Origin of the sequence: Zoogloea sp. (assembly GCF_041908905.1) — a bacterium.
GTDB lineage: Bacteria > Pseudomonadota > Gammaproteobacteria > Burkholderiales > Rhodocyclaceae > Zoogloea.
This window is the reverse complement of the sequence record NZ_JAYREK010000012.1, coordinates 1-56530: the sequence shown is the minus strand read 5'-3', so window position 1 is coordinate 56530 and position 56530 is coordinate 1. Positions and strand designations below refer to the sequence as shown.

48 protein-coding genes and 1 pseudogene (1 of these 49 cut by a window edge) are annotated in these 56530 nt (G+C 70.4%); 27 read left to right on the top strand and 22 right to left on the bottom strand.

Annotated elements, in window-relative coordinates; genetic code table 11:
* The 3 genes from ACE3OU_RS09045 to ACE3OU_RS09035 all read right to left on the bottom strand — a co-directional run.
* Positions 1–1267, bottom strand: the 5' portion of a protein-coding gene (locus ACE3OU_RS09045; RefSeq protein WP_374241222.1) for an FAD-binding oxidoreductase. Its footprint begins 125 nt before the window's first position; only the first 1267 of its 1392 coding nucleotides appear in the window; the start codon lies at positions 1265–1267; its stop codon lies off the left edge, out of view.
* 136 nt (positions 1268–1403) lie between these two features.
* Positions 1404–2474 carry a YhcG family protein gene (locus ACE3OU_RS09040; RefSeq protein ID WP_374241221.1) on the bottom strand — a complete coding sequence of 357 codons (1071 nt, stop codon included), beginning with the start codon at positions 2472–2474 and terminating at the stop codon, positions 1404–1406.
* A 384-nt stretch (positions 2475–2858) separates the two neighbouring features.
* Complete coding sequence (locus tag ACE3OU_RS09035) at positions 2859–3323, bottom strand: hypothetical protein (RefSeq protein ID WP_374241220.1); 465 nt, start codon at positions 3321–3323, stop codon at positions 2859–2861.
* 284 nt (positions 3324–3607) lie between these two features.
* Between ACE3OU_RS09035 and ACE3OU_RS09030 the strand changes: the two genes are divergently transcribed.
* Positions 3608–3988 (top strand): RidA family protein, encoded by a 381-nt coding sequence (locus ACE3OU_RS09030; protein ID WP_141351943.1) that lies wholly within the window; start codon positions 3608–3610, stop codon positions 3986–3988.
* Positions 3989–4081: 93 nt separating this feature from the next.
* Positions 4082–6100 (top strand): ATP-dependent DNA helicase RecG, encoded by a 2019-nt coding sequence (gene recG, locus ACE3OU_RS09025; protein WP_374241255.1) that lies wholly within the window; start codon positions 4082–4084, stop codon positions 6098–6100.
* 70 nt (positions 6101–6170) lie between these two features.
* On the opposite strand, the gene ACE3OU_RS09020 is transcribed toward recG, so the two are convergent.
* The gene (locus tag ACE3OU_RS09020; RefSeq protein ID WP_374241219.1) at positions 6171–8330 is read right to left on the bottom strand and encodes an SDR family NAD(P)-dependent oxidoreductase; all 2160 of its coding nucleotides are present in this window, start codon (positions 8328–8330) and stop codon (positions 6171–6173) included.
* Between the two features lie 311 nt (positions 8331–8641).
* Here ACE3OU_RS09020 and ACE3OU_RS09015 point away from each other — a divergent pair, with 311 nt between their 5' ends.
* The gene (locus tag ACE3OU_RS09015; RefSeq protein WP_374241218.1) at positions 8642–9196 is read left to right on the top strand and encodes a chorismate lyase; all 555 of its coding nucleotides are present in this window, start codon (positions 8642–8644) and stop codon (positions 9194–9196) included.
* A 5-nt stretch (positions 9197–9201) separates the two neighbouring features.
* Complete coding sequence (gene ubiA, locus ACE3OU_RS09010) at positions 9202–10074, top strand: 4-hydroxybenzoate octaprenyltransferase (protein ID WP_374241217.1); 873 nt, start codon at positions 9202–9204, stop codon at positions 10072–10074.
* Positions 10075–10086: 12 nt separating this feature from the next.
* Here the strand turns inward: ubiA and waaA are convergent, their stop codons facing one another.
* On the bottom strand, positions 10087–11382 hold the full coding sequence (gene waaA, locus ACE3OU_RS09005) for a lipid IV(A) 3-deoxy-D-manno-octulosonic acid transferase (RefSeq protein ID WP_374241254.1): 1296 nt from the start codon (positions 11380–11382) through the stop codon (positions 10087–10089).
* Between the two features lie 189 nt (positions 11383–11571).
* Between waaA and ACE3OU_RS09000 the strand changes: the two genes are divergently transcribed.
* Genes ACE3OU_RS09000 through ACE3OU_RS08970 form a run of 7 tightly spaced genes read left to right on the top strand, consistent with a single transcriptional unit; the run spans position 11572 to position 18964 of the window.
* The gene (locus tag ACE3OU_RS09000) at positions 11572–12579 is read left to right on the top strand and encodes an NAD-dependent epimerase (RefSeq protein ID WP_374241216.1); all 1008 of its coding nucleotides are present in this window, start codon (positions 11572–11574) and stop codon (positions 12577–12579) included.
* A gap of 54 nt (positions 12580–12633) precedes the next feature.
* Positions 12634–13422 (top strand): glycosyltransferase family 2 protein, encoded by a 789-nt coding sequence (locus ACE3OU_RS08995; protein ID WP_374241215.1) that lies wholly within the window; start codon positions 12634–12636, stop codon positions 13420–13422.
* A 2-nt stretch (positions 13423–13424) separates the two neighbouring features.
* A complete protein-coding gene (locus tag ACE3OU_RS08990) occupies positions 13425–14294 on the top strand; it encodes a DNA ligase (RefSeq protein ID WP_374241214.1) in 870 nt (289 codons plus the stop codon).
* Positions 14291–15256 carry an NAD-dependent epimerase/dehydratase family protein gene (locus ACE3OU_RS08985; protein WP_374241213.1) on the top strand — a complete coding sequence of 322 codons (966 nt, stop codon included), beginning with the start codon at positions 14291–14293 and terminating at the stop codon, positions 15254–15256. Before ACE3OU_RS08990 ends, ACE3OU_RS08985 begins: the two co-directional genes overlap by 4 nt.
* Positions 15246–16259, top strand: a complete 1014-nt coding sequence (locus tag ACE3OU_RS08980) for a glycosyltransferase family 4 protein (protein ID WP_374241212.1) — start codon at positions 15246–15248, stop codon at positions 16257–16259. The genes ACE3OU_RS08985 and ACE3OU_RS08980 overlap by 11 nt, the downstream gene beginning before the upstream one ends.
* Positions 16256–18127 carry a polysaccharide biosynthesis protein gene (locus ACE3OU_RS08975; protein ID WP_374241211.1) on the top strand — a complete coding sequence of 624 codons (1872 nt, stop codon included), beginning with the start codon at positions 16256–16258 and terminating at the stop codon, positions 18125–18127. The genes ACE3OU_RS08980 and ACE3OU_RS08975 overlap by 4 nt, the downstream gene beginning before the upstream one ends.
* 3 nt (positions 18128–18130) lie before the next feature.
* Positions 18131–18964 carry a symmetrical bis(5'-nucleosyl)-tetraphosphatase gene (locus ACE3OU_RS08970; protein ID WP_374241210.1) on the top strand — a complete coding sequence of 278 codons (834 nt, stop codon included), beginning with the start codon at positions 18131–18133 and terminating at the stop codon, positions 18962–18964.
* Between the two features lie 19 nt (positions 18965–18983).
* Here ACE3OU_RS08970 and ACE3OU_RS08965 read toward each other — a convergent pair whose 3' ends face one another.
* The 11 genes from ACE3OU_RS08965 to ACE3OU_RS08915 form a co-directional block, all read right to left on the bottom strand.
* Positions 18984–19523 (bottom strand): lysophospholipid acyltransferase family protein, encoded by a 540-nt coding sequence (locus tag ACE3OU_RS08965; protein WP_374241253.1) that lies wholly within the window; start codon positions 19521–19523, stop codon positions 18984–18986.
* A 212-nt stretch (positions 19524–19735) separates the two neighbouring features.
* Entirely contained in the window at positions 19736–20494 is a 759-nt protein-coding gene (locus ACE3OU_RS08960; RefSeq protein WP_374241209.1) for a GNAT family N-acetyltransferase, read from the bottom strand.
* Positions 20495–20629: 135 nt separating this feature from the next.
* Positions 20630–21085: a glycine zipper 2TM domain-containing protein gene (locus ACE3OU_RS08955; RefSeq protein WP_374241208.1), complete on the bottom strand. Its 456-nt coding sequence runs from the start codon at positions 21083–21085 to the stop codon at positions 20630–20632.
* Positions 21086–21096: 11 nt separating this feature from the next.
* Entirely contained in the window at positions 21097–22032 is a 936-nt protein-coding gene (locus ACE3OU_RS08950; protein WP_374241207.1) for a carbohydrate kinase family protein, read from the bottom strand.
* An 18-nt stretch (positions 22033–22050) separates the two neighbouring features.
* Positions 22051–23529 carry a DUF3426 domain-containing protein gene (locus ACE3OU_RS08945; protein WP_374241206.1) on the bottom strand — a complete coding sequence of 493 codons (1479 nt, stop codon included), beginning with the start codon at positions 23527–23529 and terminating at the stop codon, positions 22051–22053.
* Positions 23526–24428, bottom strand: coding sequence for a 50S ribosomal protein L11 methyltransferase (prmA, locus tag ACE3OU_RS08940; protein ID WP_374241205.1), 903 nt, complete (start codon positions 24426–24428; stop codon positions 23526–23528). Before prmA ends, ACE3OU_RS08945 begins: the two co-directional genes overlap by 4 nt.
* Complete coding sequence (gene accC / locus ACE3OU_RS08935; protein ID WP_374241252.1) at positions 24428–25789, bottom strand: acetyl-CoA carboxylase biotin carboxylase subunit; 1362 nt, start codon at positions 25787–25789, stop codon at positions 24428–24430. Before accC ends, prmA begins: the two co-directional genes overlap by 1 nt.
* Before the next feature lie 9 nt (positions 25790–25798).
* Positions 25799–26248 (bottom strand): acetyl-CoA carboxylase biotin carboxyl carrier protein, encoded by a 450-nt coding sequence (gene accB / locus ACE3OU_RS08930; RefSeq protein WP_374241204.1) that lies wholly within the window; start codon positions 26246–26248, stop codon positions 25799–25801.
* A 59-nt stretch (positions 26249–26307) separates the two neighbouring features.
* The gene (aroQ, locus tag ACE3OU_RS08925; protein WP_374241203.1) at positions 26308–26805 is read right to left on the bottom strand and encodes a type II 3-dehydroquinate dehydratase; all 498 of its coding nucleotides are present in this window, start codon (positions 26803–26805) and stop codon (positions 26308–26310) included.
* 60 nt (positions 26806–26865) lie between these two features.
* Complete coding sequence (locus ACE3OU_RS08920) at positions 26866–27420, bottom strand: TlpA family protein disulfide reductase (protein ID WP_374241202.1); 555 nt, start codon at positions 27418–27420, stop codon at positions 26866–26868.
* A complete protein-coding gene (locus ACE3OU_RS08915; protein WP_374241251.1) occupies positions 27417–27980 on the bottom strand; it encodes a hypothetical protein in 564 nt (187 codons plus the stop codon). The genes ACE3OU_RS08920 and ACE3OU_RS08915 overlap by 4 nt, the downstream gene beginning before the upstream one ends.
* 156 nt (positions 27981–28136) lie before the next feature.
* On the opposite strand from ACE3OU_RS08915, the gene mpl reads away from it, so the two are divergent.
* The 3 genes from mpl (at position 28137) to ACE3OU_RS08900 (ending at position 30831) form a co-directional block, all read left to right on the top strand.
* Positions 28137–29483, top strand: a complete 1347-nt coding sequence (gene mpl, locus ACE3OU_RS08910) for a UDP-N-acetylmuramate:L-alanyl-gamma-D-glutamyl-meso-diaminopimelate ligase (protein ID WP_374241201.1) — start codon at positions 28137–28139, stop codon at positions 29481–29483.
* Between the two features lie 7 nt (positions 29484–29490).
* Positions 29491–30018: a GNAT family N-acetyltransferase gene (locus ACE3OU_RS08905; protein ID WP_374241200.1), complete on the top strand. Its 528-nt coding sequence runs from the start codon at positions 29491–29493 to the stop codon at positions 30016–30018.
* Positions 30019–30270: 252 nt separating this feature from the next.
* Positions 30271–30831 carry an SCO family protein gene (locus tag ACE3OU_RS08900; protein WP_374241199.1) on the top strand — a complete coding sequence of 187 codons (561 nt, stop codon included), beginning with the start codon at positions 30271–30273 and terminating at the stop codon, positions 30829–30831.
* A gap of 60 nt (positions 30832–30891) precedes the next feature.
* On the opposite strand, the gene rpoH is transcribed toward ACE3OU_RS08900, so the two are convergent.
* The gene (rpoH, locus tag ACE3OU_RS08895; RefSeq protein ID WP_374241198.1) at positions 30892–31746 is read right to left on the bottom strand and encodes an RNA polymerase sigma factor RpoH; all 855 of its coding nucleotides are present in this window, start codon (positions 31744–31746) and stop codon (positions 30892–30894) included.
* Positions 31747–32065: 319 nt separating this feature from the next.
* Here rpoH and ACE3OU_RS08890 point away from each other — a divergent pair, with 319 nt between their 5' ends.
* Positions 32066–33256: a two-component system response regulator gene (locus ACE3OU_RS08890; protein WP_374241197.1), complete on the top strand. Its 1191-nt coding sequence runs from the start codon at positions 32066–32068 to the stop codon at positions 33254–33256.
* Between the two features lie 53 nt (positions 33257–33309).
* On the opposite strand, the gene ACE3OU_RS08885 is transcribed toward ACE3OU_RS08890, so the two are convergent.
* Positions 33310–36783, bottom strand: a complete 3474-nt coding sequence (locus ACE3OU_RS08885) for an ATP-binding protein (protein WP_374241196.1) — start codon at positions 36781–36783, stop codon at positions 33310–33312.
* A 359-nt stretch (positions 36784–37142) separates the two neighbouring features.
* Between ACE3OU_RS08885 and ACE3OU_RS08880 the strand changes: the two genes are divergently transcribed.
* The gene (locus tag ACE3OU_RS08880; protein ID WP_374241195.1) at positions 37143–38222 is read left to right on the top strand and encodes an ABC transporter substrate-binding protein; all 1080 of its coding nucleotides are present in this window, start codon (positions 37143–37145) and stop codon (positions 38220–38222) included.
* Positions 38223–38297: 75 nt separating this feature from the next.
* On the top strand, positions 38298–40103 hold the full coding sequence (locus ACE3OU_RS08875) for a bacteriohemerythrin (RefSeq protein WP_374241194.1): 1806 nt from the start codon (positions 38298–38300) through the stop codon (positions 40101–40103).
* 15 nt (positions 40104–40118) lie between these two features.
* Here the strand turns inward: ACE3OU_RS08875 and ACE3OU_RS08870 are convergent, their stop codons facing one another.
* On the bottom strand, positions 40119–40655 hold the full coding sequence (locus ACE3OU_RS08870) for an HD domain-containing protein (protein WP_374241193.1): 537 nt from the start codon (positions 40653–40655) through the stop codon (positions 40119–40121).
* Positions 40656–40675: 20 nt separating this feature from the next.
* Complete coding sequence (locus ACE3OU_RS08865) at positions 40676–41119, bottom strand: hemerythrin domain-containing protein (RefSeq protein WP_374241192.1); 444 nt, start codon at positions 41117–41119, stop codon at positions 40676–40678.
* Between the two features lie 132 nt (positions 41120–41251).
* On the opposite strand from ACE3OU_RS08865, the gene ACE3OU_RS08860 reads away from it, so the two are divergent.
* The 10 genes from ACE3OU_RS08860 to ACE3OU_RS08815 all read left to right on the top strand — a co-directional run bounded on the left by ACE3OU_RS08860 (position 41252) and on the right by ACE3OU_RS08815 (position 55097).
* Positions 41252–42448, top strand: a complete 1197-nt coding sequence (locus ACE3OU_RS08860) for an MFS transporter (RefSeq protein WP_374241191.1) — start codon at positions 41252–41254, stop codon at positions 42446–42448.
* Positions 42445–43053 (top strand): ACP phosphodiesterase, encoded by a 609-nt coding sequence (locus ACE3OU_RS08855; RefSeq protein WP_374241190.1) that lies wholly within the window; start codon positions 42445–42447, stop codon positions 43051–43053. Before ACE3OU_RS08860 ends, ACE3OU_RS08855 begins: the two co-directional genes overlap by 4 nt.
* A 172-nt stretch (positions 43054–43225) precedes the next feature.
* Positions 43226–43984: an SDR family oxidoreductase gene (locus tag ACE3OU_RS08850; RefSeq protein WP_374241189.1), complete on the top strand. Its 759-nt coding sequence runs from the start codon at positions 43226–43228 to the stop codon at positions 43982–43984.
* Positions 43985–44045: 61 nt separating this feature from the next.
* Positions 44046–44879, top strand: a complete 834-nt coding sequence (gene thiM / locus ACE3OU_RS08845; RefSeq protein WP_374241188.1) for a hydroxyethylthiazole kinase — start codon at positions 44046–44048, stop codon at positions 44877–44879.
* Positions 44872–45501, top strand: coding sequence for a thiamine phosphate synthase (gene thiE / locus ACE3OU_RS08840; RefSeq protein WP_374241187.1), 630 nt, complete (start codon positions 44872–44874; stop codon positions 45499–45501). The genes thiM and thiE overlap by 8 nt, the downstream gene beginning before the upstream one ends.
* A 101-nt stretch (positions 45502–45602) precedes the next feature.
* Positions 45603–47171, top strand: a complete 1569-nt coding sequence (locus ACE3OU_RS08835; RefSeq protein ID WP_374241186.1) for an ATP-binding protein — start codon at positions 45603–45605, stop codon at positions 47169–47171.
* A 149-nt stretch (positions 47172–47320) separates the two neighbouring features.
* A complete protein-coding gene (locus ACE3OU_RS08830) occupies positions 47321–50674 on the top strand; it encodes a CHASE domain-containing protein (protein WP_374241185.1) in 3354 nt (1117 codons plus the stop codon).
* 52 nt (positions 50675–50726) lie between these two features.
* Positions 50727–52004: an ATP-binding protein gene (locus ACE3OU_RS08825; RefSeq protein ID WP_374241184.1), complete on the top strand. Its 1278-nt coding sequence runs from the start codon at positions 50727–50729 to the stop codon at positions 52002–52004.
* Positions 52005–52165: 161 nt separating this feature from the next.
* Positions 52166–53038, top strand: a complete 873-nt coding sequence (locus ACE3OU_RS08820; RefSeq protein WP_374241183.1) for a DUF3365 domain-containing protein — start codon at positions 52166–52168, stop codon at positions 53036–53038.
* 13 nt (positions 53039–53051) lie between these two features.
* Positions 53052–55097, top strand: coding sequence for a protein kinase (locus ACE3OU_RS08815; protein ID WP_374241182.1), 2046 nt, complete (start codon positions 53052–53054; stop codon positions 55095–55097).
* 107 nt (positions 55098–55204) lie between these two features.
* Here the strand turns inward: ACE3OU_RS08815 and ACE3OU_RS08810 are convergent, their stop codons facing one another.
* On the bottom strand, positions 55205–56386 hold the full coding sequence (locus ACE3OU_RS08810; RefSeq protein ID WP_374241181.1) for an MFS transporter: 1182 nt from the start codon (positions 56384–56386) through the stop codon (positions 55205–55207).
* Between the two features lie 24 nt (positions 56387–56410).
* A pseudogene (locus ACE3OU_RS08805) lies at positions 56411–56530 on the bottom strand (IS1595 family transposase); the annotation flags it as partial.

Below are 56530 nucleotides of genomic sequence, written 5' to 3'. Positions count from 1 at the left end.
CCTGCTTGCCGATGCCGATCCCGTGCTCGCCGGTGCAGGTGCCGTCGAGGGCCAGCGCGCGCTCGACGATGCGCCGGCCGAGCGCTTCGGCGGCCTCCACCTGCTCGGGCTGGTCGGGGTGGGTGAGGATCACCACGTGGAAGTTGCCGTCGCCCACGTGGCCGACGATGGGGGCGATCAGCCCGCTGGCGGCGATGTCGTCCTGGGTGCCGGTGATCGCCTCGGCGAGGCGCGAGATCGGCACGCAGACGTCGGTGGAGATGGCCTTGCAATCGGGCACCAGGTTGATGCTGGCGTGCAGCACCTGGTGGCGGGCGTGCCACAGGCGGTTGCGGTCTTCCTGGCGGGTGGCCCACTCGAAGCCCTCGCCGCCGTTGTCGCGGGCGATCTCCTGCACCGTCTGGGCCTGCTCCTCGACGCCGGTGGGCGAGCCGTGGAACTCGAAGAACAGCATCGGGGCCTCGCGCAGGGTGGTCTTGCTGTAGCGGTTGACGGCCTGCACGGTGAGGGTGTCGAGCAGCTCGATGCGTGCCACCGGCACGCCGAGCTGGATGGTCTGGATCACCGTCTGCACCGCGCTGGCCACGTCGGGAAACGCGCAGGTGGCGCTCGACATCGCCTCGGGCAGCGGGTGCAGGCGCACCGTGACCTCGGTGACGATGCCCAGGGTGCCCTCCGAGCCGACGAACAGGCGGGTCAGGTCGTAGCCCGCCGACGACTTGCGGGCCCGCCCGCCGGTGCGGATCACCCGCCCGTCGGCCAGCACCACCTCGAGGCCGAGGGTGTTCTCGCGCATCGTGCCGTAGCGCACCGCGTTGGTGCCCGAGGCGCGCGTCGACACCATGCCGCCGAGCGACGCGTCGGCGCCCGGGTCGATCGGGAAGAACAGGCCGGTGCCGTGCAGCGCCGCGTTGAGCGTCTTGCGCGTCACGCCGGGCTGCACCACGGCGTCCATGTCCTCGCCGTGGATGGCGACGATCTGGTTCATCTCGGAGAGATCCAGGCACAGCCCGCCATTGACCGCCAGGATGTGGCCCTCCAGCGAGCTGCCGGCGCCGTAGGGGATCAGCGGCACGCGGTGCTCGCGGCACAGGTTTACGATCTCGACCACCTCGGCCGTCGAATGGGCCCACACCACCCCGTCGGGCAGCGCGTCGGGAAAGTGGGACTCGTCGTGGCCGTGGTGGGTGCGCACGGCCTCGGCGGTGGAAAAGCGCTTGCCGAAGCGCTCGGCGAGCAGGGCGGAGAAGGGGGCGGGCAGGGGCATGGTCGGTTGGGGCGCGTCAGGAGTCAGGGGCAGGCGGAAGATTAGCGCGCTTCGCCGCCGACCACTATCCGGGAACGCCGCAGGCGCGCGGGCGGGCTTGGCATAGGGGAGCGGGTTTCCTGCTGGGGAGTCAGCTTCAGTGCCCTTTTTCATCGGGCCCCGCCGCGGGCGGCAACGCGTCTTGGGCGGCCTGTTCGCGCGCCCGCTGCACCGAGCGGTGCAACTGCTCGCGCAGCAGCTGCATGTCGGGAATCTTGTCCAGGTACTCGGCGACCCGGATATTGGCGCTGCCGAGGTCCAGCAGTTCGATCTGCTCGGTGTCGGCCTGGGCGCACAGGATCAGGCCGATGGGCGACTCCTCGCCCGCGGCCCGGTCGTATTTGTCGAGCCAGCGCAGGTACAGCTCCATCTGGCCCTTGTGGGCGGGCTGGAACTTCTCCAGCTTCAACTCCACCGCCACCAGTCGGCGCAGATGCCGGTGGTAGAACAGCAGGTCGAGATAGAAGTCGTCACTCCCCACGCTGATGCGCTTCTGGCGGGCGACGAAGGTGAAGCCGGCGCCCATCTCCAGCAGAAAGCGCTCCATGTCGCGCAGGATCGCGGCTTCGAGGTCACGCTCGCTATGGCCGTCGGCCAGGCCGAGGAAGTCCAGCATGTAGGGGTCGCGGAACACCAGCTCGGGCGTCATCTGGCCACCCGCGCGCAGCCTGGCAAGCTCAGCATCGACCAGTGCTTCGGGCTGCTTGCAGAGCGCCGTGCGCAGGTAGAGCTGGCTGCCGATGCGCTCGCGCAGGGCGCGCACGCTCCAGCGCTCGATGCGGCACATCTCGGCGTAGAACTCGCGCTCGAGCGGCTTCTTGAGCGGCAGGATCTCGACGAAGTGGCTCCAGCTCAGGTGTTGCGACAGCGCCGCGACAACCGGCTCGTCGGGGAAGGCCTCGGCGAACTGGATCATCCGGGACAGGTTCCGGGCACTGAAGCCCTTGCCGTACTCGGGAACCAATTTTGCCGACAGTGTCGGCAAAATCTCTTCGCCATAGCTTGCTCGTGCGCCCTGCAGAATTTCTCCCTGAGTCCGGGCTCCGAGCTTCCAGTGCAACAAGGTCAGCGTGCTGTTGGCCGTCTGCGCGACATGCTGGCGGGCCTGCTCGATCAGGCCGCGCAGCTCGTTCACCAGCGGCATGAATTCCATCGAGGGAGGCTTCATGGCGCAAATCTCCTGATTCTGGTGGTGTCTGGGAGTATGAAGGACGCAGGCGGAAATCTCGACCATGCACCGCCGCCCCCAAGGCGCTTGGCCGTAAGCCTTTTCGGGGATGCCGTCAGGTGATACCGGGGGATCGGAGTTACCCTCAGTTGCCTCATTTTGAGGCGACGTCGCCTAAGGATTAGGCAGTCGAGGGTTCCCGGGCCCCCGTTTTGCCTAAAAATGAGGCGACCGAGGGGCCCGGAGACCCCCCCCGCCGCCTAAAAATGAGGCGGCCGAGGCTGCTGCCCACCCTCGGCCGATTAAAAGTGAGGCGACGGAGGGTGATGGCCACCCTCCGTCGATGAAACGCCACCCCCCGCCCAGCGGGAGCACCCCGAAGGCTCAGGCCGCATCCTGGCCCGGGGCCGGCGATTTGCGTCGGACGTTGGAGCGCATGCTCTCCTGCAGGGGCGCCACGTTGTCGGCCTTGCCGAACATCTTGAGCAGCCCGTAACCGTCGTAGCTCGCCGCCTGGATGTCGCTGCCGAGGGCCACCCGGGTGTCGGCGCACTTGGCCGTCAGGGCCTGCAGGCGCAGCAGCCGCGGGCGCAGCGCGTCGTAGGCGGCCAGGTCGCGCTTCAGCTCTTCCAGGTCGAAGCCCGGCGGCACCGCCTGCTGGTTCTGCTCGAGGATCGCCGTGGTCTGCCGGCAGAAGGTCTCGCTCTTGTCCCCGATCTTGGTGAGCCGCCGCACCTGCTCCGGCGTGAGGGACACGAAGATATCCATCACCTGCTCGATGGCATCCAGCGCGGCATCGAACTTGGGCAGATTGTCGGTGAGATCGAGGGAGATGAGGTTCTGGGCCATGGCGGTGTTCCTGAATTTGAAATGGATAGGCTCGAAATGCGGCTGTTCTGGCGCGCCAGGGGATATTACTTAATGCTAAGCTTTTTGGGTAATTCGTGGGTCGGGTCGGCGCAGCGTAACCCGACATCCCCGAGCAATACCGCCGCGCCATCGTCTCCGGTGTTCCGACCCGTGCGGAGCGGCACGCCCGGTGTCGGGTCACGCCCTTCGGGCTAACCCGACTACGCCCCCCACTTCCCATTCCGCCTGTAAAATTAGTCAGTCCAACCCCACGGAGTCACTCCATGTCCAAGCAGATCATCGCCACCACCAGCGCCCCCGCCGCCATCGGCACCTACTCCCAGGCCGTCAAGGCCGGCAACACCGTGTATCTGTCGGGCCAGATCGGCCTCGACCCGGCCACCATGCAGATGGTCGAGGGCTTCGAGGCGCAGACCGTGCGCGTGTTCGAGAATCTCAAGGCGGTGGCCGAGGCGGCCGGCGGTTCCCTGGCCGACGCGGTCAAGCTCAACATCTACCTCACCGACCTGGCCAACTTCGCCAAGGTCAACGAGGTGATGGCCCGCTACTTCAGCGAGCCCTACCCGGCCCGCGCCGCCGTCGGCGTCAAGGAGCTGCCCCGCGGCGCGGTGGTCGAGGCCGACGCGATCCTGGTGATCGGCTGAGCCTTGGCCGAAGTCGTCGAGCCGGCTGGCCCCGCGCCCGCCGAACGCGCCCCCGCCGCCCCGAAGAAGCCCGTCCACCGCGGCTGGCCGGGGGTGGGGCCGCAGCTCGCCGAGCGGCTGGCGAAGATCGACGTGTTCTCGCCGGCCGACCTGATCCTTCACCTGCCGCTGCGCTACGAGGACGAGACCCGCCTCACCATGCTCGCCGACGTGCGCCCGGGCGTGCCGGCCCAGTGCGAGGTCGAGGTGATCTCCTGTGAGGTCACGCCGCCGCCGCGCCGCCAGCTGGTGGCCCGGGCGCGGGACGTCAGCGGCGAGGTGATGCTGCGCTTCGTGCATTTCTACCCCCAGCAGCAGAAGCAGCTGGCCGCGGGCAGCCGGCTGCGCATCTTTGGCGAATTGCGCGACGGCTTCTTCGGCGCCGAGATGATCCACCCGCGCCTCAAGCCGGTGGCCGCCGGCGAGCCGCTGCCCGAGAGCCTGACCCCCGTTTATCCGACCACCGCCGGCCTCGCCCAGTCGGCGTTACGCAAGCTGGTTGCCGGCGCGCTGCGTCACAACGGGGTGCGCGACGAGCTGCCCGAAGCGCTGCGCCGCAATCTCAACCTGCCTTCCCTGCCCGAGGCGCTGCACCTGCTGCACGCGCCGCCGCCGTCGATCGCGCTGGTGGACATCGAAGACCGCGGTCACCCGGCCTGGCAGCGCATCAAGCTCGACGAGCTGCTGGCCCAGCAGATATCCCTGCGCCGGGCCTACGCCGCCCGCCGCGCCAAGAACGCCCCGGGGCTGCCGCTGCGCGACACCCTGACCCGCGAGCTCCTCGGTCAGCTGCCCTTCGCCCTCACCGGCGCCCAGGCCCGCGCCTTTGCCGAGATCGCCCGCGACCTCGCCTCCGACCACCCGATGCAGCGCCTCCTGCAGGGCGACGTGGGCTCGGGCAAGACCTGCGTGGCGGCGCTGGCGATGCTGCAGGCCGCCGAGAACGGCCGCCAGGCGGTGCTGATGGCGCCCACCGAGATCCTCGCCGAGCAGCACTACCGCAAGCTCGCCGGCTGGCTGGCGCCCCTGGGGCTGGAGGTGGCCTGGCTGTCCGGCAGCCGCAAGAAGAAGGAGCGCGAGGCCACCCTGGCCCGCCTCGCCGCCGGCGAGATTTTGCTGGCGGTGGGCACCCACGCGCTGATCGAAGACCCGGTCACGCTGCCGGGCCTGGCCCTGGCGGTGGTGGACGAGCAGCACCGCTTCGGCGTGCGCCAGCGCCTCGCCCTGCGCGAGAAGGGCCAGGCCGGCGAATCGCCGCACATGCTGATGATGTCCGCCACGCCGATCCCGCGCACGCTGGCGATGAGTTACTACGCCGACCTCGATGTGTCGGTGCTCGACGAGCTGCCGCCGGGCCGCAGCCCGATCATCACCAAGCTGGTCGCCGAGGCGCGCCGCGACGAGGTGATCCAGCGCGTCCGCGCGGCCTGCCTGGAGGGGCGTCAGGCCTACTGGGTATGTCCGCTGATCGAGGAGTCCGAGGCGCTGCAGCTGAAGACCGCCGAGGAAACCTTCGAGATGCTCTCCGCCGCGCTGCCCGAGCTGCCGGTCGGGCTGGTCCATGGGCGGCTCAAGAACGACGTCAAGTCGGCCACCATGGACGCCTTCGTGAGCGGCGAGCTCAAGGTGCTGGTGGCGACCACGGTGATCGAGGTGGGCGTGGACGTGCCCAACGCCAGCCTGATGGTCATCGAGCACGCCGAGCGCTTCGGCCTCGCCCAGCTCCATCAGCTGCGCGGGCGGGTGGGGCGCGGCGCGCACCAGTCGGCCTGCATCCTGATCTTCGCGCAGCCCCTGTCCCAGGCCGGCCGCGAGCGTCTGAAGGCCATCTACGAGCACACCGACGGTTTCGTGATCGCCCGCGAGGACCTGCGCATCCGCGGCCCCGGCGAGTTCATCGGCGCCCGCCAGAGCGGCGTGCCGCTGCTCCGCTACGCCGACCTCGAGGAGGACGCGGCGCTGGTGGACATCGCCCGCGGCCTCGCCGAGGAGATCCTCCGCGACGCCCCGCGGGTGGCCGACGCGATCACCGCCCGCTGGTTCGGCGGCCGGGCCAACCTGCTGAAGGCCTGACGGCGGGGCTCAAGGAAACGCGGGGCCGCCCCAGGTTTCCTTGCCGGGGCGGAGCCCGGCCCCGGGGGCGCTAGAACTTCTCGATCCACGGCCGCAGGTCGAGCTCCTGGGTCCAGGTGCTCGGGTGCTGGCGGTGCAGGGCGACGTAGTTCTCGGCGATCTCGTCGGGGTAGAGGCCGGCCATGCGCTCCCACTGCAGCGCCGAGCTGCCGTCCTTGAGGATGCCGCCGTCGATGACCACATGGGCCACGTGGATGCCCTTCGGCCCGAGCTCCCGGGCCATGCACTGGGCGAGGGCCCGCTGGCCCCATTTGCCGACGGCCATGTTGGCGTAGCCTTCGCGGCCGCGCAGGGCGGCGGTGGCGCCGGTGAAGATGAGGGTGCCGTCGCCGCGGGTCAGCATCGCCCGCGCCACCTCGCGCCCGACCAGGAAGGCGCCCAGGCCGTAGCCTTCGCGGCCGCGCAGGGCGGCGGTGGCGCCGGTGAAGATGAGGGTGCCGTCGCCGCGGGTCAGCATCGCCCGCGCCACCTCGCGCCCGACCAGGAAGGCGCCCAGGCAATTGACCTCCCAGCACTCCACGAAGGCCGCCGTGTCGATGTCCACCACGTGGCCGGGGCCGTAGTGCTCGGTGCAGTAAACCGCCAGCCGGGGCACGTCGAACTCGCGGCACACGGCGCGGACCATCGCGGTGACGGCCGGGTCTTCGGTGACGTCGCAGGGGTAGATCCGGGCGGTCACTCCCAGGCCCCGCAGCTCGTCGGCGAGCGCCTCGAGGCGTTGGCCGTCCCGGGCGACGAGGGCGATGTCCATTCCCTCGTGGGCGAAGCGGCGGGCCAGCGACGCGCCCAGCCCCGGGCCGACCCCGACGATGAGCGCGACGCCGCCTTCGCGGGCTGGCGATCCGTGCGGCGTGACCGGGGTGGACATGGCGACTTCCTTTCGCGTCGGGGTGGGCGTGGCGCGGGGGCGCGGCTGGCGCACCGGCTTCGACTTCTTCAGCTGCAGGCGCAGGGAGAACTGGCCGAGGCGCCACACGTAGCCGGTCTTGCTGCGCCGCCAGGCCCGGCGGGCGAGGGTGCGGGGCCACAGGGCGAGCGCCTGCCAGCTGCGGGCGCCCGAGGTGATCGCGCGCGCCTGGCAGGTTTCGGTGCACACCATGCAATCCACGCAGCGGGCGTAGTCGATGACCGGCCGGCCCCCGGCGCCGGCGCTGATGGCGCCGATGGGGCAGATCCGGATGCAGTCGGCGCAGCCGTTGCAGTGCCCGGCGTCGATGAGCGGGCGCGGGCGCAGCGTCGTCTTGTTGAGGAGGCGCAGCGCCTTCTGCAGCCGGCCCTCGGGAGGCTGGGGCCGGGTCGTGCGGGGGGGCTGGGCGAGAACCGGGAGGTCGCTCCAGGACAGGCCGCGCAGGTCGATGTGCGGCTGCTCCCAGTGGCCGAACCCGAGCCGTTGCCCCCAGGTCAGGTGGCCGATCTCCGCAGGGTCCCAGCCCAGGGCGCGGACGGAGACGCTGTCGAGGGCGACCGGGTCGGTGGAGGCGCCGATCAGGCCGACGCGCCACAGGTCGGCCTTCGAGTCCGGGCACACGGTGGTCATGTCGGACAGGGACACGGTGGGGCGTGACAGCCGGCACAGGTCGGCGACGGCGGCGTTGAGCTCGTCGCGCTCGCGCAGCAGTTCGAACAGCTGGGCGTTGCCGGCGCCGATCACGGTGTTGAACATGTTCTTGACCGCGCCGCTCCACACCAGCGTGGGATGGAGCACGGCGTTGGCCAGGTTGATCACCACGTCGGCGTCGAGCACGGCGCGGCTCAGCAGGTACTGGTGGGGGCGCGGAATGCCGCTGGGCACGAGGCGCCCGCCGGCCTTGGCGAAACTCACCAGCTCGGCACCGGCCCGTTCGGCCAGCAGGTGCAGCCACATTTCGTCGGGGGGCGGCTGGGTCTGCCGCAGTCGTCGCGAGCCTTCGTCGCCCAGCATCGGGTGCCCGCCGCAGTCGCGCACCAGGGCGATCACCGCTTCGATGATGGCCGGCTGGGAGATCATGTTGGTCTCCGGGGTGCGCATCGGCCCGTGGCGCAGGTAGGGCTTGACGAGAACCCGGTCGCCGGGGCGGATGAGGCGGGAAAGCGGTTGTTCGATCAGGGCCAGTGCCTGTTCGATGGATTGCCGGAGGACCTCCGGCTGGTAGGAGGTGTTGCGAACCAGGGCGACGACGGATGCTTGCATGGCGGCCTCATCCTCGAGGGTTCGTTGCAGCGGTCGATGCCAGGCTTTTCTTTTAAAAGCCTTGTTACCAATCACTATAGGTAGGGGACTATCCGGCCGCCAGCATTGTGTTACAAATCATTGTTATGCCGTGGTTGTGCCTCGTGCGGTTAAAAATTGTCAGGTTGGCGCCTTGCCGGCCGCGGGGCTGGTCGGCCGTCCGGGAGCCCCCCCGGCAGCGGCCGGGATCATCGCGCGGGCCCGATCGCGCCGCGGGGGCCGCGAAACGCCCTACAATGGCGCCGCATCATGCTTGCCCACGCAGTCCCCCCATGACCCTCGCCCATTTCCCCGGCCGCGATCCCTTCCGGATGGCGGCCTGGCAGGCCCCGCGCGCCATGCGCGGCTGGCTCACCGACGACAGCTCGCTCACCGCGCGCATCCGTGCCCGCTGCGGGCGCTTCTCGCTGCAGGTGGTGGGGCAGGGCAAGGCCGGCGTGCTGCCGGACGAGCTGGCCGCCCTCGGCGTGCAGCGCCACGGCGCCCTGTGGCAGCGGGAGGTGCTGCTCCTCGCCGACGGCGAGCCGGTGGTGTTCGCCCGCTCGCTGGTGGCCGCCACGGCGATCCCCGCCGCCTGGCACCTGCTCCACGGTCTGGGTGGGCGCCCGCTGGCGACGGTGCTGTTCGACGACCCGCGGGTGCGCCGTTCGCCCCTCGAGGCCGCCCGGCTCGACGCCCGCGACCCGCGCTGGCACCATGCGGCCGCGGCCCTCGGCGAGCCGGCCCTGCCGCCCCTGTGGGCGCGCCGCTCGGCCTTCCGGCGCCACGGTGCGCCGCTGCTGGTGACCGAAGTCTTCCTGCCGGCTATCCGGCGCCTGAACCCCTGACGACCATGACGACCCTGAGCCTGCGCCAACGCGTGTCCGAATACGAAAAGCTGATGCGCCTCGACAAACCCATCGGCATCCTGCTGCTGCTGTGGCCGACCCTGTGGGCCCTGTGGGTGGCCAGCGACGGCCGGCCGGCGGCGTGGGTGGTGGCGATCTTCGTGGTCGGCACGGTGCTGATGCGCTCGGCCGGCTGCGTGATCAACGACTACGCCGACAAGGACTTCGACGGCCATGTCGAGCGCACCCGCAACCGCCCGCTGGCGGCCCGCCGGATCAGCCCGAAGGAGGCCCTGGGGCTGGCCGCCGGGCTGGCGCTGCTGTCCTTCCTGCTGGTGCTGCCCCTCAACGGGCTGACCATCGCGATGAGCGTGCCGGCGGTGTTCCTGGCCGGCAGCTACCCCTACACCAAGCGCTTCCTGGCGATCCCGCAGGCTTACCTGGGCATCGCCTTCGGCTTCGGCATCCCGATGGCCTTCGCCGCCTTCCAGAACGACATCCCGCTGGTGGCCTGGGTGATGCTGCTGGCCAATGTGTTCTGGGCGGTGGCCTACGACACCGAGTACGCGATGGTGGACCGGCCGGACGACCTGAAGATCGGCATCAAGACCTCGGCGATCACCTTTGGCCGCTTCGAGGTCACGGCGATCATGATCTGCTACGCGCTGACCCTGCTGCTGCTGGGCTGGGCCGGGCTCGCCACCGGGGCCGGCGCGCCCTTCCTGGCCGGGCTGGCGGTGGCGGCCGGGCTGATGGGCTATCACTACACGCTGATCCGTGACCGCGACCGGCCCAGGTGCTTCAAGGCCTTCCTGCACAACAACTGGGTCGGCGGGGCGATCTTTGCGGGCTGGGTGGCAGACTACCTGCTGCGCTGAGCCCGGCCGGCTTCAGCGCTCGCCGGGCCGGCGTGGCCGGGCGGTGCGCAGCAGCGGGGTGAGCAGGTCCATCGTGCGGCCGGTGGCGCCCCGGTGGGAGTGGGCGAACAGGCTGCCGGCCTCGCTCATGGCCTTGCGGCGGATCGGGTCGGCGATGATCTCGAGGGCGACCTGCAGGGCGTCGTCGATGTCGTCGGCGCGCACCGCGGCCCCCACCTCGATGGCCTGCTCGCAGACCGCCTTGAAGTTGAAGGTATGCGGGCCGACGATGGCCGGGCAGCCCACCGCGCTGGCCTCGATGGGGTTCTGGCCGCCGAGCCGGGCCCAGGAGCCGCCGATGATCGCCACGTCGGCGGCGCCGTAGTAGGCATACATCTCGCCCATCGAGTCTCCCAGCCAGACCCGGGTGTCGGCCATCACCGGCACGCCCTTCGAGCGCTTCTGCATCTTGAGGCCGGCGCGCTTGACCAGCCTGGCGACCTCGTCGAAGCGGTCGGGGTGGCGGGGCACCAGCACCAGCAGCACCTCGGGCGGGCACATCCGTGCGAAGGCTTCGAGGAGCGGGGCCTCCTCGCCCTCGCGGGTGCTCGCGGCGAGCAGGATCTCGCGCTGGGGGCCGAAGCGGTTGCGGAAGTCGGCGGCCAGCACCTGCATCGGGGCGGGCGGGGCGATGTCGAACTTGATGTTGCCGGTGATCATCACGTAGCGGGCGCCCAGTTCGGTGATGCGCTGGCCGTCGGCCTCGGTCTGGGCGCCGATGGCCGACAGGTGGGCGAAGGCGTTGCGGGCGAGGCCGCCGATGCGCCGGTAGCCCTGCGCCGAGCGCGCCGACAGGCGGGCATTGACCATCGCCAGCGGGGTGCCCGTGCGGTGGCAGGCTTCGACCAGGTTGGGCCACAGCTCGGTTTCCATCAGCACGCCGATGCGCGGGTGGAAGTGCCGCAGGAAGCCCGAGATCGCCCACGGCAGGTCGTAGGGCAGGTAGGCGCTCTGCACCCGCGGGGCGAGGTGGCCGTAGAGTTCGGCGGCGGTGGCGCGACCGGTGGGGGTCATGTGGGTGAGGAGCACCCGGTGGTCGGGGTAGGTCTCGAGCAGGGCGTGGATGAGCGGCGCCGAGGCGCGTGTCTCGCCCACCGAGACGGCGTGCAGCCAGATCACCGGGTTGTTGAGCCGCGTGCGGTAGACGCCGAAGCGCTCGGGGATGTGCCGCAGGTAGTCGGGCTGCCGCCGCGCGCGCCACACCAGGCGCAGCAGCACGAAGGGCAGCGCGAGGATCCAGACGAGGGTGTAAAGGCTGCGCAGAACCAAGGCGTCGGCATCAAGGATGAAGAGTGCAAAGTATAACGGGTCGTTACAGAAGGCACGGACAAGTTGTTTCGAGGATTTACCCTGCATGAGGCGCATGCGAAAATCTGCGGCTGATAGCCGCATGGCCCAGCCCCCTGGGCCACCGCGCCGGCCGTCCCGAACCCAACAATCCGGATCGTCCCCACTCTCATGAAAATCCTCGTTACCGGTGCCGCCGGTTTTATCGGCATGCACACCAGCCAGGTTCTGCTGGCCCGCGGCGATCAAGTCGTCGGGATCGACAACCTCAACGACTACTACGACGTCCAGCTCAAGCTCGACCGGCTGGCGCGGCTGACGCCCCACGCCAACTTCCGCTTCGTGAAGCTCGACGTGGCCGACCGGGCGGGCATGGAGAAGCTCTTCGCCGAAGAGAAGTTCGACCGGGTCATCCACCTGGCGGCCCAGGCCGGCGTGCGCTATTCGCTGGTCAATCCCCACTCCTACATCGAGAGCAACGTGACGGGGTTCATGAACATCCTCGAGGGCTGCCGCCACAACAAGGTGCAGCACCTGGTGTATGCCAGCAGCTCGAGCGTGTACGGCGGCAACACCCGGATGCCGTTCTCCGAGCACGACAGCGTCGATCACCCGGTCAGCATCTACGCCGCCACCAAGAAGGCCAACGAGCTGATGGCCCACACTTACAGCCACCTGTTCGGCCTGCCGACCACCGGCCTGCGCTTCTTCACCGTGTATGGGCCGTGGGGCCGCCCCGACATGGCGCTGTTCCTGTTCACCAAGGCGATCCTCGAAGGCCGCCCGATCGACGTGTTCAACCACGGCAGGATGAAGCGCGACTTCACCTTCATCGACGACATCGTGCAGGGCGTCATCCGCACGATGGACCGTGTCGCCGAGCCCGATCCCGCTTACAATGCCGACCTGCCCGATCCGGGGCGCAGCAATGTGCCCTTCCGTGTGTTCAACATCGGCAACAACAACCCCGTCGAGCTGATGGCCTTCATCGAGGCCATCGAGGACGCCGTCGGGGTCAAGGCCGAAAAGAACTTCATGCCCCTGCAGGACGGCGATGTGCCGGCCACCTATGCCAACACCGACGAACTCAACGCCTGGACCGGCTTCAAGCCGGAGACCCCGGTGCGCGAAGGGGTCGGGCGTTTTGTCGAGTGGTACCGGAGCTACTACAAGCTCTGACACCCGCCGGGGGCGTCCGGCGCCGCTCCCGTCGCCCGTCTCCGGGGGGCACGCATGGCGCCCCTGACCGTCAGCCTCGTGCTGTACCGCCCTGATCCCGCCCTGCTGCGGGAGACGCTGGCCGCCCTCGAGGTGGCCAGCTGCCGGGCCGATCTCCAGCCCGACCTGTTCCTGATCGACAACGGCGGCTCCGCCGGGGCGCTGGCTGGCCTCGCGCTGCCCGCCGGGTGGGTCGTGCATCACATCGCCGGCCACGGCAACGTCGGCTTCGGCCGCGGCCACAACCTCAGCCTCGACGGCGCCGGCGACTTCCACCTGATCCTCAACCCCGACCTCGAGCTGGCGCCCGACGCCCTCGTCGAGGCCATGGCTTTCATGGCGACCCACCCGGAATGCGGCCTGCTGGCGCCCGCCGCCTACTGGGACGACGGGCGCATGCAATACCTGTGCAAGCGGGTGCCGGCGGTCTTCGACCTCTTCCTGCGCGGCTTCGCGCCCGGCTGGCTGCGCCGCCGCTTCGCCCAGCGCATGGAGCGCTACGAGATGCGCGACCTCATCGCCGGGCAGGTGGTGTGGGACCCGCCCCTCGTCAGCGGCGCCTTCATGCTGTTCCGCAGCGAGGTGCTGCGCCGCCTGGGGGGCTTCGATCCGGATTTCTTCCTGTACTTCGAGGACTACGACCTCAGCCTGCGCGCCGCCCGCCTGACACGCCTGGCATATGTGCCGGCGGTCCGGGTGGTGCATCATGGCGGCCACGCGGCGCGCAAGGGGTGGCATCACATCAAGCTCTTCGTGGGCGGCGCCGCGCGCTTCTTCAACAAGCACGGCTGGCGGTGGTTCTGACCATGGCGACACACACGCGTCTTGCGCCTGCCCTGCGCGCCCTCACGCTGGCCGCGGCCCTCGCGGGCGGCCTCTCTCCTGCGCTGGCGGCCGGGCCCGAGGCGCCGCCGCTGCTGCTCGCCGAGGTGTTCCGCGGCGACGTGGCGCTGGCCGACTACTGGGTCAGCGAGAAGCTCGATGGCGCCCGCGCGTTGTGGGACGGGCAGCGCCTGCGTTTCCGCAGCGGGCGTCCGGTGCCGGCGCCGGAGTGGTTCGTCGCCGGCCTGCCGCCCGAGCCCCTCGACGGCGAGCTGTGGATCGGCCGCGGGCGCTTCGCCGAGCTGTCCGGCATCGTGCGCCGCCAGCAGCCCGTGGACGACGGATGGCGTCAGGTGCGCTTCATGGTGTTCGAGCTGCCCGGCGCGGCCGGCAGCTTCACCGAGCGGGTCGAGCATCTGAAGACCATCGTCGCCCGCGCCGGCGTGCCCTGGCTGCAGGCGGTGGAGCAGTTCCGGGTGGCCGACCGGGCCGCGCTGCAGGCCCGCCTCGACGCGGTCGTCGCCGCCGGGGGCGAGGGCCTGATGCTGCACCGGGCCGACGCGCCCTATCTCACCGGGCGCAGCGATGCGCTCCTCAAGCTCAAGCCCCGGCTGGATGCCGAGGCCACCGTCGTCGCGCACCTGCCCGGGCGGGGCCGTCTGGCCGGGATGATGGGCGCGCTGCTGGTCGAGACGCCCGCCGGGGTGCGCTTCCAGCTGGGCACCGGCTTCACCGACGCCGAGCGGCGCGAGCCGCCGCCGGTGGGCGCCCAGGTCACCTATATTTACCGGGAGCTGACCCGCGCCGGGGTGCCGCGTTTCGCCAGCTACTGGCGGCGGCGGGAGGCGTTTTGACGGCCGGCCGCTGCCTCGTCACCGGTGGGCGCGGCTTCATCGGCGCCCGGCTGGTCGCGGCCCTGGCGGCGGACGGGGTGCCGCTGCGGGTGCTGACCCGCGGCGAGCCGGCCGGCTCCGACGAGGTTCGCGGCGACCTGGCCGACCCGGCCAGCCTGGCGCGGGCCTGCACGGGCATCGACACGGTTTTCCACTGCGCCGGCCACGCCCACGCCTTCGGCGCCCTCGGCGAGGCGGAGGCGGCCCGCCATCGGCAGGTCAACTTCGAGGGCACCCGGGCGCTGGCCGAGGCGGCCGGGCGCGCCGGGGTGCGCCGCTTCGTGTTCCTCTCCAGCGTCAAGGCGATGGGTGAGCCGCTGGAGGCGTGCGTCGACGAGGACTGGGCGCCGCCGCCCGTCACCGCCTACGGGCAGGCCAAGCGCGCCGCCGAGGCGGCCCTGCAGGAGGCTGCCGCGCGTCATGGCATGCACGCGGTGAGCTTGCGCCTGGCGATGGTGTATGGCACCGGTGGGCGCGGCAATCTCGAGCGCATGGCGGCGCTGGTCCGGCGGGGCCTGTTCCCGCCGCTGCCGGAGACCGGCAACCGGCGCTCGCTGGTGCATGTGTCGGACGTGGTGGCGGCCATCCGCCGGGTGGCCGTCGACCCGCGGGCGGCAGGCCGCAGCTACATCGTGGCGCATCCGGAAACCCATTCCGGGCGGCAGCTCTTCGATGCGTTGCGCGCGGCCCAGGGGATGGCGCCCGTCGCCTGGGGGGTGCCGCGGGGGCTGCTGACCGCCGCGGCCCGGCTGGGTGACGGGGTCGAGGCGCTGTTGTCGCGGCGGGTGCCGCTGGACAGCGAGGCCCTCGGGCGGCTGCTGGGGTCGGCCTGCTATTCGCCGGCCCGCATCGAGCGGGAGCTCGGCTGGCGGGCCCGGGTGGGGCTGGACGAAGGTTTGCGGGAGATGCTCGGTGGGGGTTGAACGCCTGATGCCGGCGGTGGTGCTGCTGGCCTTTGCGGTTGCCTGGGCGGTGACCCGGCTGTGTTGCCGGCCCGGTGCGTGGTTGTATTTCCTGGATCATCCCAACGATCGCTCGCTGCACGCGCGGCCGACGCCCCGCACCGGCGGGGTCGGGGTGATGGCCGGCGTCGCCGCGGCGGCGCTGGCGGTGATCGCGGCCGGGCAGGCCGGGCGGGCGTTGTCGGCGGCCCTGGTCGGGGCCCTTGCGCTGGCGGCTTTGGGGCTGGCGGATGACCGGGCGGGGCTGTCTGCACGCCTGCGCCTGCTGGTGCAGGTGCTCGCTGCGGGGGCCTTCCTGACCGTGGGCGGGGTGGCCGGCGGCTGGGCGATGGCCGTGTTGCTGCTGGTCGGGCTGGTGTGGATGGGCAACCTGTACAACTTCATGGACGGTTCGGACGGGCTCGCCGGCGGGATGGCGGTGTTCGGCTTCGGCGCCTTCGCCTGGGCCGCGGCGATGGGCGGCGAGGCAGGGCTGGCGGTGCTGTGCGCGGGCATCGCGGCGGCGGCGGCTGGCTTCCTGTGCTTCAACTTTCATCCGGCCCGCATCTTCATGGGGGATGTGGGGTCGGTGCCCCTCGGTTTCCTGGCCGGGGCGCTGGGGGTGGCGGGGTGGCGGGCCGGGGCCTGGTCGCTGTGGTTTCCGTTGCTGGTCTTCGCGCCCTTCATCCTCGACGCCACCGCGACCCTGCTGCGCCGGGCCCTGCGCGGCGAGAAGGTCTGGCAGGCCCACCGGACCCACTACTACCAGCGCATGGTGCAGATGGGCCTGGGGCACCGGGGGACGGCGCTGCGCGCCTACGGCTTGATGGCGGGCTGCGGGGCGGCGGCCGTGGTGGCGTTGACGGCAGGGTTCTCGCTGCAATGCATCATCATTACAATGTGCATCACCGTACATTTTTTCGTCGCCTACCGGATCGACCGCGCCTGGCGCCGTCACCGGGCGGGCGAGTCGCCGCCGCCTTGATCCATCGCCTCCATCACCCCCTCCTGGTGTATCTCTCCGACGTGATCGGCGTGGGCCTCGCGTGGTGGGGGGCATATCTGATCCGCTTCAACTTCAGCATCCCGCCGGAGTTCCTGCCGGGCTTCCTGCTGGGGCTGGTCATCGTGGTTGTGCTGCAGGGGCTGCTGCTGAGGGTGTTCGGCCTGTACCGCAGCCTGTGGCTCTTCGCGAGCCTGCCGGATCTGCTGTGCATCGGCCGGGCGGTGGCGGTGGCCGCGGTGCTGACGCCGCTGGTGGTGGTGGTGGCGGTGCGCTACGCCCCCGAGGTGCCCCGGCTGGTGTACCTGCTGCAGCCGCTGCTGCTGGGTGTTTACATGGGGGGAACCCGGGCCATCTACCGTACCTGGAAGGAGTTCCGGCTGTACGGCGGCTTGCGCGCCCAGGGCCAGCCGGTGCTGGTGCTGGGGGGCGGCGAGGCGGCCGTCAACCTGGTGCGCGACCTGTCCCGCTCCGCCGAGTGGCGGGTGGTCGGGGTGCTCGATGACACGCCGGGTCACCGGGGGCGCGAGATCCACGGGTGCGAGGTGCTGGGCGGGATCGCCGATCTGGCGCGGCTGGTCGACGAGCTGAAGGTGGGCCATGCCATCATCGCGATGCCCAACGAGGGGCACGAAAGGCGCCGGGTGGCGGCCAGCGCCTGCGTGCGGGCCGGCGTCAAGGCGCTGATCCTGCCGGGCATCGAGGATGTGATGACCGGCCGGGTCAATGTGAGCCAGGTGCGCGAGGTGGACGTCGAGGATCTCCTCGGCCGCGATCCGGTGCGGATCCACGCCGCCGAAGTGCGCGACTATCTGCGGGGCAAGGTGGTCATGGTGACCGGCGCCGGAGGGTCGATCGGTTCCGAGCTGTGCCACCAGATCGCCCGCTTCGAGCCGGCGCTGCTGGTCTGTTTCGAGTTGAGCGAGTTCGCGCTGTACCAGCTGACCGAGGCGTTCGCGATGCATTTTCCGGGCCTGCAGGTGGTGGCGGTCGCCGGCGACGTGAAGGATGCGATCCGGGTGGACGAGATCATCGGCCGCTACCGGCCCCAGGTGATCTTCCATGCGGCGGCCTACAAGCACGTCCCCCTGATGGAAGACCACAACGCCTGGCAGGCCGTGCGCAACAACGTGCTCGGCACCTGGCTGGTGGCGCGCAGCGCGGTGGCCTTCGACGTGCCCCGTTTCGTGCTGGTGTCCACCGACAAGGCGGTCAATCCGACCAACGTGATGGGCGCCACCAAGCGCCTCGCCGAGCGGGTCTGCCAGGCCATGGCCCTGCAGGGCAGGACCCAGTTCGAGATCGTGCGCTTCGGCAACGTGCTGGGCAGTGCCGGCAGCGTGATCCCCAAGTTCGCCGAGCAGATCGCTGCCGGCGGGCCGGTTACCGTGACCCACCCGGAGATCACCCGTTACTTCATGTCGATCCGAGAGGCTGCCCAGCTCGTCCTCCAGGCGGGCTCGATGGGCCGCGGCGGCGAGATCTTCGTGCTCGACATGGGGCAGCCGGTGCGCATCGCCGACCTGGCCCGGGACATGATCCGCCTCTCCGGGCGTTCCGAGGCCGAGATCCGCATCGTGTTCAGCGGCCTGCGCCCCGGCGAAAAACTCTACGAGGAGCTGCTCGCCGACACCGAGCAGACCCTGCCGACCCACCATCCCAAGCTGCGCATCGCCCGGGCGGAGCCCGCCGTCGACGGCTGGCTCGAGGGGCTGCTCGTGTGGTTGCGCCAGCGCCGGGCCGTCGAGGCCATCGAGGTGCGTCGCGAACTGCGTCGCTGGGTGCCCGAGTACACGCCGGGCCCGCTCGCCCCACAACTCAAGGCGGTCGAAGCCGCTCCCAAGGCCTGAACCATGGCAACCTACGCAATCGGCGACATCCAGGGGTGCTTCACCTCGCTCATGGCCCTCCTCAACCGGGTCGCCTTCGATCCCGCCCGCGACCGCCTGTGGCTGGTGGGCGACCTGGTCAACCGGGGGCCGGATTCACTGCGCACCCTGCGCTTCGTGCGCGACCTGGGGCCGGCGGCGGTGACGGTGCTGGGCAACCACGACCTCTACCTGCTGATGGTGGCCTACGGTGCGGTGCGCAGCCGTGGCAAGGACGACACCCTTCAGGCGGTGCTCGACGCCCCCGATCGCGACGCGCTGCTCGCCTGGCTGCGCACGCGGCCGCTGATGCACCTCGAAAACGGTTTCGCGATGGTGCACGCCGGCCTGTTGCCGGGCTGGACGGTGACCCAGGCGCGGGCGCTCGCGCGGGAGGTCGAGGGGGCGCTGGCGGGCCCCTACCATGCCGACCTGCTCCACAACATGTGGGGCAGCGAGCCGGCCGCCTGGCACGACGACCTCAGCGACTATGCGCGGATGCGGGTGATCGTCAACGCGATGACCCGGATGCGTTTCTGCACCCCCGACGGAAGCATGGATTTCAAGGTGAAGGGCGAAGTGGCCAAGGCGCCCAAGGGCTACCTGCCCTGGTTCGAGGTGCCGGGCCGCCGGAGCGCCGACACCACGGTGGTGTTCGGCCACTGGTCGGCCCTCGGGCTGCGGGTCGAGCCGCGGCTGCTGGCGCTGGATTCGGGCTGCCTGTGGGGGCGCGAGCTGAGCGCGGTGCGGCTGGAGGACCGGACGGTGTTCCAGGTGGCCTGCGCCGGGCTCGGCCACGGCAAGGTCAAGCCCTCCTGAGCCGCTCCGGCCGCCGCCTTCAGCCGTCCGCCAGGGCGGCGACGATGGTGTCGCGGGCGCGCTGGGACAGCTGCTTGCGGTCGGGCTGTTCGGTGGTCGATAGCGCCGGCGCCACGTGGATGCGCGCCACGATCTCCCGCTCGGCGACGATGGCCCGCAGGCACTCGCCCAGGCTCACGTCGCCGTCGTAGGCCGGCGCGCGGGTGAAGCGGCCGTCCGGCAGGCGATAGGCCAGGGCCAGGGGCTGGATCGGTGCGCCGGCCTCGATGGCCGGCTGCAGCAACGCCGCGTGAAAGGCATGCACGTGGCTGCCGTCGGTGGTGGTGCCTTCCGGAAACAGCGCCACCTGCCGCCCACGGCCAAGCAGGGTGGCGATCTCGGCGTTCACGATGCGCGCGTGGCCGCGACTGCCGCGGCGCAGGAAGACCGTCTCGTTGCGGGCCGCCAGCCAGCCGACCAGCGGCCAGTCACGCACCTCGGCCTTGGAGATGAAGGCCGCCGGGCAGGCGGCGTTGATCACGAAGATGTCCAGCCACGAGACGTGGTTGGCGACCAGCAGGCTGCCGGATGCGATGGGCTGCCCGTCCTGCTGGAGGCGGACGCCGAGGATCTTCAGCAGCCGGGCGGACCAGCGCTGCTTCAGGCGGATCTGCCGGGATGGCGCGATGAGGGGAAAGCCGAGGGCCGCGATCGCCAGGCCGAGCAGCAGGTGCGCGGCGAGGCGGGTGTAGCGGAGCAGGCGGACGGCGGCGGGGGTGGGGCTGGCGGGTTTCAGTCCTTGCGTCCCATGAAGTGTTTGGCGTAGCGGGCATCGAGCCGGGATACCGGCAGCAGCACCGGCAGGTCGGCCGTGTTGAAGTCGGGATCCCAGGCCGGCTCGCCGCAGATCCAGGCGCCGGCCCGCAGATAGCCCTTGATGAGCGGCGGCGTCTCGGCCTCGATGTCCTGGCGCAGGGCCTGGAGGGGCAGTGGCGTGCGGGGGAAGACCCGGTATTCGAGCGGGCACAGGTGCTCGTCCTTGAGCCGATTATACAGGCTGGCCGCGGCGTGCCCGCCGTCGGCCATGCTCACCGAGGCGCAGCCGATCAGGTAGTCGTACTTGTTCTCCAGCATGTAGCGGGCGAGGCCCGACCACAGCAGGGTGATCACCGCGCCGGAGCGGTAGTCCGCGTCGATGCAGGAGCGGCCGATCTCCACCATGCGGCTCTTCAGGTGGCGCAGGCGGGTGAGGTCGAACTCGGTCTCGGAGTAGTAGTTGCCCACTTCGCGGGCGGCGCTGGGGGACAGGATGCGGTAGGTGCCGACGATCCGCCCGGCGTCCTCGTCGCGGACGATCAGGTGTTCGCAGAAGGCGTCGTAGAGGTCCCGGTCCACCCCCGGGGTGCGCGTGGTCAGGCGGGCGCCCATCTCGTCGGCGAAGACCCGGTAGCGCAGCTTCTGGGCTTCCAGCACTTCGGTCTGGCTGGTGGCGAGGCTGACGTGCAGGTTGCGGCCCGGGCGCTGGGCGAGGTGTTGTTGCTTTTGCAGCATGGCGAGAATCCTCTTGGGGTTTTCGCGCATTGTGGGAATGCTGCATTGCAGGGCCTTGAAGGCGGTGTTACCGGCACATTAACGCAAAGAAGGGAGCCGCAGCTCCCTTCATGAGGCCTGCCCGACGGGCGGGGTTCAGCGGGTGACGCGGGTGTTGCCGCCGTCCTGCAGCAGGCGGACGCGCTCGCCCGGCTGGAACTTCTCGCCGCCGTCTTCCTGGGTGACGGCGAGCAGCTCGCCGTTGTCCATCTTGAGGGTGATCTCGATGCCCTGCTTGCGGGTCATGCCCTCTTCGGCGGCGGAGCCGGCCAGGCCGCCCGCCACGGCACCGATGACCGCGGCGATGGCCGAGCCCTTGCCCTGGCCGACGGTGCTGCCCGCGATGCCGCCGATCGCCGCGCCGCCCAGGGTGCCCACCGGCGACTTGGTGCCTTCGAGCTTGACCGGGCGCACGCTTTCGACGACCCCCATCCGCACGTTGATGACGCGACGGGCTTCGGCGCGCTGGTAGTCGCCGCCGCCCAGGCCGCTGGCGCAGCCCGTGATGGTGACGGTGGCGAGCAGGGCGAGGGTCAGATTGAGGATTCGCATGGTTCTTCCTTTCACCAGAGAGTGGTGCCGAAGGCCTCACGGTAGGCTTCGGCGATGTCGTCGCGGCTGGGCGTGTGGTTCTGCCCGCCGCGGGACGCGATCTTGATGGCGCCCATCAGCGAGGCGAGGCGGCCGGTCTGCTCCCAGTCCATGCCCTGCTCGATGCCGTACAGCAGGCCCGCCCGATAGGCGTCGCCGCAGCCGGTGGGGTCTTGGACGACGCTGGGGCGCGCTGTCGGGATCTCGATGCGGCGACCGCCGGTGTGGATCTCGGAGCCTTCGCCACCGCGGGTGACGATCAGCGCCTTCACGTCCGTGGCGAGCGACTCGACGCTGCGTCCGGTGCGTTCGCACAGCAGGCGGGCCTCGTAGTCGTTGACCGTACAGTAGTCGGCCAGTTGCAGGCACGCCAGCAGTTCGTCGCCGTTGAACATCGGCAGGCCCTGGCCCGGGTCGAAGATGAAGGGGATGCCGGCTTCGGCAAACTGGCGGGTGTGCTCGAGCATGCCGTCGCGGCCATCCGGCGAGACGATGCCGAGGCGCACGCCGCTGGCGTCGCCGACCTTGTTGAGGTGGGACATCATCATCGCGCCCGGGTGGAAGGCGGTGATCTGGTTGTCGTCGAGGTCGGTGGTGATGAAGGCCTGGGCGGTGAAGCTGCCGGGCACCCGGGTGACGTGGGTGCGGGGCAGGCCGAGGCGGTCGAGACGCTCGAGATAGGGGGCCGCGTCGTCGCCGACGGTGGCCATGATCAGCGGCTCGCCACCCAGCAGCTTGAGGTTGTAGGCGATGTTGCCGGCGCAGCCGCCGAATTCTCGCCGCATGTCGGGCACGAAGAACGAGACGTTCAGGATGTGCAGCTGGTCGGGCAGGATGTGGTTGCGGAAGCGATCATGGAAAACCATGATCGAGTCGAAGGCGATGGAGCCGCAGATGAGCGTGGACATGGGGGCGTAAAGGGCGGGTCAGGGGTAGAACACCCACACGCGGTAGCCGGCGGCGGCCACCAGGGGCGCCTCGAAGGCGACCTTGGCGGCGATCTCCCGGTGGGCCGGGAAGGCGTCCTTTGGGGCGTCGGCGGGCAGCCACTGGGCGGGCTCCAGCACCCGGCGGACGAGGGCCTTGTCGCGGGCGTCGGTGAGGGTGACTTCGAGGTGGGGGTGGGCCTGGGCAAATTCGGCCCGGTTGCGCAGGGTGACGTGGAGGGTGAAGAAGGCTTCGCGGCCGGCGTCGGGCTGGATGTCGGAGTTCTCGATGGAGATCAGCGCGGCCTCGCGGGGCAGGGGCAGGTCGCAGCCGATGCCGGCGCACAGGCTCTCCATGAGGGGGCGCATGTGGGGCGAGGACTGGACGATCTGGTTGCGGAACACCAGCATCCCCTGGGCCAGCAGGAGCAGCGCCAGCAGCGTGGCGCCGGCAGCCCAGGCGGCCTGGCGGAGCAGGCCGGAGGGTTTCTCCTCGGTTTCCGGCTCGGACTCGGTTTCGTCGTCTTCGTCGCCGTCGGGAGCCGGCGGGGTGTCGGCGCGTTCGTCGGTGCCGGGGCGCGCGGCGAAGGAGGCCATGGGTGCCGGCGGCGGCTCGACGGGGGCTCCGGCGAGGGCCGCGGCCTCGCCGGCGTCCTTGCGGTGGAGCAGGGAGTCGAAGTCGAGGGGCTCGGCCTTGAGGTCGAGCTCGGAGGGGTCGGGCCAATCGGATGGCGCTGCGAAGGCCGGTGCGGCCTCTGGCTCGGCGCTGTGGGCGCCGGTGTCGGCCGGCTGGTCGGCGAGCGGTGCGGGTTCGGCCGGGGCGGTCAGCGGCGGCTCGTCGTCGAAGGGGGCCCAGGCGGGGGATTCCGCCGCCGTGTCGGGGAGGTCGAACACCGGCGCCGGGCTCTCGCTCTCCGGCTCGACGGCCGGCCATTCGGCGGGGGCCTCGATCTCGCCGTGGGGCTCGAGACGGGCGTCGTCGGACGGAATGGCGTCGGCGGGAGGCGGGGCCTCGAAAGCAGGCTCGGCGGGCTGGTCGGGGCTGTCGAGGTCGTCGAGCAGGAAGGCCGGGGCCTCGAAGGATTCGACGGCCTCGAAGGGCTCGGGGGCCTCGGGTGTCTTGGGCAGGGGCTGCGGCTCGTCGGCGGGCTCGTCGGGGGAGGGCTCGATGGGCGGGAAGGGCTCGAGCGTGGTCTTCTCTTCGAGCACGAAGACCGGCGTGGGCGCTTCGGCCGCGGGCGGCTCGCTGGAGGCCGGCTCCGCGGGAGCGGGTTCGATCGACGCCAGTCCGATCGGCGCTGGCTCGACGGGGGCGTGTGCCCCTGCGGTGTCGTCGGCGAGGCCCTCGTCCACCAGGGTTTCGAGGGCGTTGAAGGCGTGCTGGCACTGGCCGCAGCGCACCCGCCCCTGACGGGCGCGCAGCTGCTCCGGGCGCACCCGGAAGGTGGTGGCGCACGCGGGGCAGCGGGCCAGGATCATTGCACGTCCTGTTCCGGGCGCTCGCCTTCGAGGCGGACCCAGCCTTCGTGGGTGGCGCCGACGCGCAGGGCGATGTAGGGCGCGTAGGCTTCGATGACCTCGTCGGCCTGGGCTTCGAGCACGCCGGAGAGGGCGAGCTTGCCGCCGGGGGCGACGCGGGCGGCGAGCAGTGGGGCAAGCATCTTGAGCGGGTTGGTCAGGATGTTGGCCACGACCCGCTGGAAGGTGCCGGCCAGGGGCTTGGCGGAGACCTGCAGGTGCAGGCTGACGCCGTTGTTGGCGGCGTTGTCGGCGGCGGTGGCGACGGCCTTCTCGTCGATGTCCACGCCGGTGACCTCGCCGGCGCCGAGTTTGGCTGCAGCGATCGCCAGGATGCCGGAGCCGCAGCCGTAGTCGAGCACCGAGACGCCCGGCGCCACCTCTTCGATGAGCCATTCGAGGCACAGCCGGGTGGTGGGGTGGGAGCCGGTGCCGAAGGCCATGCCGGGGTCGAGGACGAGATTGATCGCGTCGGCGTCCGGGGCGGTGTGCCAGGTGGGCACGATCCAGAGACGGTCGGTAATGCGGATCGGGTCGAACTGGCTCTGGGTGAGCTGCACCCAGTTCTGCTCCTCGACCTCCTCGATGGTGAACGGCGGCACCGCGGCGAGGCCGGCCGCCGCGGATGCGGTGGCCAGGGCCTGGGCCAGGTCGGTGTCGGTGTCGAAGAGCGCGACGACGCGGCTGTGGTCCCACAGGCTGGCCGGGTGCATGCCGGGCTCGCCGAACTGGGGCTTTTCGGCCTCGGTGCCGGCGTCGGCGTCGTCGATGCTGACCGACAGCGCGCCGTGCTCCATCAGCGCTTCGGAGAGGGCTTCGGCGCGGGTCGCGTCAGCCTGCAGGATGACAGAGATCCACATCAGCTTTTATTGACCTCGTTGCGGGCGGCCAGCTTGTGCTCGAGGTAGTGGATCGCGGTGCCGCCTTCGACGAAGCGGGCGTCGAGCATCAGTTCCTGGTGCAGCGGGATGTTGGTCTTGATGCCTTCGACGAGCATCTCGGACAGGGCGATGCGCATGCGGCGGATGGCCTGGTCGCGGGTGTCGCCGTAGGCGATCAGCTTGCCGATCATCGAGTCGTAGTGCTGGGGCACCGTGTAGCCATTGTACACGTGCGAATCCACGCGGATGCCGGGGCCACCGGGGACGTGCCAGTTGCCGATCTTGCCCGGGCAGGGGGTGAACTTGAACGGATCTTCGGCGTTGATGCGGCATTCGATCGCGTGGCCGCGGAACTCGATGTCCTTCTGGCGGTAGCGCAGCTTCTGGCCGGCGGCGACGCGGATCTGCTCCTGGACGATGTCGACGCCGGTGATGAGCTCGGTGACCGGGTGTTCGACCTGGACCCGGGTGTTCATCTCGATGAAGTAGAACTCGCCGTTCTCGTAGAGGAACTCGAAGGTGCCGGCGCCCCGGTAGCCGATCTTGCGGCAGGCCTCGGCGCAGCGTTCGCCGATGCGCAGGATGTGGCGGCGCTCGATGCCGGGCGCGGGGGCTTCCTCGATGACCTTCTGGTGGCGGCGCTGCATGGAGCAGTCGCGCTCCCCCAGGTGGATGGCGTTGCCGTGCTGGTCGGCGAGGATCTGGATCTCCACGTGGCGCGGGTTTTCCAGGAACTTCTCCATGTAAACCATGGGGTTGCCGAAGAAGGCGCCGGCCTCGGAGCGGGTGGTGGTGACGGCGTTGAGCAGGGCCGCCTCGGTGTGCACCACGCGCATGCCGCGCCCACCGCCGCCGCCGGCCGCCTTGATGATCACCGGGTAGCCGATGGCGCGGGCGATCTTGACGATTTCTTTCGGGTCGTCGGGCAGGGCGCCTTCGGAGCCCGGCACGCAGGGCACGCCGGCGGCCTTCATGGCGTCCTTGGCGGAGACCTTGTCGCCCATCAGGCGGATGGTCTCGGCGCGGGGGCCGATGAACACGAAGCCGGACTGCTCGACCCGCTCGGCGAAGTCGGCGTTCTCGGACAGGAAGCCGTAGCCGGGGTGGATCGCCTCGGCGTCGGTGACCTCGGCGGCGGAGATCAGCGCGGGGATGTTGAGGTAGCTGAGGGCCGACGAGGCGGGCCCGATGCAGACGGATTCGTCGGCCAGCTTGACGTACTTGGCTTCGGCGTCAGGCTCGGAGTGCACGGCCACCGTCTTGATGCCCAGCTCGCGGCAGGCGCGCAGCACCCGCAGGGCGATTTCGCCGCGGTTGGCGATGAGGATCTTCTCGAACATGGCCATGGCTTAGCCGATGATGAAGAGGGGTTCGCCGTATTCGACCGGTTCGCCGTTCTCGACCAGGATGGCCTTGATGGTGCCGGCCGCGTCCGCCTCGATTTCGTTCATGAGCTTCATGGCCTCGACGATGCACAGCACGTCGCCGACCGCGACGCTCTGGCCGACCTCGGCCAGCGGCTTGGCGCCCGGGGCGCTGGCGCGGTAGAAGGTGCCGACCATCGGGGACTTGACCACGTGGCCATCCGGCAGGGCGGGCTCGCTCGCCGCCGCGCTGGCGGCCGGCGCGGCGGCCGGGGCGACGGCCATCACCGGGGCCGGGGCCGCGTAGCTCACCGGCGCCGGGCCGGTGGCGTGCTTGGCGATGCGCACCTTTTCTTCGCCTTCGGTGACTTCCAGTTCCGAAATACCGGATTCCTGAACCAGGTCGATCAGTTTCTTGAGCTTGCGAAGGTCCATTGTTTTCCCCTTGATATAGGTATGGCGGCCGCTCGGGCGAGGGGCCGCGGATGTCTGTGTCAGGCGCTGGAGGCGCGCAGGCGGGAGAGGGCGAACTCGAGGGCCAGTTGATAGCCCTGGGCGCCCAGCCCGGATATCACTCCGACGGCCTTGTCGGAGAAGTAGGAGTGCTTGCGGAAGGGCTCGCCGGCGTGGATGTTGGTCAGGTGGACTTCCACGAAGGGAATGCCGACTTCGCAGAGGGCGTCACGCAGCGCGACGCTGGTGTGGGTGTAGCCCGCCGGGTTGATGATGATGAAGTCGGTGCCCTCGCTGCCGGCGGCCTGGACCCGGTCGATCAGCTCGCCCTCGTGGTTGCTCTGGAAGGATTCCAGCTGCACGCCGTCGGCCCGGGCCCGGCTCTCCATGGCCGTGTGGACGTCGGCGAGCGTGAGCTGCTCGCCGGAGGTGGCGTCCCGGCTGCTGAAGAGGTTGAGGTTGGGCCCGTGCAGAACCAGCACGCGACGCTGCGGCAGGCTCTCGGTGCGGGCTTCCTGGGTGCGAGTTTTCCGCGTCATGGGCGCAAGTTTGCCGCAATTAGGCGCAAATTGTCCACCAGCCGGCCGCCCCGCGGCGTGTTACTGGCGGGTCAGGCCGGCGAGGGTGGCGTCGAGATCGGCCTCCGACAGGGTACCGGTCTTTACCCGGCTGATCACGCCCGTTTTGTCGACGATCACGGTAAATGGCAGCCCCTGGGCGGCGTTGCCCAGGCCTTCGGTGAGCTGTACCACCGAAGGCTCGGCCAGCAGCAGCGGGTAGCTCACCCGGTGTTCGAGCTGGAAGTCGCGTACGTTGGTGGGGGTGTCGATGCTGAGTCCGACGAATTGCACGCCCTTGTCCTGGTATTTGCGGCTCGCCGCCGAGAAGGCCGGGATTTCCTTGATGCAGGGCGGGCACCAGGTGGCCCAGAAGTTGAACACCAGGATCTTGCCCTTCCATTGGGCGAGGGGCTGCGGAGTGCCGTCGAGGTCGGGGAGGGTGAGCGCCAGCAGGCTGTCCAGGGCCGCGTGCCGGGCCTGCCCGGCGGTGGCGGCCGGCGGCGCTTCCGTCTGCCGGTTGCCCATGTACACGCCGACGGCGGTGGCCGCCAGGGCCACGATGACGGTGAGGAGGATGGAGAGCTTGTTTTTCATGAATGCGGGTCCAGGGCGGCGGTGGGGCCCTGTTCGATCAGTGCTTCGACGGTGGCGAGGCGGGCCCGCTCCATCTGCCGGGCACCGTGGGGGCTGCGGCGGCTGAGGCGCTCCACGTCGGGGGAGTAGATGCGCAGCTTGACCGGCACGTCACCCCAGTCGAAGACCAGGATCGCTTCGGGGGCGTCGGGCTGGTTGCGGCGCGGCTCGCGGTGTTCGTAGGCCACCCCGTGGTTGAGGAAGAAGATCTCGACCTCTTTGGCGCTCTCGGGGAACAGCTCGATCTCGACCTCGGCGTAGCGGCCGGCGGTGCCTTCGAGCACGGCGCCGGTGAGATAGGGGCGGAAGGCGTCGAGTTCGCGCATCACTTCGGCGGCGGCGATGCGCATCACCTGCTGGCGCTCGAGGTGCTCCTCGTCCTGGAAGATCGCCAGGTAGGTGCGGACTTCGGCGTCGATCTCGGCGTTGTTGGGGAGTTCGTCGGCGTTCACCGCGCCGAGCTGGCGGGCCGCCTTGCGCTTGGCGAAGCCATAGTCGGAGATGCCATCTTCGGCGATCATGCGGGCAGCCAGCGCGGCGATCTCGCGGCGCAGGTTGCTGCGGTGCGGAACGGCAGGGCGCGTCATGGGCGGTCGGAGCTCCCCGTTCGATTAGAATGCTGCCCATTCTACACACGACTGTTGCGGCGCTGTTTCCGCGTCCGCGCTTGGGATCTCATGCACATTCACATTCTCGGGATTTGCGGCACCTTCATGGGTGGCGTGGCATTGCTGGCGCGGGCCGCCGGCCACAAGGTGACGGGCTGCGACGCCAACGTCTATCCGCCGATGAGCACCCAGCTCGAGGAGCAGGGCATCGGCCTCGTCGAAGGCTATGGCGTCGAGCAGCTCGGCCTCGAGCCGGACGTCTTCGTGGTGGGCAACGCGATCTCCCGCGGCAATCCGCTCCTCGAGGTCATCCTCGACCGGGGGCTGCCCTATGTGTCGGGCCCCCAGTGGCTGGCCGAGAACGTGCTCCAGGGGCGCTGGGTGCTGGCCGTGGCGGGCACCCACGGCAAGACCACCACCACCTCGCTGCTGGCGTGGATCCTCGAAGATGCCGGCCTCAAGCCGGGTTTCCTGGTGGGGGGGGTGCCCAAGAACTTCGGCGTGTCGGCGCGCCTCGGCGAGACGCCCTTCTTCGTGATCGAGGCCGACGAGTACGACACCGCCTTCTGCGACAAGCGCTCCAAGTTCGTCCATTACCGCCCGCGCACTGCGATCCTCAATAACCTCGAGTTTGATCACGCCGACATCTTTGCCGATCTGGCGGCGATCGAGACGCAATTCCACCATCTGGTGCGGATCGTGCCCAAAACCGGGCGGATCGTCGCCAACGCCGCCGAGGCGTCCCTGCAGCGGGTGATTGCCCGCGGCTGCTGGTCGGAGCTGGAGTGGTTCAACGACGCGGCCGGCTGGTCGGTGGCCGAAGGGGCGAGCGAGGACGAGGTGGTGCTGCGCTTCGAAGGCCGCGAGATCGGCCGCCGCCGCCTGCCCCTGTCGGGCCGTCACAACCGGGCCAACGCGCTGGCGGCCATCGCGGCGGCCCGCCATGTCGGCGTGACGCCGGAGGTGGCGCTGGACGCGCTGACCCGCTTCGAGGGCGTCAAGCGTCGCCTCGAGTTGCGCGGCACGGTGCGCGGCGTGGCGGTGTACGACGACTTCGCCCACCACCCGACGGCGATCACCCTGACCGTCGAGGGCCTGCGCCGGCAGGTGGGCGAGGCGCGCATCCTGGCGGTGCTGGAGCCGCGCTCCAACACCATGAAGCTCGGCGTGATGAAGGATCAGCTGGCTGACAGCCTGGCCCAGGCCGACAAGGTCTTCTGCTACGCCGCCAACCTGGGCTGGGACGCCCGCGGTGCGCTGGCACCGATCGCCGGCAAGACGCTGGTGGAGGACGACCTGGATGCGCTGGTGGCGGCCATCGTCGCCGAGGCCCGCGACGGCGACCGCATTTTGGTGATGAGCAACGGCGGCTTCGGGGGCATCCACGGCAAGCTGCTCGCGGCGCTGGCGGGCTGAGCCGGGCATGGCCATCGCACTGCGCGTCGCCGGGCTCGAGGATGCGGCGGAGATCGCCGGGCTGGTGAATCGGGCCTACCGCCCCGGCGCCGGGCTGCGGGGCTGGACCCACGAGGCGGCGCTGGTCGACGGCCCGCGGGCGTCGGAAGAGATGGTGCGGGCGCTGTTCCGGCCGGGCTCGACGGTGCTGGTGCTGGCGGAGGGGCCGGCAATCCTGGCCTGCGCGCACGTCGAGGCAAAGCTGGCGGAGCAGGGGGGCGAGGCCTACATCGGGATGCTCGCCGCCGAGCCGTCCCGCCAGGGCGCCGGGCTTGGCAAGCGCATGCTGGCCGCCGCTGAAGAGCATGCGGTGGCCGGCTTCGGCGCCAGGGCGTTCCGGATGTCGGTGCTGGTGGCGCGCAGTGAGCTGATCGCGTTTTATCTGCGCCGGGGGTATGTGCGCTCGGGGGCGCTGGAGGGCTTTCCGGAGCTGGCCGGGGCTGGTTCGCCGCGGGTGGCGGGCCTGCAGCTCGAGACCCTCGTCAAGCAGGCTTGAGGGAGGCCCGCGGTGTTCATGGGAAGGCTTCCGGGCGGCGGACCAGATGCTCCGCCGCCCAGGCTTGCCTTGATGGCCAGGTTGTCTCCTCCGGGCCCTGCTGCGACTATTTGACGCAGATCCGTTTACGGCCGAAGTGTAGCATCGTTGCCGGCGTTGACACGCTTCCGATGGGCTCCGCCCGCGTCTGCTGACAAAAGGGTTTCTTCAATGACTGGAATGCTGCGGCGCAGCGTCTTGGCTGCGTTGCTGATGGGTCTCTTGGCCGCCTGCTCGCCCGGCGGCGGGAGCGGCGCGGGCTTCGTCAATACCGACATCACCGGCGCCGCCTACGGCAAGGATTTCCACCTCACCGACCATACCGGCGCGGCGCGCAGCCTGGCGGATTACCGGGGCAAGGTCGTCACCCTGTTCTTCGGCTACGTCCAGTGCCCCGACGTCTGCCCGACCAACCTCCTCAACATGGTCGAGGTCATGAAGCAGCTCGGGCCGGACGCCGACAAGGTGCAGGTGCTCTTCATGACCATCGACCCCGAGCGCGACACCCGGGCCCTGCTCGCCCAGTATGTGCCGGCCTTCGACCCGCGCTTTGCCGGGCTCTACGCCGATCTGCCCACCACCCAGGCGGTGGCGCGGGATTTCAAGGTCTTCTACCAGAAGCAGGGTGACGTGAAGGGCAACGCCTACACGGTCGATCACTCCACCGGCACGTATGTGTACGATCCCCAGGGCCGGCTGCGCCTGTATGTGAAGCACGGCGAGAAACCGGCGCTCATCGCCGCCGACATCCGCAAACTGCTCGCCGGCCAGTAGGGCCGGTGCCATGAAAAAGGGCAGCCCGCGGGCTGCCCTGTGCCTTGAGGCGTGGCGCGCTCAGGCGAGCTCGGCGAGCTGGCTGCGCATCTTCTGCATCGCCTTGGCTTCGATCTGGCGGATGCGTTCGGCGGACACGCCGTATTCGGCGGCCAGCTCGTGCAGGGTCGCGGCCTCGCCTTCGGTCAGCCAGCGGCGCTGCACGATGGCGCGGCTGCGCTCGTCGAGCTTGGCCAGCGCGGAGTGCAGCCCTTCGTCCTGCAGGTGGGCGTACTGGCGCTGGGCGATGACCTCCGACGGTTCGGCGTGGGGGTCGGCCAGATAGGCGATGGGGGCGAAGCGCTCCTCGTCGTCGTCCGGGCCCGCCTCGAGGGCCACGTCGGCACCCGACAGGCGGGTTTCCATCTCGCGGACTTCCTCGGGCTTGACGCCGAGCTGCTGGGCCACCGCGAGCACCTCGTCGCCCTGCAGGGTGCTGCTGCTGGGCTTCATGCTGCGCAGGTTGAAGAACAGCTTGCGCTGGGCCTTGGTGGTGGCGATCTTGACCAGCCGCCAGTTCTTTACGATGTATTCGTGGATCTCGGCCTTGATCCAGTGGATCGCGAACGAAACCAGGCGCACGCCCCGATCCGGGTCGAAACGTTTGACGGCCTTCATCAGGCCCACGTTGCCTTCCTGGATGAGGTCGGAGTGGGGCAGGCCGTAACCAAGGTAACCGCGCGCGATGGCGACCACCACCCGCAGGTGGGACAGCACCAGCTTGCGCGCCGCTTCCACGTCGCCCTCGTCCCTCAGGCTGCGGGCGAGATCGGATTCTTCCTTCTCGGTCAGCAGGGGGATACGGTTTACCCGCTGGATGTATTGATCCAGACTGCCAACCGCGGACGGAACAGGAAACGTCAAGGCATGGGACATGTACTAAACCTCCTTGGAACAATCTTAGCACTCTCCTGGTCTGAGTGCTAAAGGGTCGAATGGTTCCGTGACTTATGTGCACTGCGGCAAGGGCGTCGGGCCCTCGCCGGGGAGTGTGGTGGAGCCCGAAGGCGTCGCTGTCCGGCGGTGCGTGTTGGATTTTGTGTGGTCCGGGCCTGGAGTTTCGGGCGTCGGCGCCGCGTTTTTTGGGATAATCCGGCGGGCGTCCCGGGTGAGCCGTCCGGCTTTGCGGGGGACTCCCGACGCGGCGTGGCATCTGGTTTGATGGACATCGGCTTCATCCGTTGAAAGGTAGCTCATGAACCCCACCGCAGCTCAACACCGGTCATCGGACGAGACGACCCGGCAGACCGTGCTGATCGTCGACGATACGCCGCAGAACCTCACCATCCTGGGTGAGCTGCTGCAGCCCTACTACCGGGTCCGCGCCGCCAACTCGGGCGAGCGGGCCCTGCGCGCCGCGGGCCTGGAGCCGCCGCCCGACCTCATCCTGCTCGACGTGATGATGCCCGGCATGGATGGCTACGCGGTGCTCGAGCGCCTGCGGGAGCAGCCGCGCACGGCCCATGTCCCGGTGATCTTCGTGACGGCCATGGATGGCGTCGAGAACGAAGAGAAGGGCCTGGAGCTGGGGGCGGTGGATTACATCACCAAGCCGATCAACCCGGCCATCGTGCTGGCCCGGGTGCGCACGCACCTGGAGCTCAAGCACGCCCGCGATCGCCTGGCCCTCGAGAACGAGTGGCTGGAGCGCGAGGTGGCCCGCCGGATGAGCGAGAACCTGCTGATCCAGGACCTCAGCGTGCGCGCCCTGGCCTGCCTCAGCGAGGCCCGCGACAACGAGACCGGCCTGCATATCGTGCGCACCCAGCGCTATGTCGAGCTGCTGGCGGAGCACCTGCTGCCCAACGAGGACTTCCGGCCGGCCCTCGACAACGGGCGCCTCAAGATGGTCGTCAAGGCCGCCCCGCTCCACGACGTGGGCAAGGTCGGGGTGCCGGACAGCATCCTGCTCAAGCCCGGGCGCCTGACACCGGAAGAGTTCGCCATCATGAAGACCCACCCGGTCATCGGCGCCGACGCCATCACCAAGGCCATGGAGCAGTCCCTCGCCGGTGCGGGGGAAGGGGTGGCCGAGCAGGCCGTCGGGGCGTTCCGCTTCCTCGAGATCGCCCGCGAGATCTCCCTGGGGCACCACGAGAAATGGGACGGCAGCGGCTACCCGGCCGGGCTCGCCGGCGACGCCATCCCGGTTTCCGCGCGCCTGATGGCGCTGGCGGACGTCTTCGACGCGCTGATGACCCGCCGGGTGTACAAGCCCGCCTTCACCCTCGAGGAGACCACCCGGATCATCTGCGACGGGCGCGGCAGCCACTTCGACCCGGCCGTGGTGGACGCCTTCATGGTGCGTCGCGACGAGTTTGCCGAGATCGCCGCCCGGCTGGCCGATCCCGATCCGGAGCCCGAAGCGGATCAAGCCGCCGCCTGATTGCCGGCCGCCGGTCGGCCCGCTGCTGCTCCGCCGTGGGCTGGCCGCTGGGCTCAGCCCGCGGGGAGCTGGGCCTCGTAGTCCTCGTCCGCTTTGCCGAGCTCCGGATGTTCGGCCACGATGGTCGTCAGCAGTGCCGCGGCTTCCTCGAATTCGAAGAGTTCGATGGCGGTGCTGATCTGCCGGGCGGTCGGGCCGGAGATGCTCTCCAGCCAGTGTCCCTTGTCGCGCCACTCCGAGGCGGCGCGGACGTCGTTGCCCGCGAGGAGCGTGCCCAGCTCGGCGATGAAATCCCGCAGCGCCGCCGGGCTCGGGCCTAGCGGGCCGGTGGCCGTGGTGATCGCCGCCAGGAGGCGTTCCAGCTCGCCGGCCAGGGCCTCCACCTGGGTATTGAGGGTGTGGTCCGGCGCAGGGTGCTGGAGTGACTGCTCGAGCTGTGCGGCGCAGGCTGCCAGTTGGCTGGCGCCGAGGGGGCCCGCGCTGCTCCGGAGGCCCTCGGCCAGCAGGCGGATCTCGTCGAGCCGGCCCTCGGCCAGCTGGGCGCGCAGGCCGGTGGCGCGGCCCTGGTAGGTGCGGGCGAAGCGGTCGAGCAGCCGCAGGTAGCGCGGGAGCTGGCCGCGGGTGCTGCGCAGCCCCTCCGTGGTGTCCAGGCCGGCGATGGCCGGCGGGCTGCCGGGCTCGGACGTCCCGGTGGCCGGCGCGGTTTCGGGCGCAGCGGCCGGGCGGGGGCTGGCGCCCGGCAACCAGCGCGCCAGGGCCTGGTACAGGGTGGTCGGCGTGACGGGTTTGGCCAGGTGGTCGTTCATGCCGGCCTCCAGGCAGCGCTGGCGGTCTTCCTTGAAAGCGTTGGCGGTGAGCGCCAGGATCGGGGTTGCCGCCTGGCCGGGCAGGGTCCGGATGGTGGCGGCCGCCTCCAGGCCGCCCATCACGGGCATGCTCAGATCCATCAGGATCAAGTCGAAATGCGCCTGCCCCGCCATCGTGACGGCCTCCTGGCCGTTCTGGGCGATCGTCACCCGCAGGCCGACGTTCTGCAGCAGCTCGCTGGCGATCTCCTGGTTGAGCGTGTTGTCCTCGGCCAGCAACACATGGCAGCCGCTGCGGTTGGCGAGCAGCCAGCTGGCGAAGGCATTGGCGTCGGGGAGCGGGTCCTGGGCAGCGCTCCGGGCAGGCATGCCGGCATCGCCCTGGGCCAGCGGCAGCACGACCCAGAAGCGGCTGCCCCGGCCGGGGGCGCTGTCGGCGCCGATATGCCCGCCCATCAGCTCGACCAGGCCGCGGCTGATGGCCAGCCCCAGCCCGGTGCCGCCGTACTTGCGGGTGGTGGAGCTGTCGGCCTGCTCGAAGGGTTTGAAGAGCTTGGCCTGCTGTTCGGCGTTGAGGCCGATCCCCTGGTCCTCGACTTCGAGGCGCAGCCGGACGGGGGTGTCGGGGGTCTCGCCGTCGTCCATGCGTGTCGCGCGGAGGGTGATGGTGCCGCGTTCGGAGAACTTCACCGCGTTCGACAGGAAGTTGACCAGGATCTGCTCGATCCGCCCCGGGTCGCCGCGCAGCATGGGAGGCAGCCGCGGGTCGATCTCGACGGCCAGCCCGAGGCCCTGCTGCTGAGCGCTCTCGCGGACGAGGCTGACGGCGTGCTCGCAGGTGGCCCCGACGGCGAAGTCGATGATCTCCAGGACGGTCTTGTCGGCCTCGATCTTCGAGAGGTCGAGGATGTCGTTGATGATGTGCAGCAGGCGGCGGGCCGCCGTGGTGATCTTGCCGATCCGTTCGCGCTGCCGCGGGGTGGTGACCTCCCGCTCGAGGAGGTGGGCGAGGCCGATGATGGCGTTCATCGGGGTGCGGATCTCGTGGCTCATGGTGGCCAGGAAGGTGCTCTTGGCGCGGTTGGCGCTCTCGGCCTCGTCGCGGGCGGCGGCCAGCTCGAGGGTGCGCTGGTCCACCAGCTCGGTGAGGTGGTGGCGGTGGCGCTCGAGCTCCTCGGAGAGCTGCTTGCGCTCGGTGATGTCGCGTACGGAGCACATGATGTAGGTCTGGCCGCCCCACTCGACGCGGCTGGCACGGATCTCCGCCGGATAGTGGGTGCCGTCCCGGCGCTGGTGGGTGGTCTCGAAGATCTCGCCTTCGGGGCGGACGGTGCGCGCCATCTGCAGCCACTTGGCGGGCGTGAACTTGTGGTCCCAGTCCCAGATGTGCAGCTGGCCGAGCGCTTCGGGTGTGTAGCCGAGCATCTCGGCGAACCGGGGGTTGGCCTCGAAGACGCTGCAGTCGGTGTCGAGCACGACGATGCCGTCCTGGTCCTTCTCGAACAGGGCGCGCCGGCGCGAGGCTTCTTCGGCCACGTCCTTCTGGGCGGCCAGGCGGGCGCGGTTCTGGGTGGCGAGGGCGTCGAGCAGCTCGTTGAAATGCTGTGCCAGGCGCGCGATCTCGTCGTTCTCGCCGTCCTCGGGGACGCGGGCCCCGTCGTCGCCCTGGTGGATCGCCGTCATGGTGCTGGAGATGCGGGCCAGCCGGCCGGTGATGTTCCGCGCCCCGCGCAGGAAGGAGACCGACAGGGCCAGCATGCTCAGGGCGAGGAGGGCCCCCACGCTGCCCGCCAGCAGCCATTTCTGGTGGGTGAAGTCGGCCTCGGAGAAGCTCACCCCGACCATCCCGATGACCTGCCCGGTGCCGTCGAGCAGGGCCTCGTAGCCGCCGATCTGGCCGCTGCCGAGGATCTCGGTGCGTCCGGTCCACACCTCCCGGCTGCCCAGCACCGCGGCGGCGATGGCCGGCGGGGCGCGGGAGCCCAGGGCGCGTCGCCCGTCGGCCCCCGTTGCGGTGGTGGCGACCCGAAGGTCGTCGAGGAAGATGGTGGTGAAGCCCACGTCCTCGCCGAGCTGCAGCTTGACCGGGAAGACCACGTCCCGGATCCGGTCGATCGTCGGGAGGTTGTTGTTGAGCAGGATGCCCCCGATCAGCACGGCGTCCGGGTGGGCGTTGGTCAGCGGGAAGTGGGTCGCCGCGCTGATCACCAGCCCGCGGGTCTCGACGGACGGGGTTTCTCCGGCGCGCTCGGCCCGGGTTTCGATCCGGGCGTGTTCGGCCAGCGCCGGCGAGCGGGCCTGCAGGGCGGCTGCGTCGAGGCGCTCGAAGCCGACGGTGGCGACGCCGGTGGCCGCCTGGCGCAGCGTGAACTCGGCCGGCAGCCGGCTGCCCGGCGCGAGGCCCGTGCTGGAGGCGATGACCCGCCCGTCCGGGGTGGCGATGATCAGGTAGTCGAGGCGGGCGGCGTCGGCGCGGGAGGTGAGGATCTGGTCGAGGTGCGGGCTGGGTTCGTGGGTGGCCTTGGCGCCATGGCTGGCAAGCAGCTGGGCGAGGCGCTCCGAGTGGGCGGTTTCCTCGATGTGCTGGAGGGTCTGGGTGCGCACGTGGGCCAGATAGTTCTGGGCGCTGGCCAGGTTGGCGCGGGCCCGGTCGGCCAGCATGGCGTCGATCCGCTCACCGCCGATGAACACCAGCACGCCCATGATCAGCGGAAAAGCCACCAGTAACGGCGCTAACCCGAGGGCCATCAGGCGGAGGTGCAGGGATGAACGCCAGGTTGTCGGCTGCCGGGCGCGCCGGGAATCTAGAAACATAAGGCCTGTGAGATGGGTTGCGGGCTCCACGTGCGCCTGAAGCCGGACCGGCTTTGCTGCCCTTTTTTACGGCGTGGGGGCCTGGCTCTTTAGCGCTTGCGCGCGCCGGGCACGATAAGATCGTGCGCCGGGGCTCAAGTCGCGCCTCCCGTTGCCGTTGCAGCATACCTGTTGGCCGGGCAGGCCGGCGCGCGTTCGAGGCGGCCGTGCTCCGGCGGGTAAAGCGAAAGGTGAGGTATTCGATGTTTGGCAGGCGGAGTGCGGCCTTGCTGGTCAGTTGCGCCCTGTTGTCCGGCTGCGGGCCCGAGGAGCCGCTGCGGATCGGGTTCATCGGCGGTCTGTCCGACCGCAACTCGGACGTGGGCCAGGCAGGGCACAGCGCCGTCGTGCTTGCCGTCGAGCAGGTCAACCGGGCCGGCGGCATCCGCGGCCGGCAGGTCGAGCTGATCGCCCGGGACGATGCCCAGAACGCCGCGACCGCCGAGAAATCGGCCCGCGAGCTTGCCGCGGCCAAGGTGGAGGCGGTGATCGGGCCGTTCACCAGCGGCGTCGCCGCCGCCGCGGTGCCCGTGCTGGCGAAGAGCGACACCCTGATGATCAGCCCGACCCTCACCTCGATGGCGTTCTACGGCAAGGACGACAACCTCGTCCGCATCAACCGCACGACCCGCGACAACGCGAGCGACTACGCCCGGGTGCTCTACGGCCGCGGCCAGCACCGCATCGCCGTCGCCTACGATGTGCGCAATCGCACCTTCACCGAATCGTGGCTCGCCGAGTTCCGCCAGGCCTTCACCGCCGTCGGCGGCACGGTGGCGGCGGAGGTGCCCTACGAATCCAGCCCCGACGTGGATTTCGCGGGTGTGGTCACGGCGATGCTGAAGGGCCGGCCCGACGGCCTGTTCTACATCTCGGGGGCGATCGACGTGGCGCGGCTCGCCCAGCAATCCCGCCGGCTGGCCCCGTCGCTGCCCATCGGCGCCTCCGAGTGGGCGGCCACCGAGCAGCTGATCGAGCTGGGCGGGCGGATGGTCGAGGGCCTGATCATCGTCCAGAATTACGATCGTGACGACGATTCGGCCCGCTTCCGCGAGTTTCGTGAGGCCTATTTCAGGCGATTCCAGAAGAATCCCGGTTACAGTTCGGTCTCGGCCTACGACGCGGCGCTGGTGTTGTTCACCGCGCTCGAGAAGCGTGCCGGGGACGAGACCGTCAAGGCGGCCGTGCTGAAGCACGGCCCTTACCAGGGGCTGCAGCAGCAGATCAGTTTCGACGCCACGGGCGACACGCCGCGCAAGGTCTTCTTTACCGAAATCCGTGACGGGCGTTTCGTGCCGCTCAAGTGAAGCATTGCAGCCGGGCTGATCCCTGCGCCGATCCGCGGTGCGCAGGGACGGCCGGGCGAGGATTCCCGACAGACCATGCTCAACACGATTGAAATCTTTCCCTGGAACGTCAATTTCGAGACCGGGATCGCCGAGGTGGATGCCCAGCACCGCCGGCTGGTGGCCCTGCTGAACGCGCTGGTCGGTCACCTCACCGTGCAGGCCGATACGCCGCAGCTGGAGAGCATCTTCAGCGAGTTGAGCGACTACGCCCAGACCCACTTCGCGGCCGAGGACCGGATCTGGCAGCAGGCCTTCGGCGACGACCCGTGGGCGACGGCGCACCACGCGGCCCACGTGGGCTTCATCGACGAGGTCCTGCGCCTGCGGGCGGAGGAGGGCAGCAAACCCCTCGAGGAGGTCATCGAGGACATCGTCAGCTTCCTGACCCACTGGCTGGCGCTGCACATCATCGAATCCGACAAGCGCATGGCCAAGGCCGTGCTGGCCCTGCGCGAGGGCGTCGGGATGGACGAGGCCAAGCGCATCGCCGACGCCCACATGTCGGGCGCGACGCGGGCGATGATCGACACCGTGATGACGATGTACGACAAGCTGGCCAACCGCACCGTCCAGCTCACCCGCGAGATCAACCGCCGCCAGCAGGCCGAGCGGGCCGTCCAGGAGGCCCAGGCCGAGCTGTTGCGCAGCCGGGACGCCGCCGAGGCGGCGAGCGTGGCCAAGTCCGACTTCCTGGCCAGCATGAGCCATGAGATCCGCACCCCGATGAACGCCATCACCGGCATCATCGAGCTGATGCGGCGCGAGGAGCTCTCGCCGCGCCAGGCCGACAACCTGCACCGCCTCCAGGAGGCGTCCCAGCACCTGCTGGCGATGATCAACGACGTCCTCGACATGTCGAAGATCGAGGCCGACAAGCTGCGCCTCGACGAGGTTTCCCTCAAGGTTTCCGAGCTGCTCGGCAGCGTCGTTGCGATGGTCGAGGGTCAGGCCCGCGCCAAGGGCCTCGCCTTGCGGGTGGATGTCGCCCGCATCCAGCCGCTGATGCAGGCCAACCTCACCGGCGACGCCACGCGTATCAAGCAGGCCCTGCTCAACTACCTCGGCAACGCCCTCAAGTTCACCCCGTCGGGCAGCGTGACCCTGCGCGCCAGCATCGACGAGGACGCCGCCGACAGCGTGCTGCTGCGCTTCGAGGTGGTGGACACCGGCATCGGCATCGCCCCCGAAAACCTGCCGCGCCTGTTCTCGCGTTTCGAGCAGGCCACCATGGACACCACCCGGCGCTACGGGGGCAGCGGGCTCGGCCTGGTGATCACCCGCCGGCTGGCCGAGCTGATGGGCGGGCAGGCCGGCGCCGAAAGCCAGCTGGGCGTCGGCAGCACCTTCTGGCTCACCGTGCGCCTCAAGAAGGCGGCGCCGGCGGTTGCCCCGCCCGCCCGCCGCACGGCGCCCGAGGCGCCCGACGACTCCGACCCCGAGGCGGCGCTGCGGCGTGATTTCGCCGGGGCGTCGGTGCTGGTGGTGGAGGACAACGAGATCAACGCCGAGATCGCCGTCGACCTGCTGGAGGATGTGGCCCTCGACGTGGACACCGCCGCCGACGGCGTCGAGGCCGTCGAGAAGGCCGCCGCGCGCCACTACGACATCATCCTGATGGACATGCAGATGCCGCGCATGGACGGCCTCGAGGCGACCCGCCGCATCCGCCAGCTGCCGGCGCTCAAGGACACGCCGATCGTGGCGATGACGGCCAACGCCTTTGCCGACGACCGGACCAGCTGCATCGAGGCGGGCATGGACGACTTCCTGCCCAAGCCCGTCGATCCGGACCTGATGTTCTCGATGCTGCTGCGCTGGTTGCGGGCGCGGAAGGCCTGAGGGCCGGCGCGGGGATCAGCGGAGGTCGCGGCGGCGCGCGTAGACGGCGTCGAAGAGCGCCTCGAGGGGCGCATGGACGCCGCGCAGGCCGGCGATCACCTGGGCCGACCAGTCAAAATACGCCTGCTGGCGCTGCAGCGGCCAGTGCACCGGCGGCGAGGCCAGCAGGTCGCGCAGGTTGCAGATCTTGTCGGCCAGCTTGACGAGCTTGGCCTCGGGCGACAGGTGCGGGGCGTGTTCGATCTGGCGCAGCTTGCGGGTGGCCTTGTCGAGGCGGGGGTCGTCGCTCACCTCCACGACGATGGCGGCGATCCGCGCGCCGAAGTGGTGGGCCAGCTCGTCGGCGGTGGTGCCGGTGTCCTCGATGGTGTCGTGGAGCATGGCGGCGCTCAGCACCACCACGTCCACCACGCGGCCCTCGTTGGCCAGCACGTCGGCGAGGGCGATCGGGTGGTTGATGTAGGGCGAGGCCGCGGCGTCCTCGCGGCGTTGCCGGCTGTGCCGTTCGGCGGCGAAGGCCAGCGCCCGCAGCAGGAGGCCGGTGTCGTGCATGGCCGCCCCGCTCCGGCCGCTCAGCGTTCGAACTGCAGGTTGCGGCGCAGCACCACCGGCACCCCGCCGAGCTTGCGCTTGGCCATCCACTGGGCGAGGGCCGAATCGAGGTAATCGGCGTGGCCCGGGAACCAGTTGGCCAGCTCGGCGGCAAACTCCCGCCCGATGGTGAAGTCGCCGCCGCGCACCCGTTCCTCGACCTGCACGGCAGAGTCCATCACCGCCTTGTGCTCGGAGATGTGGCAGTCCCGCGGCGGAAAGCCGGTCTCTTCCATCCAGCTGTTCTCGAGGCCGAAGTGCTCCTCGGCGTGGGCGATGAAGGCCTTCAGCAGGCCGGCCATCTCGGCATCGGGGCAGGTGAGCAGCTTGTCGACGATGTCGACGAACGCCCGGTGGGTGTCATCCATCGGCTCATAACCGAGCAGAAAGGCGTCGGTCCACTGCAAACCCTGTGTGTCGGTCATTTTCTGTCTGCTCCTGACGTGTCATTCTTGAGTCCGGGCCCGGCCGGAGGTCGCTTTTCTCCGCGGCGGCCCGTCTGCAAGGATACCCCGGGACGCGCCAGCGCGTCGCCGCAAAGCGCCAGGAGGGCCACGATGAAGGAACCCGCCGCCGCCCACCGCGCCGGCCTGCCGCCGGGCATCTGGGCCCTCGGTTTCGTCTCGATGCTGATGGACATCTCTTCCGAGATGATCCACGCGCTGCTGCCGGCCTACCTGGTGCTGCTCGGCACCTCGACGCTGGCGGTGGGCGTGATCGAGGGGGTCGCCGAGGCCACGGCGGCCATCGTCAAGGTGTTTTCGGGCGCCCTGTCCGACTGGCTCGGCCGGCGCAAGCTGCTGGCGGCCATCGGCTACGGACTGGCGGCGTGCACCAAGCCGGTGTTTCCGCTCGCCACCTCGCTGGGCTGGGTGGTCGCCGCGCGTTTCATCGACCGCGTCGGCAAGGGTATCCGCGGGGCGCCGCGGGACGCCCTGATCGCCGACCTGGCGCCGCCGGGCCTGCGGGGGGCGGCCTTCGGGCTGCGCCAGTCGCTGGATACGGCCGGCGCCTTCATCGGCCCGCTGCTGGCGATCGGCCTGATGGCCCTCTCCGGCGGCGATTTCAGGCTGGTCTTCTGGGTGGCGGTGCTGCCGGCCTTCGGCGCCTTCGCGCTGATCGTGCTGGCGGTGCGCGACCCGCAGCCGGCCGCCGGCGGGGCGGCGCCGGTGCGCGCACCGCTGTCCCGCCGCGAGCTGGCCCGGCTGCCACCGGCCTACTGGTGGGTGGTGGGCATCGCGGCGGTGTTCACGCTGGCCCGCTTCAGCGAGGCCTTTCTCGTGCTGCGCGCCCAGGCCCTCGGCCTCGGGCTGATGTGGGTGCCGGCGGTGCTGGTGCTGATGAACGTGGTGTATTCCCTGTCGTCCTACCCGGTCGGGCGGCTCGCCGACCGGATGCCCCGCGGCGCGCTGCTGGCCGCCGGCATCGCGGTGCTGGTGGTCGCCGATCTGGTCATCGCCCTCGTCGATGGCCTGGCCGGCCTCGCCCTCGGCGTGGCGCTGTGGGGGCTGCACATGGGGATGACCCAGGGCCTGCTCGCCGCGCAGGTGGCCGACGTGGCACCGGCCCCGCTGCGGGGCACCGCCTTCGGCGTGTTCAACCTGGTGGGCGGGCTGGCCCTGCTGGTGGCGAGCACCCTGGCCGGCGCGCTGTGGGACGTTTTCGGCCCCCGGGCGACCTTCCTGGCGGGTGCCGGGCTGGCCGGGCTGGCGTTGCTGGGGCTGCTCTGGCGCGGCGGAGGGCGGCTGCGATGAACTACCTGGCCCATGCCCTGCTGGCGGGGCCGCTCCCGGCGGACCGGGTCGGCGGCGTGGTCGGCGATTTCGTGAAGGGCCCCCTCGACCCGCTGCCTGCGGGCCTCGGCCCCGGTTTGGCGGCCGGCGTGATGCTGCACCGGCGCATCGACAGCTTCGCCGACACCCACCCGGCCTTCCGGCGCAGCCGGGGGCGGGTCAGCGCGGCGCGGCGGCGGGTGGCCGGCATCATGGTCGACATGTTCTACGACCATTTCCTGGCACGGCACTGGGGGCAGTTCCGCGGCCAGCGCCTGACGGACTTCACCGCCGACACCTACCGGATGATCGCGGGCCACCCCGAGCCGCTGCCCGCCGCCTTCGGGCCGGTGTTCGAGCGGATGCGTGGGCAGGACTGGCTGGCGAGCTACCGGGAGGCCGACACGGTGGCGCTGGCCCTCGACCGGATGGCCGAATTCCGCCTGCGTCGGCCCAACCCGCTGGCTGGGGCCGGGGATGAGCTGCTGGCCGCCTACGCCGGTCTGGAGGCGGATTTCTTCGAGTTCCTGCCCGCCGCGCTGGCCTTCGCGCGCGGGCTTGCCCAGGCGCGGGACGCCGGCGGCTGAAGGCGGCGGGGCGCCGCGGATCGGACTTCGGGGCGCGCCCGGCCGTGGGTATTGTTTGGCTTGCCTGAATAGTGTTGCCGTGGAGCGGGTATTTATCCCGCCGAGGCCAACAAGCACAATCGCTGGGTCCCCGGCGCCCACGCCCGGCGTGGCTTCATCACAAGGAGAGATCATGCAACCCACCCTGTTCATCACCGGCACCACCTCGGGGTTCGGCGAAGCCTGTGCGCGGCGCTTTGCCGCCGCCGGCTGGAAGCTCGTCATCACCGGCCGCCGCCGCGACCGCCTGGAGGCGCTGGCGGCAGAGTTGTCGGCGACGACGTCCGTGCTGCCGCTGGCCGTGGACGTGCGTGACCGCGCCGCCATGCAGGCCGCCATCGACGGCCTGCCGGCCGACTTCGCGACCCTGCGCGGCCTGGTCAACAACGCCGGCCTGGCCCTCGGCATCAACCCGGCCCAGGGCTGCGACCTGGACCAGTGGGAGACGATGGTGGACACCAACATCAAGGGCCTGATGTACACCACCCGCATGCTGCTGCCGCGGCTGATCGCCCACGGCGCGGGGGCGAGCATCGTCAACGTGGGCTCGGTGGCGGGCAACTGGCCCTACCCGGGCGGCAACGTGTATGGCGGCACCAAGGCCTTCGTGCGCCAGTTCTCGCTGGGCCTGCGCTGCGACCTGGCGGGCACAGGGGTGCGCGTCACCGACCTGGAGCCCGGCCTGTGCGAGAGCGAGTTCACGCTGGTGCGCTTCGGCGGCGACCAGGCCCGCTACGACGCCACCTACGCCGGTGCCAGGCCGGTGCAGCCCGAAGACATCGCCGAGACGATCTTCTGGCTGATGAACCAGCCGGCCCACCTCAACATCAACAACCTCGAGATCATGCCGGTGAGCCAGACCTGGGCCGGCTTCGCGATCCACCGGGAGTGAGCGTCTGGTGTAGCCTTGGGGGCTTTGGTTGACGCCGGCTGCCGGCGAGGAGTCTGTCGCGATGAGTTCCACCCCCCTCGACGCCCGCGCCCTGTGGGCCGACCTGCAGGCCGTGCGCACGCACGCGCCGCTGGTGCATAGCATCACCAACCTGGTGGTGATGAATTTCAACGCCAACGCGCTGCTGGCGGTGGGGGCCTCGCCGGTGATGGCCCACGCCCACGAGGAGGTGCGCGACATGGTCGGCATCGCCCAGGCCCTGGTGCTCAACATCGGCACCCTCGAGCCGGCCTGGATCAGCGCAATGCAGGTGGCCCTGCAGGCCGCCCGGGCGCGGGGCCTCCCGGTGGTGCTCGACCCGGTGGGCGCCGGCGCCACGCCCTACCGCAACGCGGCGCTGGCCGAGCTGATCCGTGCCGGCGCGCCGGGCATCCTGCGCGGTAACGCCTCCGAGATCATGAGCGTGGCCGGCCTGGCGGCAAGGACGCGGGGCGTGGACAGCGCGGCCAGCACCAACGACGCCGCCGACGCCGCCGCGGCGCTGGCCGGGCAGCTCGGCGCGGTGGTGTGCGTGAGCGGCGCCGAGGATCTGATCGTCGATGCCGCCGGGCGCCGGGCGGTGCTCGCCAATGGCCACCCGTGGATGACCCGGGTCACCGGCGTCGGCTGCTCGGCGAGCGCGCTGGTCGGCGCCTTCGCCGCGGTGCAGCCCGACCCGTGGCGGGCCACCGTGGCGGCGATGGCGGTGCTCGGGGTGGTCGGCGAGCTGGCCGTCGAGCGCGTCCAGGCGGCGGGGGCCGGGGTCGGGCGGCTGCAGATCGAGCTCCTCGACGGGCTGCAGCTGCTCGATGAGGCGTCCTTCATCAGCCGTCTGAGGATGGTCGTCGATGCGTGAACGCCTCGTCGAGACCCTGCGCCTGCACCTCGTCACCGATAGCGCCCTGTGCGGCGAGCGGGGCGTGCTGGCGGTGGTCGAGGCCGCGGTGGCCGGCGGCGTGAGCTGCGTGCAGCTGCGCGAGAAGCAGCTCGATACCCGCGCCTTCGTCGAGCGGGCGCGGGCCCTCAAGGCCTGGCTGGCGCCCCGGGGCGTGCCGCTGATCATCAACGATCGGGTGGACGTGGCGCTGGCCTGCGGGGCCGACGGCGTGCATGTGGGCCAGCGCGACATGGCCCCCGAGGACGTGCGCCGCCTGATGCCCGGCGCGCTGATTGGCCTGTCGGTGGAATCCGTGGCCCAGCTCGAGGCGGCCGAGGCGGCGCCGGTGGATTACTACGGTGTCAGCCCGGTGTTCGCCACCGCCACCAAGGCCGACGCTGCGCCGGCCCTGGGGCTGGCCGGCCTGGAGAGGCTGCGGGCGCTGACTAGCCGCCCGCTGGTGGCCATCGGCGGCATCGACGCGGGCAACGCGGCCGCGGTGATGGCGGCCGGCGCCGACGGGCTGGCGGTGGTCAGCGCCCTGTGCGCCGCCGCCGATCCCGCCGCCGCCGCGCGGGTGCTGCGCGAACGCATGGGCTGACGGCCCTGGCGCGGGCGGCGGGCTTCCACACCTTCAGCGGCACGGCCTGTTGCCGTTAAAGGCCTGTCCGGCGGCGATTGTCCGCCCCCTCCAGCGCCGCCATGACCGAAGTTGCCCCGCCCCCCGCGACTATTCGCAAGATCCCCCGGCTGATCCGGGAGCGTCGCTGGTGGCTGCTGCCCCTGGCCCTGTGGGGCTTGCTGGTGGCCCTGTCGCTGCAGCTGCAGGTGACGCGGATCGGCGAGCAGTCGGTGCAGGTGGCCCTCGAAGGGGCGCGCAACATGTTCCGCATGGTGATGCTCACCCGCAACTGGAACGCCAGCCACGGCGGCGTCTATGTGCCGGTGACGCCGCGGACGCCGCCCAACCTTTATCTGGAACACCCCCGCCGCGACGTGACGACCACCGACGGGGTGGCGCTGACGATGATCAACCCGGCCTACATGACGCGGCTGATCGGCAGCATGTCGGCGGAGGACGGCGGGGTGAGCTTCCACCTCACCAGCCTGCGCCCGATCCAGCCCGCCAACGGGGCTGACCCCTGGGAGACCCGCTCGCTGGAAGCCTTCGAGCGCGGCGTCCGGGAGACCACCGCCATCGAGGCCGGGCCCGACGGCCCGCTGCTCCGCTACATGGCGCCGCTGCAGGTGCAGGAGAGCTGCATGGGCTGCCACGCCAAGCAGGGCTACAAGGTCGGCGACATCCGCGGCGGGCTCAGCGTCTCCCAGCACTACGGGCCGATCGAGGTGGCCTCGCGGGACGCCATCCGCCAGTCGGCGCTGGCCCACGGGGCGGCCTTCGTGGTGGTGCTGGCGGTGGGCTGGGGGCTGCTCGAGCTGCTGCGCCGGCGCTGGTTCGAGCTGGCCTGCAAGATCGCCGAACTGGAGGAGGCCCACGGCCAGTTGCTGCAATCCGAAAAGATGGCTGCCGTCGGCGTGCTGGCGGCCGGGGTGGCCCACGAGATCAACAACCCGGTGGGCTTCGTTGGCTCCAACCTGGGCACTCTCAAGACCTACAGCGAGGAGCTGGTGGCCCTCCTCGAGGCCTGCCGGGCCGGGAGGGCGACGGAGGCGGATTTCGTGGCCGCCGATTTCGATTACCTCAAGGGCGACCTCGCCGCACTGATCGGCGAGTCCCGCGACGGCCTCGAGCGGGTCCGCAAGATCGTCGCCGACCTGAAGGATTTCGCGCGGGTCGACCAGGCCGAGTGGCAGGAGGCCGATCTCAACGCTGGCATCGAATGCACCCTCAACGTGGTGTGGAACGAGCTGAAGTACAAGGCCGAGGTGGTCCGCGCCTACGACCCCTCGCTGCCGCGGGTGCCCTGCCTGCCGGCCCAGATCAACCAGGTGGTGATGAACCTGCTGGTGAACGCCGCCCAGGCGATCGCCGAGCACGGGGTGATCACCCTGCGTACCGGCCACGACGCCGGGTGGGCCTGGATCGAGGTCGAGGACAGCGGCAGCGGGATGCCCCCCGAGGTGCTCAAGCACATCTTCGACCCCTTCTACACCACCAAGCCGGTGGGCAAGGGGACGGGGCTCGGGTTGTCGATCTCCTATGACATCGTCCGCAAGCATGGTGGCCGCATCGAGGTGGCCAGCACCCTCGGGCAGGGCAGTCGTTTCCGGGTGTGGCTGCCGGTGAGAATTAATTCACGGGGTGAGTGAAATACTTTTGGCATCTGTTAAGTTGCGTCAAAAAATTGTCGTTTTTAATGTTTATAATAAATTTTTCAATTTAACGATCGCCCTGGTCTGGTCAATGCGTGCTCTGCCGACGCAGCGAAACGGGTGGGCTGGTTAGGGGGCTGCCTGCCATGCGTTCGCTTCACATGACCCTGCGGGGGGTGAGCCGGCTCGCCGTCGTCTATGCGCTGCTCGGCGCGGTCAGCATGCTGCTGGCCATCGCCCCCGGTTTTGCCAGCCCGATCTTTCCGGCCGCCGGCGTCGCCCTGGCCGGTGTGTTGTGGATGGGCCGCCCGGGGCTGGTGGGGGTCGCCCTCGGCTCCCTGCTGTTCAACCTGCCCCACGCGCTGGTGATCGGCCAGCCGCTGGCGACGGCCGTCACGGTCGGCACCTGCACCGGGCTGGGGGCGATGCTCCAGGCGGGGGCCGGCGCGTGGTTGGTGCGGTGGGCCATCGGCAGCGCCTGGCGCGAGCTGGCCCGCGAGCACGATGCGCTGCGCTTCCTGGCCTGTGGCGGCCTGCTGGCCTGCCTGATCTCCGCCTCGGTCTCGGTGACGGCGCTGTACACCCTGGGCATGATCGAGCCGGTGGAGGTCGCCTACGTGTGGTGGAACTGGTACGTGGGCGACGCCCTCGGCGTGATCATCTTCACCCCGCTGGCGCTGTGCTTCCTCGACGGGCGGAGCGCCCTGTGGCGCGACCGGCGGCGCCGCTTCGTGGTGCCGATGCTGCTCACCCTGGGGCTGGTCGGGCTGGCGTTCTTCGGCGCCAGCCAGTGGGAGCAGCAGATCCACAAGAACCGCCTGCAGGCCGATGGCGAGGGCCTGGCGCAGGCGATCGCCGACCGCCTGGTGACCCACCGGGAGGTGCTCGCGTCGCTGCGCAATTTCATCGAGGCGACGCCGGATTTCAGCTTTGCCCAGTTCGAGCACTTCACGCGCATCTCCCTGCGCGACGATCCGGACATCTCGGCGCTCAGCTACAACGACATCGTCCAGGCCGCCGAGCGGCCGGCCTACGAGCAGGCCGTCGGCCGCCTCGTGCCGGGGGGCGGCTTCCGGATCACCGAGCGGAATGAGGCGCAGCAGCTGGTGACGGCCGGCGCCCGGCGGGAATACGTGCCGGTCCGCTATATCGTGCCCCTGACGGCGAACCGGCCGGCGGTGGGCTTCGATATCGCCTCCGAGCCGACCCGCCAGGATGCGGTCCGCCGCGCGCTGGCCTCGAGCGCGATGGCGGTCACCTCGCCGATCCAGCTGGTGCAGGACAGCCGCCAGCGGATCGGCATCCTCGAGCTCCTTCCGGTGTACGGCATGCGCGCCGACGGCCAGGGCTGGCGCCCGCTCGGCCTCGCCGCGTCGGTGGTGAATGTGGACGAGATGATCGACATCGCCACCCGCGGCCAGGTCCCGGTGGGGCTGGCCTTCCAGCTCGTCGACCCCGGCGCGCCGGCGGGCCGCGACGTGCTCTACCGCTCGTCGGGCATGGCGGCCCTGGCCGACCAGCCACCGGGCTGGCAGACCACGCTGCGGATGGGCGACCGCGACTGGGTGTTGTCGGTCCATGCCGCCAAGATCTATCACCGGGAGCAGCGGGTGGGCATGGTCTGGGCCCTCGGCGCGGCGGGCCTGCTGCTGGCGCTGCTGCTGCAGATCCTGATGCTCGGCATGACCGGGCGGACGGCGGTGATCCAGCGCCAGCACGACGCCCTGAAGGCCAGCGAGGACCGCTACCAGCGCCTCTTCAACGACAGCCCGCTGCCGATGTGGGTGTACGACGCCGCCAGCCTGCGCTTCCTGATGGTCAACGATTGCGCCGTGGCCCACTACGGCTGGTCGCGCGAGGAGTTCCTGCAGATGCGCCTGTCGGACGTGCTGGCCCCGTTCGAGCCGGGCCTCGGGGGCTGCACGCCCGAGGACCAGCCGGCCGACGGCTGGCTGCCCCGCTGTCGCCACCTCAAGCGCGACGGTTCGGTGATCGACGTGATCGTGCGCACCACCTCGGCACCCCACGGGGGCGTGGAGGGCCGCCTGCAGGCGATCCAGGACATCTCCCGGGAGATCCGCCTGATCGCCGCCCGCGAGTCGGCGGAGCAGGCCAGCCTCGCCAAGAGCAGCTTCCTCGCCATCGTCAGCCACGAGCTGCGCACCCCGATGAACGGCATCCTCGGCATGGCCCAGCTCCTGCAGCGCCCCGGCCTGAGCGAGGCCCAGCGGCAGGAGTATGTGCAGACCATCCTCAAGTCGGGGCGCCTGCTGCTGGGGCTGCTCAACGACATCCTGGACTTCTCCAAGGTCGAGGCCGGCAAGCTCGAGCTGCGCCCGGCGCCCCTCGACGTCGCCGGCCTGCTGGCCGAGGTGGAGGTGCTCTTCGAGGAGCAGGCGGCCAGCAAGGGGCTGGCCTTCGAGGTGGCCTGGCGCGGGCCGGCGGGGCTGTGCTGCCTGGCGGACCGCCAGCGCCTGGTGCAGATGCTGTCCAACCTGGTGGGCAACGCGCTGAAGTTCACCGACACCGGCAGCATCCGGGTGGAGGGCCGCCAGGTCGGCGTCGCCGACGGGCTGACGGAGCTCGAGTTCTCGGTCACCGACACCGGCGTGGGCGTGCCGGCCGACAAGCAGCACCTGCTCTTCCAGCAGTTCTCCCAGGCCGACAACTCCTCCACCCGGCAGTACGGCGGCACCGGGCTCGGGCTGTCCATCGTCGCCAGCCTGGCCGGGCTGATGGGCGGCAACGTGGGCCTGAAGAGCGCCGAAGGCGAGGGTGCGCGCTTCTGGTTCCGGGTGTGCGTCGAGCTCGCCCCGGGGGCCTGCGTGCCGCTGGCGCCGTCGGACGAGCGGCCGCCGCCGCCGGTGGCCGTGCTGACCGGCCGGGTGATGGTCGTCGAGGACAACCCGAACAACCAGCGCGTCGTGGTGGCCATGCTGAACGCGCTGGGCGTCAGCCCGACCTGTGTCGACCACGGCCTGCAGTGCATCGAGCGGCTGCAGGCGGGGGACATCCCCGACGTGATCCTGATGGATATCCAGATGCCCGAGATGGACGGTTTCGCCACCACCCGCTGGCTGCGCGAGTGGGAGGCCCGGGAGGGACGGCCACGCCTGCCGGTGATCGCCCTGACCGCCAACGTGCTGACCACCAACCTGGAGCAGTGCCTCGAGGCCGGCATGGACGCCTTCCTCAGCAAGCCGGTGATGCTCCCGGCGCTGGGCGAGGCGCTGGGGCGCTGGCTGGCGACGACGGTGCCGACCGCCCGGGAGATCGACCGGGCCCGCCTCGCCGGGCTGGTGGTGGAGATCGAGGCCCTCCTCGCGGAGGACGATTTCGATGTCTTCGGGCGCTTCCGGGCGCTGCAGGACCTGCTCGCCGGCACCCCGCTGGCCAGCCAGTTCGACGAGGTCGGCCGGCTGATCGAGCAGCTCCGCTTCGACGCGGCGCTGGCTTCCCTGCGCCGTGCCAGAGTCCGTGCCGGTGGGATTGCGGCGTGATACCTTCTCCTTTCAAGGGCATGCCGTATGGGCGGCCGGCCAGGATGAATCCATGAAAGTCATACTCGTAGTCGACGACGACGCCACCAACCTCCGCACATTGGGCGAGCTGCTGCGCCCCGATTACCGGGTGCGCCTGGGCGGCTCCGGCGAGGACGCCCTGCGCATCGCCCGCAGCGAGCCGCGCCCCGACCTGATCCTGCTCGATGTGATGATGCCGGCAATGGACGGCTACGAGGTGCTGCGCCGCCTCCAGGCCGACGAGGCGACCCGCGGGATCCCGGTGATCCTCGTCACCGCGCTGCACGACGACGACTCCGAGCAGCGGGGCTTCGAGCTGGGGGCCGCCGACTTCATCCACAAGCCGATCCGGGCGGCCGTCACCCTGTCGCGCATCCGCGCCCACATCGACGCCAAGGCGGCCCGCGACAGCCTGCAGCGCAAGGCCCAGCACATGGCCCGGCGGGCCGAGCAGGGCGAGCAGCAGCTCGAGAGCACGCGGCAGCAGCTCCTGCAGTCGGAGCGGATGGCCTCGATCGGCCAGCTGTCGGCGGGCATCGCCCACGAGATCAACAACCCGGTGGGCTTCGTCGCCTCCAACCTGGCGGCCCTGGAGCGCTACCTCGACGACCTGTTCGCCATCGCCGACGCCTGCGCCGCCGATGCCCCCATGCCGGTCGAGCAGCGCCTCGCCGAGCTGCGCAGCCTGATGCGGCGCCTGGAGTACGACTACCTCAAGCAGGACGTGCTCGACCTGCTGGCGGAATCGCGGGAGGGCGTCGAGCGGGTCCGCCAGATCGTCGCCGACATGAAGGGCCTGGCCCATGCCGGCTCGTCCCGCTGGCAGTGGGCCGACCTGCACGAGGGGCTCGACTCCACCCTCAACATCGCCCGCAACGAGTTCAAGCACCACTGCACCCTCGTCAAGCACTATGGCGACCTGCCGCATATTCACTGCATCCCGTCCCAGCTCAACCAGGTGTTCATGAACCTGGTGGTCAATGCGGCCCAGGCCATCGAGGGCTCGGGCGAGATCACCGTCACCACCGAGCGCGTCGACGAGGCCACCATCCGGGTCAGCGTGGCCGACACCGGCAAGGGCATCTCGCCGGAGGGGCTGAGCCACCTCTTCGAGCCGTTCTACACCACCAAACCGGTGGGCCAGGGCACCGGCCTCGGCCTGACCCTGTCGCGGGAAATCATCGAACGCCATCGTGGCCGCATCACGGTGAGCAGCGAACTGGACAAGGGCACGGTGTTCGCGCTGACCCTCCCGATCGATCCGCTGGCCGGCGCCGAAGAGGGTGCCGCGGCCGAGAGCCAGGCCTGACGCGGGCTTCCCGCGGGCGCCGGCTGCTGCACCGCGTCAACGGGTGGCCGCCGCCGGCGTTTCCCGGACTGAATAAGCGCAAGTCCTAGCCCAGAAACACCCCGCAATGTGCCAGAATGTCACCTGTTTAAGGTGTTCTGGATACTTTTCGGGGAGTTTTCATGGGTCTGCGCCTCAAGTTCAACCTGGTCCTGCTGGGCGTCTTTCTTGCCGGCTTCGGCGTGGCCGGCTACATCTCCCATGACATGCTGTTCCGGCACGCCCGCGAACAGGTGCTCGCCGAGGCGCGCCTGGTCATGGAGGCCGCGCTGGCGGTCCGCGGCTACACCGTCGCCCAGGTGCGCCCGCACCTCGACTCGATCATGCACGAGCAGTTCCTGCCCCAGACGGTGCCGGCCTACGCCGCCACCGAGACCCTCGCCGAGCTCCGCAAGAAGTATCCCAACTACAACTACAAGGAAGCCACCCTCAACCCGACCAACCCCCGCGATCGGGCGTCCGACTGGGAGGCCGACCTGGTCAACAACTTCCGCAACCGCCCCGACAGCAAGGAGATCACCGGCCAGCGCGACACGCCGACCGGTCGCTCGCTGTATGTCGCCCACCCGATCCGCATCGAGTCGGCCGCCTGCCTGCCCTGCCACAGCACGCCGGGGGTGGCGCCGCCCAGCATGATCAAGGTGTATGGCAACGCCAACGGCTTCGGCTGGAAGCTCAACGAGGTGGTGGGCGCGCAGGTGGTCTCGGTGCCCATGTCGGTGCCCCTCGAAAACGCCAACCAGGCCTTCCGCACCTTCATGGTGTCGCTGGCGGCGGTGTTCCTGGCCGTCTCGGTGGTGCTCAACCTCATGCTCTCCGCGCTCATCATCGGGCCGGTGTCGCGCATGTCGGCGGCGGCCGACAAGATCAGCACCGGCGATTTCGATCAGCCCGAGTTCCCGGACGACGGCCGGGACGAGGTGGCGGTGCTGGCCAGCGCCTTCAACCGGATGCGTCGCAGTCTGGAGAAGGCCATGCAGATGATCGATTCCTGAGCCGGGGCACACCATGACTGAAGCGCTGAACCCGGCTGCCGCGGATAGCGACGCCTTCGCCCTGCGCGTCGGCTACGCCCTCAACGAATACCGCATCGAGCGGGTGCTCGGTGGCGGCGGCTTCGGTATCACCTATCTGGCCCACGACACCCACCTGGACTGCCGGGTGGCGATCAAGGAATACGCGCCCCGCAACCTCGTCACCCGGGGCGCGGGCTTTTCCCTGGTCCCCCGTTCGCCGGACGTGAGCCGCCGCTTCGAGCGCGGTCTGCAGCGCTTCCTGCTCGAGAGCCGGGCCCTGGCGAGCTTCCACAACACCGGCATCGTGCGCGTGCTGCGTTACTTCCGCGCCAACGAGACGGCCTACATGGTGATGGACTACGAAACCGGCCAGCCGCTACAGCGCTGGCTGGTGGGCCGTCTGCCCCTCGACAAGGCGATGCTGCTGCGCATCGTGCGCCCGCTGCTCGACGGGCTGGAGGTGGTCCATGGCGCCGGCTTCCTGCACCGCGACATCAAGCCCGAGAACATCTACATCCGCGCCGACGGCTCCCCGGTGCTGCTCGACTTCGGTTCGGCCCGCCGGGTCGAGGCCGACGGTTCGGACCAGGCCCTGACCGCGGTGCTGACGCCGGGCTTCGCGCCGGCCGAGCAATACCACCGCCACGGCAAGCAGGGCCCGTGGACCGATCTCTACGCGCTGGCCGGCGTGATGTACTGGATGGTCACCGGCAACCGGCCGATGGAGGCCTTCGCCCGCCTGCGCGAGGACACCATGCCGCCGGCGGCGGAGATCGGCAACCGGGAGGTCTTCGGCATCGAGCTGCTGCGCGCCATCGACTGGGCCCTCAAGCCCGACGAGGACGACCGGCCGCGCCGCGTGGCGGATTTCCGCCGCGCCTGCCTGGGCGGCAAGGTGGGTGAGACGGCGCCGCCCGAGCCGCCCCCCAGCGAGCCGCTGCCCCTCGGCCTGTCGGCCTACGAGGCGCGGGCCTTCATCGGCGCGGTGCTGTTCGCCGACGTGGCCGCCAGCAGCGACAACGCCGGCGCCCGCTCCGAAGGGCGGGCCCTGCTCGGCCGGCTGCTGCGCCAGGCGCTGGGGCAGATCTCGCCCACCGCGCGCCTGGTGGTGAACACCAAGGAAGGCTGTGCCGTCTGCTGCGTGGGTGACCCCGAGGACGCCCTGCGCACGGCGGTGCAGTTGAGCGATGCCGCCGCCGCCGAGGGCCTGGGCGTGCATATGGGCATCAACCTGGGCCCGGTGCGGGTGGCCCCCGATCCGGGGCCGGACGGGCGCTCGCGCATCCTCGGCGACGGCATCACCATCGCCTTCCGCATCATGCGCTTCTCCGAGCCGGGGCAGGTGCTGGCCGGGCGCTCCTACGTCGAGGTCATGCAGAACCTGGGGCGCAGCGTCGGCGAGCGTTTCCGCTACCTCGGCGTGCACCGCGATCCGAAGGGGCGCAACCACGAGCTCTACCTCTTCCGCGACGAGAACCTCACCACCGGCCTGCGTGGTTCCGACACCGCCGAGCGGGGCGACATGCCGCCGCCCGGGATCGATGCCGCCGCCATCGAGCACGCCGAGCGGGTGCTGGCCCAGCACATCGGCCCGATGGCCAAGCTGCTGGTGCGCCGCACGGTGCCCCGCGCGGCCAACCTCTTCGACCTGCACCGCCGCCTCGGCGCGCTGATCCCCGAGTCCGAGCCCCGCACGGCCTTCCTGGCGGCGGTCGTGACCATGGATTCCCGCCCGCTGCCCGGCACCACCGAGATGCGCGGCGAGTCCACCGCGCCCCGCAGCGAACTCCCCCCGCCCCGCAGCGAGCTGCCGGGCACCCGCAGCGGCCCCACCAGCGTGCTGCCGGGTGTGATCCCCGACGCCGAGCTGGCCCGCATGGAGAAGCTGTTTGCGCGCTACATCGGGCCGATGGCCAAGGTGCTGGTGCGCCGCGAGTCCCGCAACGCCAACAGCCTTGACACCCTGTGCCGGGCCCTCGCCAGCCACATCGACAAGGACGCCGAGCGCCGGCGCTTCATGGCCGACGCCGGCTTCTGACCGACCCAGGTCAGTGCCCAGCCCGCCCCTCGTGGGGGCAGGGAAACGTGGGGCGGCCCGGCGTTGCCTCGAGCGCCGGCCTGGAGCCTGGGCAGTCGCCTGCGGCGTCAGGTCGGCCGGATCTGGCGGCCGACCGCCAGGCCCAGCAGCGGCATGCCCAGTGCTGCCGAGATGAAGACCATCATGATCTGCCCCTGATCCACCAGCCAGCCGGCGGCGAAGACGCCCACCGACTGTCCCACGAAGAACAGTGAGATCGACAGCGCCAGCGCCAGGCTGCGGGCCGCCGGCGCGCGCTGGGTGATCTGGAAGAGCAGGGCGCTGTGCAGCTGGTAGTAGCCGAAGCCCGACAGCAGCGCGGCGGCGAAGATCCAGCCCGGGTGCGCCGCCACCACGGCCACGACGTTGGCCAGCGCCACCAGGCACGCCGCGCCCACCGGAAACGCCCGGTGGTTCATCCGTCCTCCCAGCCGCCCCGCCGCGAACGAGAACAGCAGGCCGCCCGCGCCGTACAGCAGCAGGGGCAGCGTCGCCTGGGCGAGCGCCAGCCCGAAGTGCTGGTGCAGGTAGAGGGGCAGGAAGGCCAGCACGCCGAACACCAGCGCCGCCTCCACGAAGAAGCAGGCCATCACGCCCCGGGTTTCGGCGGCCACGAGCAGCCCCAGGGCCGTCCGGTAGAGGCTGGCCACGCTGGCGCCGGAGGGGCCGCCGCCGCGGGTCGCGGCCCCCAGGTGGGCCTGACGCCCGAGGGCGAAGGCGATCAGCAGATAAAGCCCGGTGAGCACCCCGAAGGCCAGCCGCCACAGGCCGAGGTCGACGCACAGCCCGCCCAGCACCTGGCCGAACACCATGCCGAGGATCTGCCCCGAGAAGAGGCGGGCGAGGGTGGCCTGGCGCTGGTCGGCCGGGATCAGGTCGGAGACCGTGGCGAGGGACATCGGGATGATGCCCGCCGCCGCCACGCCGGTCAGGATGCGGCAGGCGGTGAGCAGCTCCAGGCTGGGCGCCAGCGCGGCGCCGACGCTGCCGACGGCACACAGGGCGGTGGCCCGGGTGATGATCGTGAAGCGTTCGAAGCGTTCGCCGAGGGGGCCGTAAACGAGCTGCATCGCGCCGTAGGCGATGGTGAAACCGGTGATGATCAGCGCCACCTCGGCGGTCGAGGCGCCGAACTGCCCGGCCAGCCCGGGCAGCATCGGGTCGCACACGCGGAACGACGCCGAGCTCGCAAAGGCGGCGAGGGTCAGCAGGAACAGCAGCTGGCGGGTGTCGGAGGCGGTTGAGTGCATCGGGCGGGGCGCAAAAACAAAAGGCTATGTCACCGTTGCCTGTGGAAATACTCCGATAGCGGCGAGGAGCATCTTGTCGGGCGTATCAAGTCGGCGCGTGTCGAGTGCCCGGCGCCAGCCCAGATAGTTCGGGAGGTAGTGCGT

Coding starts and splice junctions, on each gene's coding strand:
- ACE3OU_RS08870 (WP_374241193.1), bottom strand. CDS start 40,655: ATGCACGACACCGGCCTCCTGCTGCGGGCGCTGGCCTTCGCCGCCGAA.
- ACE3OU_RS08815 (WP_374241182.1), top strand. CDS start 53,052: ATGACTGAAGCGCTGAACCCGGCTGCCGCGGATAGCGACGCCTTCGCC.
- accC (WP_374241252.1), bottom strand. CDS start 25,789: ATGTTCGAGAAGATCCTCATCGCCAACCGCGGCGAAATCGCCCTGCGG.
- ACE3OU_RS08960 (WP_374241209.1), bottom strand. CDS start 20,494: ATGCTGCAAAAGCAACAACACCTCGCCCAGCGCCCGGGCCGCAACCTG.
- ACE3OU_RS08920 (WP_374241202.1), bottom strand. CDS start 27,420: ATGAAAAACAAGCTCTCCATCCTCCTCACCGTCATCGTGGCCCTGGCG.
- ACE3OU_RS08855 (WP_374241190.1), top strand. CDS start 42,445: ATGAACTACCTGGCCCATGCCCTGCTGGCGGGGCCGCTCCCGGCGGAC.
- accB (WP_374241204.1), bottom strand. CDS start 26,248: ATGGACCTTCGCAAGCTCAAGAAACTGATCGACCTGGTTCAGGAATCC.
- ACE3OU_RS08950 (WP_374241207.1), bottom strand. CDS start 22,032: ATGTCCACGCTCATCTGCGGCTCCATCGCCTTCGACTCGATCATGGTT.
- rpoH (WP_374241198.1), bottom strand. CDS start 31,746: ATGTCCCATGCCTTGACGTTTCCTGTTCCGTCCGCGGTTGGCAGTCTG.
- ACE3OU_RS09020 (WP_374241219.1), bottom strand. CDS start 8,330: ATGCAAGCATCCGTCGTCGCCCTGGTTCGCAACACCTCCTACCAGCCG.
- ACE3OU_RS08900 (WP_374241199.1), top strand. CDS start 30,271: ATGGGTCTCTTGGCCGCCTGCTCGCCCGGCGGCGGGAGCGGCGCGGGC.
- ACE3OU_RS08995 (WP_374241215.1), top strand. CDS start 12,634: ATGGCGCCCCTGACCGTCAGCCTCGTGCTGTACCGCCCTGATCCCGCC.
- ACE3OU_RS08865 (WP_374241192.1), bottom strand. CDS start 41,119: ATGACCGACACACAGGGTTTGCAGTGGACCGACGCCTTTCTGCTCGGT.
- ACE3OU_RS08820 (WP_374241183.1), top strand. CDS start 52,166: ATGGGTCTGCGCCTCAAGTTCAACCTGGTCCTGCTGGGCGTCTTTCTT.
- ACE3OU_RS08890 (WP_374241197.1), top strand. CDS start 32,066: ATGAACCCCACCGCAGCTCAACACCGGTCATCGGACGAGACGACCCGG.
- ACE3OU_RS08825 (WP_374241184.1), top strand. CDS start 50,727: ATGAAAGTCATACTCGTAGTCGACGACGACGCCACCAACCTCCGCACA.
- ACE3OU_RS08955 (WP_374241208.1), bottom strand. CDS start 21,085: ATGCGAATCCTCAATCTGACCCTCGCCCTGCTCGCCACCGTCACCATC.
- ACE3OU_RS08860 (WP_374241191.1), top strand. CDS start 41,252: ATGAAGGAACCCGCCGCCGCCCACCGCGCCGGCCTGCCGCCGGGCATC.
- ACE3OU_RS08810 (WP_374241181.1), bottom strand. CDS start 56,386: ATGCACTCAACCGCCTCCGACACCCGCCAGCTGCTGTTCCTGCTGACC.
- aroQ (WP_374241203.1), bottom strand. CDS start 26,805: ATGACGCGGAAAACTCGCACCCAGGAAGCCCGCACCGAGAGCCTGCCG.
- ACE3OU_RS08875 (WP_374241194.1), top strand. CDS start 38,298: ATGCTCAACACGATTGAAATCTTTCCCTGGAACGTCAATTTCGAGACC.
- ACE3OU_RS09015 (WP_374241218.1), top strand. CDS start 8,642: ATGACCCTCGCCCATTTCCCCGGCCGCGATCCCTTCCGGATGGCGGCC.
- thiE (WP_374241187.1), top strand. CDS start 44,872: ATGCGTGAACGCCTCGTCGAGACCCTGCGCCTGCACCTCGTCACCGAT.
- ACE3OU_RS09000 (WP_374241216.1), top strand. CDS start 11,572: ATGAAAATCCTCGTTACCGGTGCCGCCGGTTTTATCGGCATGCACACC.
- ACE3OU_RS09035 (WP_374241220.1), bottom strand. CDS start 3,323: ATGGCCCAGAACCTCATCTCCCTCGATCTCACCGACAATCTGCCCAAG.
- ubiA (WP_374241217.1), top strand. CDS start 9,202: ATGACGACCCTGAGCCTGCGCCAACGCGTGTCCGAATACGAAAAGCTG.
- ACE3OU_RS09030 (WP_141351943.1), top strand. CDS start 3,608: ATGTCCAAGCAGATCATCGCCACCACCAGCGCCCCCGCCGCCATCGGC.
- ACE3OU_RS08915 (WP_374241251.1), bottom strand. CDS start 27,980: ATGATCGCCGAAGATGGCATCTCCGACTATGGCTTCGCCAAGCGCAAG.
- ACE3OU_RS08970 (WP_374241210.1), top strand. CDS start 18,131: ATGGCAACCTACGCAATCGGCGACATCCAGGGGTGCTTCACCTCGCTC.
- ACE3OU_RS08830 (WP_374241185.1), top strand. CDS start 47,321: ATGCGTTCGCTTCACATGACCCTGCGGGGGGTGAGCCGGCTCGCCGTC.
- ACE3OU_RS08990 (WP_374241214.1), top strand. CDS start 13,425: ATGGCGACACACACGCGTCTTGCGCCTGCCCTGCGCGCCCTCACGCTG.
- thiM (WP_374241188.1), top strand. CDS start 44,046: ATGAGTTCCACCCCCCTCGACGCCCGCGCCCTGTGGGCCGACCTGCAG.
- ACE3OU_RS08905 (WP_374241200.1), top strand. CDS start 29,491: ATGGCCATCGCACTGCGCGTCGCCGGGCTCGAGGATGCGGCGGAGATC.
- mpl (WP_374241201.1), top strand. CDS start 28,137: ATGCACATTCACATTCTCGGGATTTGCGGCACCTTCATGGGTGGCGTG.
- ACE3OU_RS08945 (WP_374241206.1), bottom strand. CDS start 23,529: ATGATCCTGGCCCGCTGCCCCGCGTGCGCCACCACCTTCCGGGTGCGC.
- ACE3OU_RS08850 (WP_374241189.1), top strand. CDS start 43,226: ATGCAACCCACCCTGTTCATCACCGGCACCACCTCGGGGTTCGGCGAA.
- ACE3OU_RS08835 (WP_374241186.1), top strand. CDS start 45,603: ATGACCGAAGTTGCCCCGCCCCCCGCGACTATTCGCAAGATCCCCCGG.
- ACE3OU_RS09040 (WP_374241221.1), bottom strand. CDS start 2,474: ATGAAGCCTCCCTCGATGGAATTCATGCCGCTGGTGAACGAGCTGCGC.
- prmA (WP_374241205.1), bottom strand. CDS start 24,428: ATGTGGATCTCTGTCATCCTGCAGGCTGACGCGACCCGCGCCGAAGCC.